Raw genomic sequence first — 57456 nt, forward strand, 5'->3', positions numbered from 1 at the left:
TTTTTCAGACAGAGTCTAGTTCTCAAACCGCTAGGTCGTGCCTAGTCCTAAATCCGCGTTGCTCGTAGGAATCGTCTCGTTAGCTGCTCGAGGCCTCATTTGCCCCTTCTTAGCTGTTAGGTTCTTTCGCTCCTACAGTTCGCAAGGGACTCTGAAATGCGCGTCAGTCTGGATGGGCTTGGCCAAGCAGTAGACGGTGATGTGACCACCATAGGTGCGATTTGCATCGCCACTGGGGAAGGTTACCTCGACGAGGGACGAATGGTCCTGAGGATGGGGGATCCCACCACACCTTGTCCACTTTGCGGGCTGGAAGGAAAGGTCGTCGAAGGGGTGTGGCACTTCATCTCGGATGGCCAGCCAGTCGCGATGGATGGCGCGTTAGTTGATTGCGGTTGCCCAGAGGGTAGCAACCGGGTGGTGGCGCCTTTAGGGGAAATGCCCCCGCCGCGGCTGCCGGTTGCCGTACGCACTAGCCTCAAACCCGCTGGCCCTGGGAGCTCTAGCGCTTTGGCAGGGTCTTCGCACGCCATGGTTGGCGGGTTGCCTGGGCAGATGCAGCCGGGATTCTATGTGGTGCCCCGGAGCATGTCGTTCCCGCAGATTCTGTTGGAGCTGGCTAGCCATGATTCGACCTTGCCCATTTCGTACCTGCAACGCCTGAACCCGACTTTCGAGCAGGGGTTCAAGGCAGGGGAAATCTTCGTCATCGGCGATCCGGATAACGGTTATGCCTGCACCCAGGAGGAGGGCCAACTAATGGCGGCCGCCGAGCGCGCGCGACGTTCCTTGGCTGTACTCGATTTTGCCGAGTCAGATTTCATGATGGAGTATCAGGCTGAAATTGCCGGACTGCTTAGTGACGCCAATCTCTCCATGGGTGTGGGTAAGGACATGATGGACCACGGCCTCCGGCAGCTTCGCAGCACACTTGGCAACATCGAGCGTTTGCATCAGCAAGAATTTCTGCGCCATGGCCATCTGAATAGTCCATCGTTCTTCGCCGAACGACGGCTGTTATTGGAACAGCTAGATGGTCAGCTGAAGGCGACTTTTCTAAATAAACATCTGAATCTAGGGGCCTACGAGCGGCTGAAGAAAAGCTTGAATATCTCGACCAAGAGCCTTGTGCATCATTGGTCAAAAGCCGGTGGGCCAGGGCAGATTCCTGGGTACGCCACATACTTGGACAAAGTGGCGAAGCTTAGTAAGTACCTTCGATATGGTGGGCATGTCGGAATTGGCTTAGGTGGTACATCTTCCTATCTGAAAGTCCAAGAGGCCTGCCGTGCAGGGGAAACCGAAGACTGCAAAAAAATTCGTTTGTCTGAGGCAGGTGCTTTCGCTGGGGGGCTGGCGGGAGGGATCGTGGGTGGCAAGATTGCTGGGATCACTGCGCTCGCTGTATGTGGGGTGTTCTCTGCTGGTACCGCGGGTTTCGGGGCGCCGGTATGTGGCATTGCGCTGGTCGGGGGAGGGGCTTTTGCTGGGAGCATCGCCGGTGCGGAGGGCGGTGAGCAAATGGGCGAGCTGATCTACGAATCACATTATGACTGAGTTCGAGAGTTGGCCCGTGTGGCTGAAGTGGATAATGCTGGCGTGTCCGTTCGTGATCGCGTTGGCCGGTTGTGCGGTCAGTGCATTCATCGCGGGTACAAGAAATTTCACTGTTGCAACCTCGGCTATCCAAAGTCATCCCGGCCTGGAGCAAATGAAACTGTTTTTGGGCACGCGGCGCTTTGGCGCTCGGTGGCTGCTGATAACGTTTCTTTGTGGAATACTCATTTGGCCTGGCGTACATATGCGCCGAGGGCATCTGGACATCGAAGAACTAGAAAACTTCCCTGCAAAACTTAAGTTGGCTCTACAGGTATCCACGTGGCTGACGGCCTTTGGCTTCGCTTGGATGTGGGTGACCTATGGATTCATCAAGGCGTGAACGTTGATGCCACGGCGGTCGTAGCTCTCACTGGATCCTTCGCAAGTCCCGATTCGATTCCACTGAAAGCCATAAATAGCTGATTTTTTGATAGATACCCTATGAGGTACGTCTATAAATCCACCAAATTCCAGCCCCGTGAAAACCGGGCCCTGACGCCCAACAACCGTCCGTCTGTCTCCGCACCAGACATCAAGGCTTGCAGCGATGCAGGCCTTTTTTGTATCTCGAACCGCCACACCCGCCCGATCCAACGTGAAGTGAGCCTCTCAAAGTCAGCCCTCCCTCTGTGGGAGATTGTGTCCTGCGAACACGGGCGCAGCCCGTGCCATCCACACCCACTCCAGCCCCAAGCATCCATCCCCTGCTGCCTTTCTCAACCCCAGAGCTTCGCAGCCTGCGGCACCCCGCCATAACCATAGGCCGTAGCACGCACCTCGATGAGGTGAACATTCGAATGCGGGTGCACATTCCCGATGCGCTGCGAAAGCAAATCATACGACTCACGCTGATAACGCCGTTTCTGCTCCACTGTCGTCGTCTCGTCGGTGATCGTGACCTCCAGGCGAAAGCTATTTCGCCCCAAGCTCTCAAGTGATTCACTGTCGATGAACCACAACCCAGGATCGACGAACCGAACGATCACCATCGTTTGCGATGGCAGCTTGTCCAGAACACGAGCAGTCAGTTCCGTCAGCTCATGACTGAGGCGCGACGCCAGCGCAGCATCTGGCGCGCCGGATAAGGTCAAGGTGATACCAGGCATTTGGGTGATCCTCGTAATTGATTTGCCTGTAACTTAGCCTTTGAACACGATCCCAAAAAGCGGGAATATCATGTCTTATCTTCCTGTTTATCCGGAACTTGCATGTACCACTTCGACCTTGCCCAGCTCCACGTCTACTTGGCGGTCTGCGATGCTGGCAGCATCTCTGCTGCCGCGCCTGGCCTGTTTCGCTCAACCTCCGCTATCAGCGAACAGCTGCGTAAGCTGGAAGACGCCATCGGCGTCGACTTGCTCATCCGAGGCAAGCAAGGCGTTCGCCCAACCCCGGCAGGTGAACGTCTTGTACGCCACGCCAGGCAGCTCCTCACCCTGGGCGAGCGGGCGCTGTCCGATGTCCGAGGCGAACAGTTCGAAGGGGAGATACGCCTGGCGATCACCGATTACTTCCGCCCCGACGACATTGCTGGCCTGCTGAAAAAATTACGTGAATGGCACCCACGGCTTCGACTTCATGTGGTGATGAAAAAGAGCCTGGAAATGGATCAGGCAAGTGACTACCTGGATATCGGCTTGGCCATGTGTTTTAACGAACGCTTACCCACAGCCAACACCTTCGAGGTGAGGCAGGAACCCCTGCAGTGGGTTGCCGCTGCAGGCTGGGTTCCAGAGCCTGGGCAGCCGCTGCCACTGCTCGCGATCAGCGGATGTGGATTGTCGGACTACAGCTGCCAGATATTGGAACGCGCCCATGTCGAATACGAGATCGTTTACTCGACCTCAGGTGTGGCGGGGTTGCAATCAGCATTGAGGGCAGGGCTTGGCATTGCGTGCCTTAATGCGAGTGCCATACCGGACGGCGTGGAGCCCTACAGGACTGGACTGCCGGCGTTGGCGCAGGCCAGGTTCTTGCTGCTTCCACCGCGCAAGGGGGAATCTGAGCTGGTAGAAAATGTGCGGCGATTGTTGCAGGGTTATCTCGCATAGGGTTGGGGACGAGGCGTTCATGGTGTCAGGCTAAAGGACATAGATTTGGGCCTTTGTCCCGTGGGTATCCAGGTTGCCTTCTGCTCGAAGTGCGGCATCGAAGCCCGTGCCATCCACCACCTGACCCAGCGCAAATAAACAGGGTCCTATCACTCATAGGCCGAACCCCAGGCAGTTCCTGCTTCCCAGGTGTAGCAACTACCTCTAGCCCCCTCCCGCGCGCTGTGAATGCATAATCGGTAGTATGGTGCCGGTTTTTCCAGCGATTAAGCTTTTAATCAGCAAAATATTGCCGATTCCTGCCATGCGCACTATGATAATCAGCATTAAAGTACTGATTAATGGTGTCGCGATGCCGCTCAGACTCACGATCCAGGCTTTCTCCGATGGTGCATGGCGCGATGCAGCGACACTCACGGTTGAGAACCCCGAGCGTGTTGCTGATGGAAGGTGCCTTGTCGCCTACGACGGCGACTACATCATCGCGAACGTTGATCGCATGGAAGATCGTTGCGAACTCGCCCTAAGCGTTAACCTTCCGTTGAACTGGGACCACCATGACGTCAAAGGGTATCCAGCATTCCTCTACGACATCATTCCCTCTGGTGCTGCCAAGGACTCTCTTGAATCCCGCTACGGGCGCCTTAAGCCCGAAGGTGTGGAAATGGGGCTGTACCTTCTGGAACGTTTCACGCCGGCGCCTATTGGACATCTGCGCATCAAGGAATCGGTGGAAGGCCTTCAGCCGGATCGGAACGAGGCTTTCGCGCGTGCTGAGGTCGTGGACAGGACGAACGAATTTCTTGAGTACGCCTATGAAACCGGCGCGGCGTTGGGCGGTGCTACCGGTGCCAACGGGCAAGCCCCCAAGCTGGTCATGACCGAAGCCCACAACGGTGCTCTGTACGCTGATGCGATGCTCCCCGATGACCAGGCGTGCCGTCACTGGCTGATCAAGTTCGCGCGTAATCGAGGCGGCGAGCGCGACCAAGACATCCTGCGAACAGAGTTTCATTACTACAAGGCGGTTGCTGCCCTCGGCCTTGATACGGTTCCCACTGATGGTTTGGCGCTTGAAGAGGCAGTGAAGCCAAGCCTCTGGATGCCACGATTTGATCGCCGAGTAGTGGATGGCGTGGTGGAGCGGATACCGCTGGAGTCGGTGTACTCGATCTGCGGTATTACCGGCTACGCGCATCCGATGGCGCATGCCGAAGTGGTTCACCGCCTGGTAGGTCTATGGATCGATAACGGCCAGCAGGATGAGGTGGACGACCTGGTGTTCGAGTACGTGCGGCGCGATCTGCTGAACCGCATTCTAGGGAACACCGATAACCACGGCCGCAACACTTCCATCATGCGTGTGGGTGGGAGGTTTTGTTTGGCGCCAATCTATGACCTCGCGCCAATGATCCTGGATGAAGAGGGCATCACACGGACGACGAAGTGGGCGGCAGAGCGCAAGGGGTCTTCTAATTGGCGCGACAACTGCGCTGAGCTGGTTGGTTACACCGATCCCGATGTCCTGCTGCAACGGTTGATGCATGCGGCTGAGGCATTCCGGGCGTTGCCCGATTTGCTGACCGATGCGCCCGAATCGATGCGCAATGCAGCCTCTCTACCCGTGAATAACCTGGACAAGCGACTCGTGGAGTGGGGGCTGCGATGAAAAAACTACAACCTGAAGAGCGCGCCCAGCTCGTAGAAGATATCGTCAAGCGCAACGCGGCGGGGCTCGATCCAATTGGCACGTCCATCCGCCGTCTGCGGCTCGAAGTCACCGGGCTTGACCAAGAGACCTTCGCGGCCATGTGCAAGATGTCCACGAAAAGCCTGTACGAACTGGAAAGCGGGAAGTCGAATCCGAAGCTCAGCACTTTGGAGGCCGTACTGCGTCTCTTTGGTGTGCGGATGGGGATGGTGATGACTGCCAAAGATAAGCCCACTGCAACGCTCGTCGGCAACACTGTCGGCCAGTTGAAGGCCGGTGGGCCAATCGCTGTGGCCACGCCGCTGGCCAGTTCCTGCGTGGTGGCCGGACCGAAACGAGGGAAAAGCCCTGCGGCAGCCAAAGCGAAGAAGGCAGTGTCGAGGCCGGCATCGCCACGGGCACGGAAAAGCAGTCAGGAACAGTGAGATTGATGTGGGATGCAAATAAAGTCTCATCCCATTTTTCTCTAACTGATAGGTTGCGGCATTAAGTCTGGTTGCTCGCAGTGGTTCCGAACCACGACGGCTTCATGCATTGTAATGCCGTTCGAAGTAACTCGCCTCCCTGGAATGTGCAGTTTCAGGGGCTGCGCTGGCGAACAGGTGCAGATAGGCCTCGGCCGTGCCGGCGAAATCCGCTTGCCCACATCATCGCAGAGCAATGTAACCAACGGGATATGCACTGCACTCCCTGCGAAGAAATCGCCTTCGTCAAGCCTGACCCTCACCTTGGAAGGTATCGGTCATGCTCAATCATTAGAAACGGACTCGGCACTATCCCGCCGTGGTAGCGCTGAGCCTCGTAGATACGCAACTCCTGTGCAAGCAACTGTCCTGTTCAAAGTTGGTCTGTCGTATGCGTGGTGCCGTAGCGGTATCGGTCAACCTGAACGACCTCACGGTCACCCAGGGGGAGGAGGTGCTCACCCTCTATCAGTTCAACACTGCGCTGGAGCAATACAGGGTCAACGTGGCGTGTTATAGAGGGAATGAGCCCGTTCGACTTCTCGGTAGTGCCTGTCAGTGAGGGCCGGAATCACACCAAAGACCGCGTAGATGGCGGCTCAGGCGTTGCCGGATGGCTGCGTCACGCGCGCCATGTTGAGTGACTTCATGGCCTGTGAGCGCCCCTTACTCGACCGCTTCAAGGGCGCGCTCCAAGTCGTTTATGGCCTGCTCCACCTCCTGCACCGCCTGGGCCAGTTGGCCTGAAGACGCTTGTGGGGCAGCACAGGCAATTTCGAATCGCCGGCAAGCTTCGACCAGTTGCTCGCCTTTCACCACGCGCGCGGCACCTTTGATTCTATGAATCAGTTCACTTAACTTATCGGTCTCGCTCTCATCCAGCAGTGTCCTGAGTGACTGGCAATCCCTTCTGTTGTTGCGGATCAATTCGTCGAGGATCTCGCGAAACTTAACTGGGTCACTGTTAAGCAGCAACTCCAGCGGTCCCAGGTCAATCAGCTGCAGCGAGGCCGGTTCTGCGGGCACAACCACCCGCGGGCACTCGCTGTTTGCTTCGTCATTGTGGGCCAATGCCAACAACTTCGCGTCCAGCTCGTCCAGGCTGATTGGCTTGATCAAACAATCGTTCATGCCGGCATTGATGCATTGTTCAACTTCTTCCGGCTGCGCGTCGGCGGTAAGGCCAATCAGCACTGTTGGTTCCAGTGCCTCCTCTCGTTCATGCCGGCGTATGGTACGGGCCAGGTCGACTCCATTCATCACTGGCATGTGGCAATCGGTGATGACGACATCGACGGGCTGTTCGCGCCAACGCTCAAAGGCACGTTGGCCGTCTTCAGCTTCGTAGACGTCATGCCCCAGGAATTTCAGTTGCTGATGCAATACCTGGCGATTGACCTGGTGATCATCCACCACCAGTACCTGTAAACAGTAACGCTGCTTGGACGACGGCAGGATAGGTACTTGAGGGACGTAGACGCGGTCTAGTACTTGAAGGTGCAGCTCGACATCGATCAAGGTTCCACGCCCCACCGCGCTGCTCATGGTCAGCTGGCCACCCATCATTTCGCACAGCGAACGGCAGATCACCAGGCCCAGACCTGTACCTTCGGTTCGCTGCTGGTTGCGCTGCACCTGCGCGAAGGGGCGGAACAAGTGCTGCTGGTCGGCGGGGCTCATACCAACACCGGTGTCTTTCACGCTGAGGTGAACATTGAGCACACTGTTTTCGACCAGATGCCCGGAAATACTCACGGTTATCGAGCCTTCTTCAGTGAACTTGATGGCATTGCTGACCAGGTTGGACAAAATTTGCTTGAAGCGCAGCGCATCAACCAACACATCGCAGTTGATGCTCGAATCTATGTCCAGAATCAGGCTCAGGCGTTTTTGCCTGGCCAACCCCTCGAACACCCTGGCCACCGATTCAACCAGCTCTCGTAGGTTTGCACGTTTGGGCGACAAACTTAAACGCCCGGACTCGATACGTGCGATGTCCAGGATATCGCCAATTAGTTCCAGCAGGCTTCTTGCCGAGTTATGCGCAATCTCGATGCTCGAGCGGTCAATCGGCTGGTTTTGCGCTCGTTTCAGTGCAAGTTCCAAGATGCCGATAACCGCATTCATAGGCGTTCGAATTTCGTGGCTCATGGTGGCCAGGAAGCTGGTTTTGGCACGGCTGGCATCGTCAGCGCGTTTTTTCGCCTCTTGCAGTTGCTCCACCAGCTGGCGGTGGTCGGTGATATCCAGCCAGCCGCAAATGACCCCCTTGGTCTTGCCCGTGGAATCCTGAAAAGGCTGCACCCAGTGGTTGATCCATGCCGCTTGGCCTTGCAGGGTAACGGCGTGGACCGATTCGATGGTCTGGCCGTCGTTAATGGCCTGTAGATAGTTCTGATGAAAGTCCGGCAGGCTCTCGAAGTTTTCTTTGGGTAACTGATGCACGGTTTTGTTCAGCACCTCTTCGGCGCTCAGGCCGACGCTACTCAGGTAGCTGCGGTTGCACGACAGCATGCGGCCTTCAAGATCCCGTACATACAGGGGGGGCGTCATGCTATCAGTCAACGTTTTTACAAACTGCAACTGGTCATTGAGCATGCGCTCGGCTTTAAGCCGGGCCTTGACCTGCCGGCGTAGATAAACCACCCAGGCCAGGACGAACAACACCAGCAGCGAAGCACCCGAAATGATTTGGCTGATCATGCGTTCATAATCGATCCAGGTTTGGCCGCTCATGCCCGGGGGCGAGCGCCAACGGTTGGAGATTTCATTGAGCTCATTCGGTGCAATGTTCTGCAACACCGTGTCGATAATCGACTGCAGCTCGACGTCACTACGGCGCATGGCGAAGTTGAGCGTTGCCGGCCCGACATCCAGCATCTGGTTGATAACCAGCTTTTCGCGAAACAGCCGTTCAATGTAGTAACGCGCGGCAGGCAAAGCCACCATAGCGGCCTCGGCCTTGCCCTGATACACCAGGTTCATTGCATCCAGCGAACTGCCGGCCTCGATCACTCTGGCTTTGAGATACTGCTTGCGCAACTGCTTGATTGCCACGTGGCCAGTAGGCACCGCAATACGCTTGTCGGCCAGATCACCCAGTTGGCCTTGTTGCTCGACGCTACTGAGCAACACGAACGGGTTATTGATCAACGGCCGGGTAAAGCGCAAGTATTCTTCCCGTTCGGGGCTTGCGGTCATCAGTGCCAGGTCCGCCTTGCCCTCTTGTACGGCTTCGATGATCTGTGGGAAGCCGCCGGGGCGTGAAACTACTTCGAAATGTAGGCCGGTACTGAGGGTGATCACTTCGAGGATGTCGGCAATGGCGCCCGTAAATATGCCGCTCGAGTCGAAGTACGCGCCGGGTGCAAGGTCATCATTGATCACCAGCCGTGCCACTGGGTGCCGCTCGATCCAACGTTTTTGCTCAACGCTAAGGCCGATGGGGGCTTCACTGGGGATGAAACTGTTGCCCACCCAGCGTTTGGCCAGATTGCGTAATTGATCTTCGCCAATGGCTTTGATAGCGGCGTTGACGAGCCGCTGCAATCGCGTATCGTCAGCCTGCAGGGCATAGCTGTAGTCCTCCCCCCGCACCTTGGCGAAACGTTCAAAACGCACAAGGCTGTAAAATGAGCGGTTGATCAGGTAATAGGCGCTGTAGAGGTCGTCCAGGTACACATCTGCCTGGCCGAACGCGGCAGCGGCAATCGCCTTGTCTTGGTCGGGGTAAACCTGCAGCATTGCGCGCGGGTAATGTTGTTTGAGTTCGGCGCTGTGCTCCGGAGTGATTGCGACGCGCAGGCCTGCAAGGTCGCTAGGCGAATGCCGGCGTTCAGCACTGCGCTTGAACACCGCTAGCCGGTCCGTGGCGTACGGCATGCTCAGCAGCAGGTCTGGCGGCAATGCGCTGCTGCGGTGTGTGCTGATCATGTCCACGCTACCTGCCTGCAAAGCCTTGAGGGCGTCCTGCTCACTGGCGAAAGTCTCGACCTTTGCTTGCAAGCCCAGCAGCTGAGCAACCGAGGCGGTAACGTCTGCAATGATGCCCTCGTACTGGTAGCCTTCTGGGGTGACAGAGAAGGGCGCTGACTCACCGGCCGATACACCCACCCTGAGTTCGCCTTTATGCCGCAGCCAATGCCAATCCTCGGTAGAAATCGTCGTGTCGTGACGATCGATACGCAATTGGCTGGACAGCACTTCCGGGGGCAGAGGTAACAATGCTGCTCCTATCGGGGTGCAACAGAAAATCAGCCCGACGAACAGGCAGAAAGAACGTAGAAACATGCGAAATGAGAGACCGAGTGTGCTTGCAGTACGGGGCTCCGTTAACTGACGGTTGTTCTTCAAGAGCCAAGGTGCCAGTAAAGCCGTCAGGGCTGGAGTGGTGACAGTATAAAGCCGTGTTTACGGTTCATGCTCACTTGTCCCAACCTTCTAGCGCTGCAAAGAAGTCGATAAAGTGAGCCTCTGGCATGGGGCGGGCAAAAAGAAAACCCTGTGCCAGGGTGGCACCCAACTCGATCAGGCGAGCCTGTTGTTCAGTGGTTTCCACGCCTTCGACCACCAGCGAAACGCTTAGTGCCTGGGCCAGGGCAACCGAACAGCTGATAATCGCCGCGCTTTTGGGCTGGCTTTGCATCTTGCGGACGAACACCCGATCAAGCTTTATCTGGCTGAAAGGCAGTTCACTGAGACGAGCCAGCGACGAATAGCCGGCACCGAAGTCATCCATGGCCAGGCCACACCCCAGCATCCGCAAGCGCACAAGGTTTTCCAGGCTACTGGCTGGGGCACCGATAACCCCGCTTTCGGTGACTTCGAACGTTACGCTGGCCGCGGGTATCTGCGAACGCTTGAGCAGGGTGTTGATTTGCGCCGTCAGTTCGGCGCAGGCCAGTTGAGTGGGGTGCAGATTGAACGCCAGGTTGATGGCCCGGCCTGTTGCGGCCAGCCGTTGTTGCAGGGTCAGGCCTTGGTCGAAAAGCTGCCAGAACATCCTATCGATCAGGTTGTGCGCCTCCATCACTGGCAAAAAATGCGCAGGCGGCAACACCCCTAACTGCGGATGTACCCAGCGCGCCAACACCTCTGCTCCTGCTAGTTGTTGCCCGTCGAGGGTGACCTTGGGTTGGTAGTAAGCTTCGAACTCACCATGGTCCAGGCCGCGCTGCATATCGGTCAGTGTCGGTAACTCTGCCGGCGACAACAGCTTGGGCGTTGCGCTGCGGTGCTCTTGGTAGCGTTTGACCAGTTGGCGAAACCCGTCCAGTTGGAATGGCTTGCCCAGGTCGCCCAGAAACGTCAGGCCCAGGCATTGAATCATCGCCACGGTAGCGTGGCGCAGCAGCGGATCAAGCTCGCTGCACAACACCACGGCACCCACTTTGCCACTGCCGCTGGCATGGCGCAGGAAAGCCAGGCCATCCATGCCGGCCATTTTCAGGTCGCAGAGCACGATGTCCACGGCATCACAGCCGGACAGCACTGCAATGGCTTCTTCTCCGTCAGCCGCTTGCAGAATGGGGCTCGATAGCGCTTTCTCCAACGCGGTCACAGTGACAAGGCGCTGAAAGGGCTCATCCTCCAGAACCAGAACAGTCAAATCTTGCATTGCAGGTATACACGCACGCAGTTAAAGGATGTCCAGTCTGCAAGGGGTAATTCCTGTATCTCCATCGGAGGTTTCTGAGCGTGCCTAGGAAAATTCCCACGGTGGCATTACGCTATGCCTGTCGGAACAGCCAATAGTGCTAACCTGATTGCCGCTGAGGCTATCCTGCCCCGTAATAAACGCTTCTCAAGGTAAAAACCCGTTATGCATAGCGTTCTGATTGTTGACGATCATCCGGTCATTCGACTCGCGGTCAGAGTCCTGCTGGAAAAGCACGGCATGCGCGTGGTGGGGGAAGCAGATAATGGAGTCGACGCTGTTCAGCTCGTACGCGAGCTGATGCCGCAAGTGGTTGTTCTCGATATTGGCATTCCCAAAATGGATGGCTACACCGTTATTTCCAGAATCAAAAGCCTGAAAGTACGCAGTGAGATTCTGATCCTGACGTCGCACCCGGCCGACTCTGTGTGCCGACGCTGCATCCAGCTGGGGGCTCGTGGCTTTGTCAACAAAGAAGAAGACCTGGGCAGCCTGGTTACCGCCATCAAGGCGGTCGATGCCGGTTATACCTTCTTCCCGCGCTTGGCTTTTGATAGTGTCAACTCGGCAGATCAACTGACGGAGCGTGAACAAATTAACTCTCTTACCGATCGTGAGTTGACGGTATTGGGCTATTTAAGCCAAGGTTACTCAAACAAGCAGATTGGTGAAATGCTGTTACTCAGCAACAAGACGGTCAGCACCTACAAGACTCGCCTGCTGCAAAAGCTGGGTGCTGCTTCACTGGTCGATCTGGCGGAAATCGCCAAGCGAAATGCACTTATCTCCTAAGTATTCCAGAAAAGTCCTGTAGGAAATTTCCTAGGCCTGCATCGGCATCGTCCTACTCATTTCTTCGCTATGCATTCCTACACTGGCTCTAGCTGAAGGGTACGTCGATACCCCCCCGGCTAAGACAGTTCAATTGTAATCCTCTTCTGGACTTCAAAATAAACGTAGGAGTGTCAAATGAAATTGAGTACGTTGGCTGGCGCAGTGATGGCCGTTACTTTGGCAGCAACTTCAGCTGCCAGCTTTGCCAAGGACCAAGGGCGCGGTGTGATTACCTTCAAGGGTGCGATCATTGATGCGCCGTGCTCCATTGCTCAAGAATCTCAGTACCAGACTGTCGACATGGACCAAATTTCCAACGTTGCCCTTAAAAATGGCGGCAAGTCCAACCCGACCAAGTTCAAGATCGAACTGCGCGGCTGTGAGCTGGGCGCCCTGAAATCGGCTACTGCTACCTTCACCGGTTCGCCAGCCTCCAACCCAGACCTGCTGGCGCTCAAGGGGACTGCCAAAGGCGCTAGCCTCGCCATTGCAGACCACAAGGGCGATCTGATCAAGCTGGGCACTGCAGCCCCGGCGCAGACCCTGTCCGATGGCGACACCTACCTGCAGTTCAGTGCATACCTGCAAGGTGACACCGCGGCTGGCGGTGGTGGTGGTGGTGCAGCCGCCGCAATCGAGCCGGGTGACTTCGAGACCTTCGCCAACTTCACCCTCGCGTATCAGTAACGTCATTCGTCACTGAGCTTCCCTGCAGCGCATTGGGACTATGTGCTGTAGGGAAACTTGCGGAGGTTTGGATGATTCGCTCAAGCGCATTGCTGTTCCTGGTCCTTGGCCCTTTGGCAGCTCCCTGGTGTGCTGCCGAGGCACTCAAAGGGCGTGTGCAATTGACCGGGAGCATCGTCGATAGTGGCTGTAACATTCGCGTCGGCAATAATAACCAGATAGTTTCCTTCAAGCCTCTGGCATTGGGTGGTTTGTTAAGTGGTGACCCGTCCGCCCAGCAGGCCCTGACTATTTATATAAGCGATTGCATTACGCCGGAAAAAACCAGAGGTGGCCCTCCTGCACAGGGTTTCATATTGACATTTGAAGGTCAGCGACAAGATGAAAACTTCGGTCTTCAGGGTGATGCAAAAGGGATCGCGTTGCAAATCAAGGACAGTCAAGGAAATTTGGTCTCTCCCGGTATGACGCTTGAACATGGGGCACTCTCTACCGAGAGTTTGCTGCTCAACTATTCGCTGGCGTTAGTCGGTAGTGGGCGTGTACTGGAGGCTGGCGATTATCATGCCACGATCAAGCTGAATATTCAGCACTTCTGAACTGCAGACAGTTACTGCAGATTCGTTCAAGGATTTAGTCACGTGGATTATCGTAAAGTACTGGCTACTATGGCGTTGTGTTGTGTCGCGACGTTGGCAAGTGCAGCCGAGGAATTCCAATTCAACACTGACGTACTCGACGTCAAGGATCGCGAGAACCTTGACCTTGGGGTATTTGCGTCAGCGAACTTCATCATGCCCGGCCAATACAGCCTGATGGTGCACGTGAACAATGAGGCGTTGGCGGAATTTGCCGTCGACTATGTTCTGGCCGATGATGATCCGAAAAGCAGCGTTGCCTGCCTTTCGCCGGCCTTGGTCAATCAGTTGGGTTTGAAAGAGCGGGTTGCCAAGGCGTTGGTCTGGTGGCACGACGGCGCCTGCCTGGATTTAAGCAGCGTTTCGGGTATGCAGGCACGGGGCAACCTGGGCAACGCGGCGCTCTACGTGAGTATTCCCCAGGACCAACTGGAATATACCGCCGCGAACTGGGATCCGCCGTCCCGTTGGGATGACGGTATTTCCGGGGTGCTGTTCGATTACAACCTCAACGTTCAAACCACCGAGCGCAAGCGCGGTCGTAATGACCACCTCAGCGGCAACGGTACTACCGGGGTGAACCTGGGGGCCTGGCGCCTACGTGGAGATTGGCAGGCGCAAATGCAACGCGACGCCGGCCAGCCCTCGAACAATCAGTTCGAATGGAGCCGCTTCTATGCGCTGCGGGCTGTACCCTCGCTGCGTTCGAGCCTGATTGTCGGTGAAGACTACCTGGACTCGAACCTGTTTGGCAGTTTCCGCTATACCGGTATCAACCTGAGCAGCAATGACAACATGCTGCCGCCCAACCTCCGAGGCTATGCCCCGGAAGTCACTGGTGTGGCCCGGACCAACGCGCGGGTAATCATTCGCCAGCAAGGCCGGGTGCTTTACGAAACCCAGGTGCCACAAGGGGCGTTCCGCATCCAGGACCTCAACGATGCAGTTTCTGGCCAACTTGATGTGCGCGTCGAGGAACAGGATGGCAGCGTTCAGGAGTTTCAGATGGACACCGCCAGCATCCCTTACCTCACTCGCCCGGGCGCGGTGCGCTACAAGCTGGCAACCGGCAAACCCTCCGATTGGGAGCATAAACTCGATGGCCCGGCGTTCGCTACCGGTGAGTTCTCCTGGGGTGTGAGCAACGGCTGGTCGCTGTATGGCGGCAGCCTGGGTGCTAAGGACTATGGCGCCTTGGCCGTGGGTGTGGGGCGCGATCTGATGGCGTTCGGTGCATTGTCGTTTGACGTCACTCAATCGCGGGCTACCGTGCCGGAGCGCGACACCTTGAGCGGCAAGTCCTATCGTGCCAGCTATTCCAAGCGCTTCGATGAGTACGACAGCCAGGTTACCTTTGCCGGTTACCGATTCTCCGAGAAGAATTACCTGAGCATGAACGAATTCGTCGAAATCCAGCGCGGCGGCCAGCCGCTGAACCAGAGCAAGGAGCTGTATACCGCAACAGTGAGTAAGCAGTTTCGCGATTCTTCGCTCAGCATGTACCTCAACTACAACCACCAGACATACTGGAACAGCCGGTCGAGCGACCGCTACAGCCTGTCGTTGTCGCGCTATTTCGACGTCGGTGGCTTGAGGAACCTCAGCTTGTCGCTGACGGCCTATCAGAACAAGAGTAATGGCACTACCGATGATGGCGCCTATCTGTCGCTCAATATCCCCTGGGATAGCACCGGTTCGTTCAGCTACAGCTCTTCGGTCAACCGTGGCGACACCTCCCACAGCCTGAGCTATTACGACCGTATCGACGAGCGTAGCCACTACATGCTCAGCGCAGGCAAGGCTACAGGCGGGGAAAGCGTCAGCGGCTTCCTGTCCCATGACGGGGACCATGCCCAGGTCGTGGCCACCGCCAGCTACCAGTCGGGTGAGTACACCTCGGCCGGCCTGAACGTGCAGGGCGGAGCCACCCTTACAGGGCAAGGCGCAGCACTGCACCGCAGCGGCGTCATGGGTGGCACACGGCTGCTGCTTGATACACAGGGCGTTGCTGATGTTCCCGTGCGTGGCAACGGTGGGGTAACCCGTACCAACCGCTTCGGCAAGGCTGTGGTGTCTGACGTCAACAGCTATTACCGCAATCAGGCCAGCGTTGTTCTGGACCAGTTGCCCGACGATATCGAAGCCACTCAGTCAGTCACCCAGGCAACCCTCACCGAAGGTGCAATCGGTTACCGCAGTTTCGATGTAATCAGTGGCCACAAAGCCATGGTCGTCATCCGCATGGCCAACCGCAGCGCACCGCCGTTCGGCGCCTCTGCCAAGAATGGCCGTGGTCAGGAAACCGGCATTGTCGGAGAAGAAGGGCTGACTTACCTGAGCGGCATGAAGCCGGGTGAGACCATGGCGCTGCACTGGGATGGCCAGGCACGTTGCCACTTCACCTTACCCGACCAGGTGGTCTCGTCGGAACGACAACTTGAGCTGGTGTGCCAGCCCGACAACGATGCGGGCGACGCCACCGCTTAACCTATCTGCAACAGGTACTTTATGAAAATCAGTTTCAAACGCAGCACGCAGATGCTGCTCACCCTGATCGGCACTTGTGTGGCACAAACCAGCCTGGCCGCGATTTCGCTGGACCGTACCCGGGTGATCTTTGTTGGCAGCGAGAAATCAATCAGTCTCAGTGTCAGCAACCAGAACACCCAGTTGCCTTACCTGGCCCAGGCCTGGATTGAAAATGAACAGTCCGAGAAAATCACCAGCCCTATGGCGGTGGTGCCGCCAATTCAGCGTCTGGAGGCCGGGGCCAACAGCCAGGTGAAGATCCAGGCCCTGCCTGAACTGAGCAAACTGCCTCAGGACCGTGAGTCGCTGTTCTATTTCAACCTGCGCGAAATTCCGCCACGCAGCGATAAAGCCAATACCTTGCAGATTGCCCTGCAAACCCGAGTGAAACTGTTCTACCGCCCTGCATCGATTGCCTCTCGGGCCGGTATCAACACCGCTCCCTGGCAAGAAAAGCTGACTTTGACTCGCCAGGGTGACCGTTATTTGGTGAACAACCCGACCCCTTACTACGTCACGCTGATCGATGCCATGCCCAGCCTCAAGGCTGAGAGTGCAACCGACTTCAAGCCGCTGATGATCGAACCCATGGGCCAACTCGACCTGGGCGTAACCAGCAAAGTGTTGGGCGACAAGCCGGTACTTACTTACGTCAATGACTATGGTGGCCGCCCGCAACTGCAGTTCAGCTGTGCAGCAACCGCCTGTACCGCCAGCCCTGTTGCCAGCCAGCGCTGACCCTGGGCCATGATCCATTCACGTGAGGGCAATTGATGATGCCTGGATTCCGAGTCTGTTTCGCCGCCGTGTTCTGCAGTGCGACTGTTCCTGTGCTGTCCCATGCCGCCGGCAACCCCCAGGTAGCTGAGTTTCAGGTGAGCGGGACCCTGCTTGAAAGCGCCTGCTTCCTGGACCCAAGCTCGGTTTATCAAAGCTTGTCGATGGGCGACCTGAATACCGCTCAACTGGCGCGAATCGGCGATCAGGGCGCCCCTCTGGCACTGCACCTCAAGCTGCAGGGGTGTATACGCACCAGCGGTGGCCGCCAGGATGAGCAGCAAGGCACCTTGTTCTGGAGCGCTATCGAGCCGGTGGCTGCGCTGACCTTTACCGCCCTCGCCGATGCAGATACGCCGGAGTTGATCAAGGTGGTCGGTGCCGAGGGCTTCGGATTGCGCCTGCTGGATCTCCAAGGAAACGACGTACGCTTGGGCCGTGCTGCGCCACCTTGGTTCGTCACGCCCGGTGACAATCAGCTGACCTACTACATCCGCCCTGAGCGCACGGCAGCCCCGCTGCGACCGGGCGCCTTCCGTGCCAGCATCAACGTGAACCTGGCGTATGACTGAGGCACTTGCAATGAACGTCGTACGTCCTGCACTGCTGGCTTTGCTGCTTGTCTACGCATCAATGCCCCATGCTGTCGAGCAGGTAGTAACAATCGAGGGTACCGTCTATGCGGATATTCCATGCGATATCAACCGGAGCAAGCTGATTGAAGGCTCCTTTGGCGATGTCCAGACCGCCCGCATCGATGGCAGCTACAAGACCATCACCTTGGATTACCTGCTGGATTGCCGCCGTTCGGCCACCAACGAATTGCGTATGCAGGTCCACGCCGACCCTGCGTTTGACACAACGCTGCTGAAGGTGCCTGGGCAGGCCAACCTGGGTATTGCCATCAAGAAGGACGGCGCTCGCCTGCCAGTCAATACCTGGGTCGACTTCGATACCCGCAAGAAACCGATGTTGCAAGCGGTGCTGGTCAAGCGAGCGAACGGCGAAATCAAGGCTGGACCATTCAGGGCCGGCGCAACTTTGGTGGTGGATTATAGATGAACAGTCTGCACCGTAGCATGGTCATACTGGCGCTCGCAGCCTTGTCCTTGCCATCCGTTGGCGTGGAAAACATGCTGTTCACTGGCGAGCTGCTGGCGCCGCCCAACTGTACCGTCAGCGACAAGGGGGGCCGTATCGACGTGCGCTTCGAGCGCAACATTGCGGTCAACCGCATCGATGGCGAGCGTTACCGCCAGACGATCCCCTACCAGATCGACTGCCCAGGGGCGAGCGAGAGTGGTTTCACCTGGCACATGCGCCTCACCCTCAAGGGCACCCACGCAGGTTTCGACCCTGCCGCGCTGCATACCTCGGAGAAAAACCTGGGCATCAAGGTACTGCTCGGTGATACCCCGTTGATTCCTAACAAACCTCGCGAGATCAATATCTACGGGTCGGCATTGCCGGTGATGGAAGCCGTGCCGGTAAAGCTGGCCGGCGCGAAATTGCCCAGCACGCAATTCACCGCTTCTGCGCTATTGATGGCTGAAATCTACTAGGAGGATGTATGGGCAAGTGGGCCATGACCTTGAACGCCTGGTTGGCCGCCAGCCTTTGGTTACCGGTAGTACATGCGGCAGAAGACAACCTGTACTTCTCCGGCACCTTGGTAAACGAGCCATGCGTGCTGGCAGAGGAAGACCAGTTGGTCGAACTGGACTTTAAGGCCGTGGTAGACAAAGACCTTTATTTAAACGGTAGAACCGTAGGTCGACCGATCGAACTGCACTTGCAGAATTGCGACTTGGGTACTGGCCAGCGCTCGGTCAGCATCACGTTCAACGGCAACGAAAGTAGTGATCCGGCAGGGCTTTTGCTGGTTCAAAGCGCCACGGTGAAAGGCCTGATGGTCGGGTTGGAGACTCCTGCTGGCAAGGCTTTGCCATTAAACAAGACTCACCGTATGGGCGATCTGAGCAGTGGCAATTACCAGATCAGTTTCAATGCCTACCTGCAAGGAAAAGCCGAGGTGCTAGCCAACCGCACGCTCGGCCAAGGCGACTTTGACGCATCCCTGACGTTTGCCCTCACCTATGAGTAACTTAATTATGCATATGGCGTATGCGGTTTTACAGCGCGGTGTATTGTTATCGACACTTTGGGTCGGCTTTACAGCGCAAGTAGAGGCCATCCCCAAGATAATGAACCCAGCAAGTCTTTATGAACGCTTCGGGATACGTTATTACTTCTTGGTACACAACTGGACGGTCACTGAAAGGGAACGGAATCCTTGCGTATCCACCGATCCGCAAGTCAATACCTGCACTATAATGTTATCGATAAGGGATTCGACGGATGGGTATACGTGGCTATACGATACATGGAAGGTCCCTATTCGTCGTAGCTCATCCGGCTCAGGCGAATTGCTCTCAGACCTTCAAAAGCAGGGGTTCACCATACCCCTGAGTGGATCGATTCTAGTGCCGTCAGATTATCCCCCTAGTACGTTATGCTTAGCTTTATCGTATGCTTACTCCGGCCCCAGCGTTGGGGGAATTTTCGGCAGGTGGGGTGATTGCAACCGTGTCTCTGCACCGCCGCTGCACTGCGACATCACAGGTAACTTCAACATTGACCATAAGAAAGTGTTCGAGACGGAACTCGACGGGGCAACGGCTTCGACCCAGCTCAATGTGATGTGCTCTGGGCCGTCTAGCGTCACGGTTACGGCATCTAGAACAGATCCAAAGGGTGTTCAACTCAGAAGTGATGGCAGCCTGTACTCAAGAATTACAGTCAATGGTAAGGACGCTACCTCAGGTATCAATGTAAGGCTTCCTGACGGCCAAAATGGCACGCTGAATATTCGTTCGAGGCTGAGCAGCGTAGGGACTGTCAATCCGGGACCGTTCTCCGGCTCGACGGTGATTACAGTATCACCCCCTTAACGACACGGGGGCGAAAGGTTACTCACAACGGACCTGAGACGGTGCAAGTTTTCGGATGTTTTTCGCCCCAGCGGACGATACTTCTCCTTACGCAGGCGTGTTCCTGGTGGTGCACGCCGCTAAGAGGTAGCTGATGGACAAACCGACAATCGTGGGCGCCGGCCTGGCTAACGCAAGGTGAGTTGGCCGGACGCTTAGAGCGCAAGTTAAAGCTGGCCGCTTACGAGGCAGGAGCCGTATGCGGTAGTTCCGCACGTACGGATCTGTGCAGAGGGTGGCAGGTAACTGCCATCCCTGCGACCACAAGAGCTTGGTCACATCATGACTAACATCAGTCAGAACCTACGTCATGAACGCATTGGTCAATGCTTTTAGGAACGCACTAGTAAGCTGGCCAGGTCGCGCTGAGTGACGCAACGCGGCCTGGAAGCCTACCTCGTACCTCAGTTGCTTCGGGTTCAGCGCTTTGAGTTGTCCTTGTTCAACGTGTTTCGCAGCGTAGTGCTCTGGAAGAAATCCAAGATGCTGTCCAGACAGGATGAGAAGGGCGGCCCCGTCCATGCTATCGGTCAACGCTGTCAGGCGTTCTAGCGCAGCGGGTGCTGGCATCTCAGGTAACGGATGGCTGGGCCAGACCCATTCATAGGCAGCTAACGCTGCCGTGTTCAGCTCACCAGCTGAGGCGAATAAGGGATGGGTGGAACCGCAGTAGGCGATCTGAGTTTCGCTGAACAATGGTAGGTACTCCAACGAGTCCAGTCGCCGCCAAAAGTAACCAATTGCTAGATCAAGGTGTCCGTTGATTAGCTTCTCTTCAAGGAAGGTTGAAGAAAGCTCGGTGAAATTGAAAAACAGTCCATGGTGTTTGGCACGTATGCCAGCCAACGCCAGGGCTATTCGTTTGTTTGCTTGAGGGTCGATTTGTCCCAGTAAGCCGATGTTCAGGGTTCCGCTGAGGGTACGATTGATCTGCTGTACCTCCAGACGGAAACCTTCTGCTGCGGCGAGAAAGCGCCTAGCTGCATCAAGAAATTGAGTGCCCTTCGCCGTTAACGCAAAGCCACCGCGTCCACGTTCACATAAACGGAAACCTAATCGAGTTTCAAGGGAGGCTAGCTGCGCACTGATGGTCGGCTGCGTCGTATTGAGAGAGCTCTGCGCTGCGGAAATTCCACCAGCCTCGACGACAGCTAGGAACACCCTGATCAGTCGGATATCCATCTCAGAAACGGTGCCGAGCATCATCAACCTCTAAGCGACATTCATAGGTCGCAATCTATGTGAACAGTGCGGGGCCGATATTTTACGCTTGTCGTGGTAAGCCTAAATTCTGGCTTCGGCAGCTGAGTTTTTTCGATTTTAAGGATGGAAGCGCTAGCTGTCACTGCGAGTCACTGGTAATGATCGAGCAGAGGTCAGGTCGTTACCCAGTCACAAGGCATGGTCAGCAGCATAGATGGACTCATGTGTTAGCGGCCGAATAGATACCTCCACAATAACAACATCGCGTTAAGCAGGAGCGTCCCATGCCTGGGTCCAGTCATACCGCCCGCACCGCCGATACGAGTACCGGCTTGGCCATCGAAGGCCATTCGATCGATTACATTCCAGAGACCGAGCGTCATGCCCGGCTGTCCAGCCAAGGCCCGTTTTGGTTCCTCGGTAACTTCCACTTCTTCACAATTTCAATAGGTTTTGTTGGACCGTCCCTTGGGCTCTCTGCTCTTTGGACTACCCTGGCTGGCGCGCTAGGCATTATGTTCGGCACCTTGTTCATGGCATTCCACGGCTCCCAAGGGCCCGAAATGGGATTGCCTCAGATGATTCAATCCCGCGCCCAGTTCGGCTATCGTGGGGTCGTTCTGGCCCTGATGGCCACTTTATTTGTGTTCATCGGTTTCAATGTTGTTAACGTGACGTTGATCATGGACGGGCTACATAATGTCTTTGGGCTTGACCCCATACCTGTAGCTTGCGTTGTGATAGCCGTTGGCGCTTTGCTCTCGATCTACGGCCATGACTTGATGCACAAAGCATTCAAGTGGGCACTCATCCTGACCTTACCACTCTACTCGCTGGTGACAATCGGCCTGATGTTTGGTGCTGGCCAAGCCGATCTGCCAGTCTCGGAGCCGTCGAACCTCGGGTTTACCTGGATCGCTTTCGCAACGCAGTTTGCGATTGCAGCTAGCTACAACATCTCCTACGCCCCTTATGTGTCGGACTATTCACGCTACCTCCCTAAGGACACCAGCCGATCCAAATTGATTGCGGCCATTTTCCTCGGAGCCTCGCTTTCAGGTGTGTGGATGATCGGTCTTGGAGCGTGGCTCGCTCAGTTGCTGCATGCCTCCGATGCTCTGGTGGCACTCGACCAGGTTGGTGCCTCGCTGCTGCCTGGACTTGGGCATGTTTTGGTATTGGTGTCGGTCGCAGGCTTCTTGCCAGTAATCGCTTTGAATACTTACAGCGCCATGCTGACTCTTCTTACGGGTGTCGACTCTGTTCGTCGCATCAACCCAACACCAAGAGCTCGGATTTTCTCGATTGTGGCAATCACGTTGGTGTTATTTTCTTGCGTACTAGCTATCCGAGGTAACGGCATCGCGATTTTGAACACCTTCCTGATGCTGATGCTTTATTTCCTGGTGCCTTGGACAGCTGTGAACCTGGTGGATTACTTCGTGGTGCGTAAAGGTCGCTATGCCATCCCCCATTTCTTCACTCCCAGTGGAATCTATGGTGCATGGCAAGTACGGGGCATTGCATCATATGTGATTGGCTTCCTGTGCATGATTCCGTTTTTCTATATCTATGGTGCTGCTGCGGGCCAAGAGGTTTTCGTCGGTCCATTTGCACGCATGCTTGAAGGTGTTGATATAGCATGGCTTGTAGGGCTGATTGTTTCTGGCTTTACGTATTACCTGCTCAGCCGGCCTTTGGATTTGGAAGCGGAGCGTCTGATCGTGGATGGCATCACTGAGCGTGAAATGCTTGCGTTGACCACCAGAGAAGACATCCATTCTTGAGTTCTTAGCAGGAATTGCGTTTATGAAAGCTGTAAAAACTACAACCGTGGCCTGCTGTCAGTTGGCCCCTAGTGTTGGTGATCTGATCCACAACCGGCGTCTGACTGAGCGCGCAATTCGCACAGCAGCCATACGCGGTGCTCAGGTGATAGTTTTGCCAGAGCTCGTGCAGAGTGGTTATGTCTTCAAGGGCCTCGATGAGGCGCTATCACTGTCTGAATCTCTGGCCGGTGCGACCATGCAGCTTTGGCGAGCTCTCGCGCGTGAGCTGAATGTCGTCATTGTTGGTGGTTTCTGTGAACGGCTTGACGCTGGGGTCGCGAACAGTGCCGCGATTATCGATAGCAGTGGTTTAAGAAGTGTCTACAGAAAGGTACATCTTTGGGACAGTGAGAAAGCGATTTTCACGCCTGGCACCGAGCCACCGGAGGTAGTGGATACGGTATTTGGAAAGCTAGCTGCTTTGATTTGTTATGACTTGGAGTTTCCCGAGTGGGTCCGTTTGCCCGCACTTGGAGGGGCAGAGTTGCTCTGTGCGCCTGTGAATTGGCCTTGGGGGCCACGTCCTGTTCAGGAGCGCCCAGCTGAGGTGGTGAGGGTTCAGGCGAACGCTTCTGTCAATCGTTTGTTTATCGCGGCCTGTGATCGGTATGGCACAGAGCGGGGAGTCGACTGGGTTCAAGGTTCGGTCATAGTTGATCCTGATGGGTATCCGCTAGCTGGTCCCATGGAGGAAGGTCACGAGCAGATCTTGCTGGCTACCTTGAACCTGTCGGAATCACGAAACAAGTTGATCAGCCAGAACAACGATCTTCACGCCGATCGCCGTGCAGATCTGTATGCAGAAAGTAGGCTTCTGATCTGACATTGGCTGATAGCCGTTGCTCCAGGTGGCGGAGGTAACCTGCGTACAGCTGCCACCCTAATCGTATGGCGACGGTCAGCGTGGTGCTTCATGCCTGTCGGGTCTGGGTATTGGGGCTGCTGCGCAGCCCATCGCCGGTACGCCAGCTCCTACAGAGATTAATGATCTCTTTTTCAGTCTTTGATTCTGTGCGGGTGCCAATTTGCGAGGGGTATCCACTTTCGAGGCTTGCAGTTCTTTCTAAACCCCCAGAACCAGTGCCTAACCCTTCATGCAGGGGCTTTTTTGCCTGTAAAGCAGGCTGCGCGGTGGATGGCGCGTGCTTTGCGAGTGTTTGCGCTAGCTTTTGAGTTTTGTGCATGACAGTTGCTCTCGCAAGGCCAATGGCAAGTCCTGGTACTGAGACCATTCCACAAGCCCCGGGCCCCGGAAAAACGCGGGGCTGGAATCGTTCCAAGCCGGCGCTAGCCTCAGAAGCCCCAGCGTCCTCTCAGCTACCAGCCATCAGCCTTCGGGTGGCCTTTTCGCAGTGGCGGTCAATACTTCTCTCTATACGCAGGCGTGTTCCTGGTGGCGCGCGCCGCTGGGAGGTGTCTGGTGAACAAATTAACGATTGTGGGTGCCGGCCTGGTCGGCGAGGCGGCGGCGCAGATCATCGCCCGGGATGAGTTGTGCCGTGAGCTGGTGTTGATGGACGTGCAGGGTGAACTGGCGCAGGGCAAGGCGCTGGACGTTTGGCAGGCGGCTGTGGATTCAGGTTCCGATACCCACGTTCACGGCGGGGCCAAAGCCGAGATGCTGGAGGGTTCCGAGCTGGTGGTGATCACGGCGGGCGTGCCGCGCAAGCCCGGCCAGTCGCGTCAGGACGTATTGAGTATCAACCTGCCAATTCTCGACAGCATCATGGCGAATATCAAGAAACACGCGCCGACAGCGACGGTGCTGGTGGTGTCCAACCCGGTCGATGTGCTGACCTATCGCGCCTGGAGCGTCAGCGGGCAGGGGCGCGACAAGGTGTTCGGGCAGGCGGGGGTGCTGGATACCGCGCGCATGAAGTGCTTCATCGCCGAGCAAACCGGGTTTTCTGCACGGGATATCACGGCGCTGGTGTTGGGCGGGCATGGCGACAGCATGGTGCCGCTGATGCGCTACTGCCAGATTGGCTCGGTGCCGTTGTCGCACTTCTTGTCCGATGAGCAGATCGAGCAGATTGTCGAACGCACACGTAAGGGCGGCGGCGAGATTCTGGGGTTGAAGAAGATGGGGAGCGCCTGCGATGCACCGGGCGTGGCCATTGCGCAGATGGTCGATGCGATCGCCAATGGGCGGAACCGTATTTTGCCGGCGGTGGCGATTCTTGAGGGCGAGTATGGGCGAACGGATATCGCCATGGGTGTGCCCTGCGTACTGGCAGAGAAGGGGCTTGAGCGGATTATCGAGTTGCCGCTGGATGCGCAGGAACAGGCGATGTTCGACCACTCGGCAGACCAGGTGGCGCGGGATATTGCAGAGATGAAGGCGTTGTAGGGCTTGAAGCGTCATGCATCGGGTGTGGCGGCTCGGGCAGTGGGGGAACATTTTGCCTCCGTACCTGTCACACCCGTTCATTGGGATTCAGACCCACCATTACCAAGGATAGGTAGGCATGGCTTTCGACGCTTTTATCCAAATCGACGACATCGCTGGCGAAGCGCTGGATGAGCAGTACACCAACTGGATCGAGATCAACGGCTATAACTTCGGTGTCAATCAAAGCACGTCCGCTACCGCAAGCTCTTCCGGCGGTGCAACGTCGGGGCGTACCACCTTGACCAACTTTACGTTCACCAAGTTTCTCGACAGCGCGAGCTGCAAGCTGCTGGAAGCCAGCTGCTCGGGCCAGCATCTCAAGGAAGTAAAACTTGCGCTTTGCCGGGCAGGCACCGACAAACTCAAATATTACGAGATCGTGCTGGAAGAGGTCATCATCGCCGACTACTCGCAGAATGCAAGCTCGGGCGTTCCCATCGAAATCGTCCAGTTGAACTATGGGCGTATCAAGACCACCTATACCCGCCAGAAACGTTCCGACGGCAGCGGTGGCGGGAATGTCGCCGGCGGTTGGGACCGGATCAACAACAAGAAGTACGCGTGAGGTAGGGCCATGTCCGAAGCACGCAGCTTCATCAACCCCAGAACCCAGTCTTATCAGTCGCTTAAAGCCAGCACACCGTTGTCGGGGTATGCCAAGAGCAAGTTCGATGTGTTGAATGCCCACATTGCCAACAGCGTGGTCATGGTCGGGGAGTTGGTCATCCTGGGTGACGCTGGTACTCCTTCCTGCACCAGCCACGAAGCATTACTGATGGCCAAAGCTGTCGAGGTGCACGCTGGCCTGCTAACTAGCGGCGTAGACGCGGATGATTTTTTTCTCGAGCACTTCGACTTGCTGCAGAGCTTGCTGGCTAACGCCTCGATTGGGGCGGGCGCCGCTAGCGAGGGCTGGAGCAAGCACCTGACCAATATCAAGACCACCCTTGTAGAAATCGAGAAACTGCACCGCGACTACCTCAGTTCTGGCACTCTCGCTGCCCGTGATGCCTTCTACGCCAAGCGCTCTGCACTTTTCATGAAGCTTGAAAAGCAATTGGGCAACGTTGCTGCGTATGGTTCTGGTTTACGCCGTCAGGGCAAGATCAAGCAGGCATTGGGCATCTCGACCCGCAGTTATCTGCATACCGGCGAGATTTCCGGTTATGCCGAAAAGGTATCTGGCGTTGCCAGGGCGTCGAACTTGGTGAAAAGGGGCACTTATATCGGTACTGCGCTGGATGTGGCGTCCACCGGCCTCTCAATTCATAAGGCCTGCACCACGGGCCGGGAGGATCAGTGTCGGCGCGCCAAGTATGTCGAAACCTCGACGTTGATGGGTAGCCTTGCGGGCGGCAGCGCCGGGGGCTATTTGGGGGGTATGGCAGGCACCGGTATTTGTGCCGTCGTTCTGGGGGTCACTACAGGCGGCCCCGGTGCACTTGCTTGTGCTGTCGTCGGAGGAGCAGTGGGCGGTAAAGTCCTCGGAGATGCCGGGGGCAAGGGGGGCGAGATATTTGGTGACTTTTTGTATGGCGAGGTATCGGAGTGAATGAAGTTGAGCCTGGGCTAATTGCGATTCTGATTCTTGCACCCATGATGCTGGCGATGGTCGTACAGTGTTTCATCGCACATAAATACACTGAGTACTACGAGTCGTTGCTAACGCGCTGTAGCTTCGTGACCGGCAATAAAATCACGTTTCAACATGCAGGCCTTCTGGGCAAGGTTATGCGTACGGGTTTGATCTCCATGGTGCTGGCTATACCGAGCCTCTTCGTGCGCAGGGGGTTGATTGACTTCGATGAAGTCAAACGTTTCCCCTCAAGCATGAGACGACTGCTGGTGAGTCTGTTGGTCATTCACATCCTGCTGGCAACCGCGCTGATTATTTTCACTTACGCGTAGCCTGGCCGCTCCTGCATGGGGCGCGGTCAGGCCTGTCGGTTTTGCACGAGCCGTGCAGCCCTCAGCGCTGATAAGCCTTGCCAAAATGCCGTTCCAGCCGCGCCTGCAGCAGTTCCAGCAGTATCGACAGCACCCAGTAGATCACGGCGGCGGTGGTCAGCATTTCCAGGTAGCGATAGCTCGAACGCCCATACGACTGCGCCAGAAACATCACCTCCCAAACCCCCATCACGGAAATCAGCGACGAGTCCTTGAGCATCGAAATGAACTGGTTGGCGGTGGGCGGAATGATCACCCGCATGGCCTGGGGCAGGATGATGTGGCAGAAGATCTGCGGCGTGCGCATGCCCAGCGCCAATGCTGCTTCACGTTGCCCGCGGGCCACGCCGAGGATGCCGGCGCGGAAGATTTCGCTCAGGTAGGCGCCGTAGTTCAGCGACAAGGCAATGATGCCGGCGCTGATGGCGCCGGGTACCAGGCCCACCTGCGGCAGCCCCAGGTAGATCAGCAGAATCTGGATCAGCAGCGGTGTGCCACGGAAGAACGAGGTGTAGAAGCTGGCCACACCCACCAGCACCGCGCTGTTGGATAACCGTGCCAGCGCGGCGGCAAAGCCGAGCAGCACGGATACCACCATCGAGCACAGGCACAGGAACAGGGTCAGTGCGGCGCCTTGCAGAAAACCATTGGGCCCCAGCTTGAAACCGGCCAGGTTGGGAAACTTCTCCAGAATGATGGCGAACTTCAGGTCAAAGCTGAGGAAGAAGGCGACAAACAGCCCGAACAGCGCCAGCCAGGTCAGCAGTAACCGGGTGCGAAAGCCGAACAGGCCGGCGCCCGCAGGCTTTGCCACGGGCTTGGGGGAGGGAGGGAAGGTGCTCATTTGCTGATGTCGGCGCCAATCCATTTCTGCGACAGCTTGGCCAGGGTGCCATCAGCCTTCAGCTCGGCGAACACCTGGCGTACCTTGGCATCCCACTCGGGGTCGCCTTTTTCGATGGCCACTGCGTTGGGCTCTTCATACAGCGGCACGCCGGCCAGCTTGAAGCGCTTGTCCTGCTGCAGGCGCGGCTGCGCGGTCACCAGGTTGGTAATGATGGCGTCCAGGCGCACGCCAGTGCCCAGGCCCAAGTCCTGGAAGGCGACGTTTTCAGTGTCGTAGGGCGCAGCCTGCACGAAGTCGAACGGGTAATCGATCTTCTGGTCTTCCTTGCCTTCAATGACCAGGTTCTTGTTCAGGTAGCTTTCGTAGCTCGATGCACTGATCGAACCCACCTTACGGCCTTCCAGGTCTTTGGCACCATGGATGCGCTCATCCGAGGCATTGACCACGATCACGGCGGGCGATGCGTAATACTCCACGGGGAAGTCGAACACCTCGGCGCGCGCCTTGCTCGGGGTCATCGAGCAAATGCAGATGTCGTAGCGCCCGCTCCAGCGGCCAGCGGCAATCACGTCCCAGGACGGTGTTTCCAGGCGCAGTTTGACGCCGAGCTTGTCGGCCACTGCCTTGGCCACGTCCACGTCGTAACCGTCGAGCTGGTTATGGTCATTGAGGAAGGAAAACGGCGGGTAGCTTTCCATCAGCACATTGACCATTTCCTTGCGCGATTCAACCCGCTCCAATGTGGCGCCAGCAAAGGCTTGGGTGGCAGTTGCGAGCAGTACAAGGCCCGCACCCAGCAGAGAAGAAAATCGCATGTACATACCTGATATGTTGGGCAAATGGGTGATAGGGTATTTAATAGTTATAACCCCAATCCCCATAATGAATTTTATTCATAAGAACCTTCAGAGAAGTTATATGGCAGAGCGAACGATGGTAATTCTGGACGGTGGCATGGGCCGAGAGCTGCAGCGCAGCGGTGCACCGTTTCGCCAGCCCGAGTGGTCGGCGCTGGCGCTGAGCGAGGCGCCGGAGGCGGTCGTGGGCGTGCATGCAGCCTTCATCGATGCGGGTGCGCAGGTCATCACCAGCAACAGCTATGCAGTAGTGCCGTTCCACATCGGTGAAGAACGCTTTGCCGCCGAAGGGCGACAGCTGGCCCATATCGCAGGCCAGCTCGCGCGGCACGCGGCAGATAGCGGCGCGCACCCGGTCAGGGTGGCAGGTTCGCTGCCGCCGCTGTTCGGGTCCTACCGGCCCGACCTGTTCCAGCCCGAGCGTGTGGCAGAGGTGCTGTCCCCGCTGCTTCAGGGCCTGGCCCCGCATGTCGACCTGTGGCTGGCCGAAACCCAGAGTTCCGTGGCCGAAGTGCGGGCCATACATAGCCATTTGCCGGCAGACGGCAGGCCGTTCTGGGTGTCCTTCACCCTGCAGGACGAGGACGTCGACGACGTTCCGCGCCTGCGCTCCGGTGAACCCGTGGCCGAAGCCATCGAGGCCGCAGCCAGCCTGGGGGTGGCTGCGGTGTTGTTCAACTGCAGCCAGCCGGAGGTGATCGGCACCGCCATTGATGTCGCGCGCTCGGTCATCGAGCGACACAACGCCGAGATTGCCATCGGCGCCTATGCCAACGCCTTCCCGCCGCAGCCCAAAGAAGCCACTGCCAACGATGGCCTGGACGAACTGCGCGAAGACCTCGATCCGCCGGGTTACCTGGCATGGGCCAAGGACTGGCGTGCGCGTGGTGCCAGCATGGTCGGCGGTTGCTGTGGCATCGGCCCGGAGCACATCGCCGAGCTGAAGCGCAACCTCGCCTAAGCGCCTACGTGGCCGGGCGGCTTTTTCAGCGCCCGGCCCGCAGCCATTAAAAAAAACGCCACTCAGACCCGGATTCCATCGTTTTTCAGGCCCCCGCCATCTCCCTATAGTCCGCTGAAGGCCGATGCTGCATCGGTGTACACAACTCAGCTGGGCGGGAACCGGATATGAACAACAACGAAAAATTCGAGGGCAATGCTGCGGCCGGTGTGGGGACGCGGGTCGTGTGGAGCGGGGAGCAGGTGCAGCACCCGTACAACGCCACGCAGACCCCGATCGTGGTCAGCGCCGCTTATGGCTACAACGATATCGATGCCTGGTACGACGTGGCGCAGGGCAAGCAGCCTGGCTTCATCTACAGCCGCATGAGCAACCCCACGGTCGCCACGCTGGAAGCAAAACTGGCCGAACTGGAGCAAGCCGAGTCGGCAGTCGCGTTCAGCAGCGGCATGGCGGCCATCAGTGCCGTGCTGCACACCTTCCTGTCCAACGGCAAACGCGTGGTGTCGACCCGCGACAGCTATGGCGGCACCAACAAGATCTTCGAAGAGTTCCTGCCGCGCATGGGCGTGCAAGTGTGCCTGTGCGATACCTTGGACACTGAAGCGCTGGAGCGCGAGATTGCCGCCGGTTGCGACCTGCTGTACTTGGAAACGCCCACCAATCCGACGCTGAAGGTGCTGGACATTCGTCGGCTGAGCGCCGCTGCGCACAAGGTGGGGGCGCTGGTGGTGGCCGACAACACCTTTGCCACGCCACTGAACCAGAACCCGCTGGCGCTGGGCGTGGATGTGGTGGTGCACAGCGCGACCAAGTTTCTGTCCGGGCATGGTGACGTGTTGGGTGGTGTTGTCTGCGGCGCGGAGGCGTTGATGGCCCAAGTGCGTCACTACCGGGAAATCAACGGTGCGGCGCTGGACCCGTTCTCAGCCTACCTGATCATCCGCGGTATCAAGACCCTGGCAGTGCGCCTGCGCCAGCAGCAAGCCAGTGCCATGGCGCTGGCCCTTTACCTGAGCACCGAGCCGCTGGTCGAGGCGGTGAACTACCCAGGTTTGCCGGCGCATGCCGGGCATGCCATTGCCAAGGCGCAAATGCGCGGTTTTGGCGCCATTGTCAGCTTCGTGCTGAAGGGCGGCATGCCAACCGTGGCTCGTTTGCTACCGCAACTGAAGTATGCCCATCGGGCCGGCAATCTCGGCGCGGTAGAAACCATCTATGGCCCGGCGCGCACGACCAGCCATGTCGAGAACACGTTGGAAGAGCGTCTGGCGCTGGGCATTTCCGAAGGGCTGGTGCGCATTTCAGTGGGTATCGAGGAAACCGATGACCTGCTGGCGGACCTGGCACAGGCCTGTGCATCGGTGCGTCAGGAACTGGCCGCAGCAAAGGAATTGCACACTGACGCGTATGCCTGCCAGAGCCAGGTGCAGGCCTGAGGCTGGCGCGTAGCACTCACCCATGCGGTGGGTGCCACTTCATGAAGTCGAACAAAAACAATATGCAAGGCAACTCGATTCGCTCTGCCAAGACGAGGTCGTTGCTACGTCCTTGCCCGCCAACTTTCATGAGTAACCCACAATGTCCGTGCAAACAACCACAACTAGAAATGCCTCGGCGCATACCTTCAAGCAGGATATGCAAACCCGCCACATCGTCATGCTGGCACTGGGCGGTGTGATAGGGACCGGCCTGTTTCTCACCTCGGGCTACACCGTTAACCAGGCCGGCCCATTGGGCGCGGTCATCGCCTACATACTCGGCGCAATCATGGTGTACCTGGTCATGATGTGCCTGGGCGAACTGGCGGTACACATGCCGGAAGTCGGCTCGTTCAGCAGTTATGCCACGCGTTACCTCGGCCCGGGCACCGGTTACATGGTGGCCTGGATGTACTGGCTGACCTGGACGGTGGCCATCGGCTCCGAATTCACCGCCGCGGGCATCCTGATGGTGCGCTGGTTCCCCGACACGCCGGTATGGATGTGGAGTGCGCTGTTCGGTGCCGCGGTGTTCATCAGCAATATCATTTCGGTGCGATCGTTCGCCGAAACCGAATTCTGGTTGTCGCTGGTCAAGGTGTTGGCCGTCATTGCCTTTCTGGTGGTGGGCGGCGGGGCCATTCTGGGTGGCTTCGAGATCCAGCAGGCGCACAGTGCAGGGCTGGGCAATTTCACCCGTGAAGGGTTGTTCCCCACCGGTTTCTGGTCAATTGCCATGACCCTGCTGGCAGTGGCCTTCGCGTTCTCGGGTACCGAGCTGATCGGCATCGCTGCCGGTGAAACCAAAGACCCGGAAAAGAACGTGCCCAAGGCCATTCGCACCACGGTCCTGCGCCTGGCGCTGTTCTTCATCGGCACCATCTTTGTACTGGCCACCTTGCTGCCGCGTGAACAGGCCGGGGTTATTGAAAGCCCGTTCGTGATGGTCTTTGCGATGATTGGTATCCCGTATGCGGCTGATATCATGAACTTCGTCATCATCACCGCGCTGCTGTCTGCCGCCAACTCGGGCCTCTACGCCGCTTCGCGCATGCTCTGGACCCTTAGCGACCAAGGCAACATGCCCCGCCGTTACGCCACGCTGTCGCGCCGCGGCACCCCCTTCAATGCGATCGTGCTGAGCATGGCTGGCGGCATGGCTTCGCTGTTGAGCAGTGTGTTCGCCCCCGACACTATCTACCTGGCGCTGGTGTCGATTTCAGGGTTGGCCGTGGTGGTGGTGTGGATCAGCATCGCGGCCAGCCAGATCGCATTCCGCCGTCATTACATCGCCAGCGGCGGCAAGCTCGAGGACCTCAAGTTCCGGGTGCGTGGCTACCCGTTCGTACCACTGGGGGCCATTTTCTGCTGCGTACTGGCCTGCGTCGGCATTGCCTTCGACCCTGCTCAGCGGGTTGCCTTGTACTTCGGCTTGCCCTTCATTGCCTGGTGCTACCTGGCCTATTGGCTGACGTGCAAGTATCGCAGCCGCCGTACGGGCCCGGTGGAAATTGTCGCCCCAGGTTCCGAGGCCGCCTGAGCAGGTGATACTAGGCCACCGGAACCTAGCCACGAGAAGCCGCCGATGACTCAGAAAACCCTGCCCCCCCTGAACTGGCTGAGAGCCTTCGAAGTGTCGGCGCGTTACTTGAACTTCACCCATGCGGCAGAAGAGCTGCACCTTACCCAAGGGGCCGTGAGCCAGCAGATTCGCCACCTGGAAAGCCAATTGGGTGTGGCGCTGTTCAAGCGCCTGCCGCGCGGGTTGGGGCTGACCGAAGAAGGGCAGTCCTACCTGCCGGTGGTGCAGGACGCCATCAGCCGCCTTGCCGTCGGCACCAATGAAATCTTCGGGCAACGCCAGCGTCGGCCCCTGAAGGTGCGGGGCAGCCTGTCGTTCCTGCACTTCTGGCTGGCCCCGCGGCTGGCCGACTTTCGGCGTTCGCACCCGCAGGTGGACATCCGCTACATCAGCAACCTGTGGGTCAAGGAGCTGGATGCCGAAGATGATCTGGAAATCCGCTGGGGCAGCGGGCAGTGGCCCGGCGTAGAGGCGCAGCGCCTGACCCGCGACGTGCTGGTGCCGGTGTGCGCACCCGCGCTGCTGGCCGGTTGCCCGCTGCGCGACCCGCGCGACCTGGCCCGTGTGCCGTTGCTGCATGTGCTGGGTTACGAGGAGGGGTGGGGCTACTGGCTGGAGCGGGTCGGTGCCGATCAGGTCGATTCTTCCAGCGGCCTGCAATTCGACACGCTGGTGTCGACCCTGCGCATGGCGGAGCTGGGGCTGGGGGTGGCGCTGGCACGCTCGTCGCTGGTAGAGGACCTGCTGCAGGAGGGACGGCTGGTCGCTCCTTTTACCCAGCGTATCGAGGCAAGCGAGTCGTTTTTCCTGGTACGCGGCCTGGGTGAAGCGTTGTCCCCGGATGCCCAGGCGTTCAGCCATTGGCTGGTGGCCATGGCGCATCGTTAACTTATGTAGCTATCTGGAGCACCGATGCAGTACACATCCACGCGCGGCAACGAGACACGGGTCGATTTCCGCACGGCATTGCTTTCTGGCCTGGCCGACGATGGCGGGCTTTATGTGCCCACCTCGGTGCCGGTGTTCAGCCCACAGGAAATTGCCAGCTGGTCGTGGTTGCCCTTCGACGAACTGGCCTGGCGGGTAATGGCACCGTTTGTCGGCGATACCCTCGACGAGCCTACGCTCAGGGCGCTGGTCAGCGACAGCTATCGCGGGTTCCGCCACCGCGGCATTGCGCCGTTGCAGCAGCTTGGCCATAACGAATGGATCCTGCAGCTTTTCCATGGGCCTACCCGGTCCTCCAAGGACTTTGCCGCGCAGTTGCAGGCGCGCTTTATCCGGCACTTTCTGGGGGCGGAGTGCGAGCGGGTCATGCTGGTCGGTGCCAGCAACGGCGATACCGCAGTAGCGGCTATCGAAGCGTTGCGGCATTGCCCAGCAGCAGGCTTGCTGGCGCTATACCCCAGTGCAGGCACGCCCGCAGACCGCGCGGCAGTGATGCGTAGCGCCGCGTCCGACAGCGTGAGCTGCGTGGCCGTGGATGGCAGCTTTGACGATTGCCAGTCGCTGGTGTCGGCGCTGCTGCGTGACTGGCCATGCCCCGGGCTGATTCCGGTCAGCTTCAACTCCACCAACTGGGTCGGCGTGCTGGCGCAGATCGTGTTCTATTTCCACGCGGCGCTGCAGCTCGGTGGCGGGATACGCCCGGTCGGGTTCAGCATCCCCACGGCCAGTTTTGCCGAGATTTACGCGGGGTTCCTTGCCCAGAAAATGGGCTTGCCGATCAACCAGATCATCGTCTCCACCAACCGCAACGATGCCTTGCATCGGTTCATCCACTGCAACCGCTACAGCCGTGGTTCACCCAGCCAGACCTTGTCACCGGTCATGGACTTTTCGCTGTTCTCCAACCTGGAGCGCTTCGTCTGGGAACTGTATGACCGCGATGGTGGGGCGACCCGGGCGCTGATGGAGCACTTCGAGGCGTGTGGCGAGCTGAGCATCGGCAACCGCCAGTGGTTGCATGCGCGCATGCTGTTCGACTCCTATGCCGTGGACGACGTGCTGATTCGCGAAGAAATTGTCACGCTGTTCCACGAAACGGGCAGCGCAGTAGACCCTCATGCCGCGACAGGGGTATTCGCCGGGCGCCTGCACCGGCGCAACATCGGTGCGCCCATCGTCACGCTGGGGCAGTTTGCCCCCGAAAAGTCTGCCGGGCTGCTGGCGGAGCTGGGGGCCTGGCACGGTGAGGTGCCCGCCGGCGCGGTCGGCACAGCGGGCGATGGGCCGCTGTTGGCACCTGACGATCTGGCCGGTGTTCATGCCTTGTTGGCCCGGTTGCAGGCTGGGCGATGAAGCGCATCCTCGACCCCCTGGACGAGCGCATTCTCGCCGAGCTCACCGCCAATGCGCGTATCGCCCACGCCGAGTTGGGGTTAAAGGTGAACCTGTCGCGCAATGCGGTACGCCAGCGCATCGAGCGCCTGGAGCGCGACGGCGCCATTCAGGGTTATACCCTGCGCATCGGTGAGGGCAGGCGGCCGGCGTCGTTGATCAACGCGGTGATCTTCGTCTACCGCTATGACCGCATGCGCGGTGAGGCGGTACTCGATGCGCTGCGCCAGATCCCCGAGGTGATCCAGTGTGAAGTGCTCAGCGGCGAGTTCGACCTGATGTTGCGCGTCGAGGCCTCCAGCCCGGAGCGGGTGCACCATGTGTGGAAGGAAATCGCTGCCATGCCCGGGGTGGAGAACACGGTGACTTCGTTCGTCCTGGCCGCGGTGGTCTGAACCGCGTCTTTGCATTGGCTAGCACAACGCCGCCTGGGTTCGCGCCCAGGTGGCGTTGTGCGTTCTGCCCTGGCGCAAGCGTGCGTTTTGCACTGGCCAGATTGGCCAATAAATACAGCGAATTGCCATATTCAACTGGCAGTGCTCGGCTCTTACGCTTGTCCTCATCGACCCACTGCCTGGACAGGACAGCAAACCATGACCGAATACAAAATTGCACTCGTTGGCTTTGGTGGCGTTAACCGCGCGCTTGCCCAACTGATCGCCGAACGCAATGCGCGCTGGCAGCAAGAGTTGGGCTTTGGCCTGAAAATCGTTGGAGTCACCGATTTATTCCTGGGGTCGGTGATCGACCGCGACGGCCTGGATGCCGCCATGCTGGCCGCACTGCCGGCCCAGAAGGGCGCACTGGCGCAACTCCCTCAAGGTTCGGCCGAGGCGTTCAATGAGGCGGTGATCAAGCAATCAGGCGCCGACATCATCGCCGAGGCCACATTCACCAACCCCAAGGATGGTGAGCCGGCAGCAACCTTCTGCCGCTGGGCGCTGGAGGCGGGCAAGCACGTGGTGACCACCAACAAGGGGCCGATTGCCTTGCATGCCCAGGCGCTCAAGGCTTTGGCCAAGGCCAACGATGTGTCGTTCGAATATGAAGGCGCCGTGATGAGCGGCACGCCGGTACTGCGCATGGCGCGCCAGACCCTGGCGGGCGCCGGCCTGGTGGGTTTCGAGGGCATTCTCAACGGGACTTCGAACTATGTGCTCACGCGCATGGAGGAAGGGCTTGGCTTCAACGAGGCGGTGGCCCAGGCACAAGCGCTTGGCTTCGCCGAGGCTGACCCGACCGCCGATGTGGAAGGCCATGACGTACGCCTGAAGGTGGTGATCCTCGCCAATGAGTTGCTCGGCGCCTGTCTGCAGGTGGGTGATGTGGCCTGCAGCGGTATCAGTGCCATCGACAGCGCTGCTATCGAGCAAGCACGGGCGGCGGGCGAGCGCTGGAAGCTGATCGGCAGTGCCCGCCGTGAAGCCGATGGTTCGGTGCGAGCCAGCGTCGAAGCGATGCTGTTGCCTGGCCATCACCCCCTGGCGGGTATTTCAGGCGCCACCAATGCGCTGGCGTTCGACACCGAGTTGCTGGGGGCTGTAACCGTGTCCGGCCCGGGGGCGGGGCGCATCGAAACGGCTTTTGCCCTGCTGTCGGACATTGTCGCCATTCACGCGGCCGGCCATTCGGCCTGAGGAGCAACGTTCATGAGCCTGACTTCCGTATCGCGGGCGCTTGTTCAGCAACCCGCCTTGATCGATGTGTACAACCCCTTCGATGGCAGCCTGGTTGGCAGCGTCGACAACCTCGGTGCAGAAGCGGTGCCTGCCTTGCTCGCCCGTGCCCGTCAGGGTATGCGTGAAAGTGCGGCGCTGCCCCGGCACCGCCGGGCGCACATTCTGGAACACGCCGCTCAGCTCATTGAACGGAATGCGGCAGACTTTGCCGGCCTGATCGTCGATGAAGCGGGCAAGACCCTGCGCCAGGCCGAGAAAGAGGTCAAACGCTGCATCAACACGCTCAAGCTGTCTGCCGAAGAGGCGCGGCGCAACGCCGGTGAGGTGGTGCCTTTCGATGCCTATGAAGGCTCCGAATCGCGTCAGGGCTGGTTCACCCGCGAGCCGTTGGGGTTGATCCTGGCCATTACCCCGTACAACGACCCGCTTAACCTGGTGGCGCACAAGCTGGGGCCAGCACTTGCAGGGGGCAATGCGGTCATTCTGAAACCCTCGGAACTGGCCCCTCTTTCTGCCCTGAAACTGGTGCAGTACCTGGTTGATGCAGGGCTGCCGGAGGCCGTCGTTACCGTAGCCACGGGGAGCGCCGAACTGGGCAAGGCGCTGGTGGCTGTGCGTGAGGTGCGCATGGTTTCCTTTACGGGCGGTTTCGCGACGGGCGAACAGATTGCGCACGGGGCTGGCTTGAAAAAGCTTGCCATGGACCTTGGCGGCAATGCCCCGGTGCTGGTGCTCAAGGACTGCGACCTTGAGGCCACGGTCGAGTCGTGTGTGTCGGGCGCGTTCTGGGCGGCCGGGCAGAACTGCATCGGCACCCAGCGCATTCTCGTAGATGCCTCGATCTATGAGGCGTTCCGCGAACGCTTCGTGGCATTGACCCAGGCGATGGTCTGGGGCGATCCGGGCCGGCGCGAAACGGATATGGGGCCGATGATCACCGAAGCGGCTGCCCGACAGATCGAAGAACGCGTCAACCAGGCGCTTGAGGGCGGTGCCCGCCTGCTCTGCGGCCACCAGCGACAGGGGGCGGTCTATGCGCCGACAGTGCTCGAAAGCGTTGACCCCGTCAGCCGGCTGTGGCTTGAGGAGGTTTTTGCGCCGGTGGTGATGCTGGCGCCCTTCGAGACTGTCGAGCAGGCGATAGCGCTGGCCAATGCCCCGGAGTACAGCTTGCATGCCGGTGTGTTCACCCGCGACCTGTCGCTGGCGTTGAGCCTGGCCCGGCGTATCGAGGCCGGCGGTGTAATGATCAACGACTCTTCCGACTACCGCTTCGATGCCATGCCATTTGGTGGCGCCAAGTATGGGAGTCTTGGGCGTGAGGGGGTGCGGTTCGCCTACGAGGACATGACCCAACCCAAAGTCGTCTGTTTCAACCAGATGGGTTGAGGGGGAGGGTACCTCGATGATCACTCGCTACGGATCAAGCGCGCGGATGTCACTGGCGGTCAGTTACAGGGGCCTGTTCGAAACGGCAGGCATCGTGGCCGATGACCTGCAACAGGATGTGCAGGGGCAGTTGCGTCAGGCGCTGAGCGTGATCGACGGCCTGATGGTGCAGGCCAACGTCGGCAAGGCGCAGCTGACGCGGGTTCAGATGTGGCTTGCCGACTACCGCCACTTCGACCTGGTCAACGAAGTCTACGACGCCTGGTTGCAAGGCTGTGCAAAACCGGTGCGGGCCTGCGTGGGCGCCGACCTGGGGGATGGCTACCTGGTAGAGGTGCAGGTGTTCGCTGTGTGCCCCGAATAGTCTTTTTCTCTATGACGAGTGCCACGGGTCAGCGCACAAACCGTGGTACCGCCCGTACATAGATCAGTTCACTCACCAGCTCTACCAAGGTTTGTGTGATCACCGCCGCTGCCGCCAACCCGCGCATCTCTTCTGGCAACGCCAGCGCCAGCGGCAGCACCACCAGTGAGTTGCGCGTGGCTGCGCTGAAGGTCACCGAGCGTGCCTCGCTGGCAGGCAGGCGTAGCAGGCGCGCACAGATAAAGCCGAGCACCGGCGCCAGCAGCATGAAGCCGATGTATACCGGAACCACCGGCAGCAGGCGGTCGAAATCACGCAGTACCACGACAATCTGCGAAGCGATCACCACCATCAGCACCAAGGCCATGGCCGGCACCGGCAACCACGCCCAGGCGTCGTTCCAGGTCGCGACGGCGCGCGAGCGCCGGGCACCGGCGCTGGTGAGTACCGCGAGGGCCATCGGCACCACGATCAACAGCACGAAAGCTTCCATGAACGGAGTGATGGAGATTGCCACCTGGCTGCTGCCACCCAGCATCAGGGCCAGGTACACCGGCAGCAGCACCAGTTGCGCCAGCAATAACAGGGGGGTGGCGGCCAGGGTCAGGCGTGAGTCGCCTTTGCCAATGTGGGTGAACACCACCACGTAGTCGATGCAGGGCGTGAGCAGCACCAGCAAGGCCCCGACGAGGATCGCCGGGTGTTCCACCAGCCCGCGGGTAATGGCCCAGACAAGCAGCGGAACGAGAACGAAATTGGCCAGTAGCAGGGCCGTGATGAAGCGGCGGTTACCCAGGCCCTGGCGCAGGTCGAGGAAGGGTATTTGCAGGAACATCGCGTACATCAGCACGGCGATGGCGGGGGTGATCAGGGCTTCAAGCTGGCGCGCAGTGTCGCTGGCCAGCAGGCCGAAAACGATCGCGGCCAGTACGGCGGCGAAGTAGATGGGGATCTGCCGGGTTTCGAGTTGCTCTCTGGTCAAGGTGTGGCCTGTGGTTGGTGGTGTCAAACAGGGTAATACGTGATGGCACGTGGCTGCTCGAAATCATTCCCTGTGGGAGCGGGCGTGCCCGCGAACACCGGCGCAGCCGGTGCCATCCACCGCGTAGCCTTCTTCGCGGGCACGCCCGCTCCCACAGGATGTGTATCAGGCCTGCGAACGTGTTTCATGGTCCGTTCACGAAAAAGCCCGGCACTGGGCCGGGCTCTTTCACTTCAGGCAAGCGCCAATCAGTTGCCGTAAACCGGCAGCTTCTTGCAGATGGCCTTGACCTTCTCACGGACGGCGTCGATCACCGCTTCGTTGTTCAGGTCGGCCAGGATGTCGCAGATCCAGCTTGCCAGTTCCTTGCACTCGGCTTCCTTGAAACCGCGGGTGGTAACGGCTGGGGTGCCGAAACGCAGGCCCGAGGTGACGAATGGCGAACGCGGGTCGTTCGGTACCGAGTTCTTGTTGACGGTGATGAAGGCTTTGCCCAGGGCGGCGTCAGCATCCTTACCGGAGATTTCCTGCTTGATCAGCGACAGCAGGAACAGGTGGTTCTGGGTGCCACCGGAAACCACGTCGAAACCGCGCTCGATGAACACGCTGGCCATGGCCTGGGCGTTCTTCACGACCTGCTGCTGGTAAGCCTTGAACTCTGGCTGCAGGGCTTCCTTGAAGCAGATGGCCTTGGCCGCGATGACGTGCTCCAGCGGGCCGCCCTGTGCGCCCGGGAAGACGGCGGAGTTCAGCTTCTTCTCGATGTCGGCGTTGGCACGGGCCAGGATCAGGCCGCCGCGCGGGCCGCGCAGGGTCTTGTGGGTGGTGGTGGTGACCACGTCGGCGAACGGAACAGGGTTCGGGTACACGCCAGCGGCAACCAGGCCGGCAACGTGGGCCATGTCGACGAACAGGTAGGCACCGACCTTGTCGGCGATGGCGCGGAAGCGGGCGAAGTCCAGAACCTGCGAGTAGGCCGAGAAGCCGGCAACGATCATCTTCGGCTTGTGCTCGACAGCCAGGCGCTCGACTTCGTCGTAGTCGATCAGGCCATTGCCGTCGATGCCGTACTGGATGGCGTTGTACAGCTTGCCCGAGGAGCTTACCGAAGCACCGTGGGTCAGGTGGCCACCGTGTGCCAGGCTCATGCCCAGGATGGTGTCACCGGCCGACAGCAGGGCCAGGTAGACGGCAGCGTTGGCCTGGGAGCCAGCGTGCGGTTGTACGTTGGCGTAGTCGGCGCCGAACAGCTCCTTGGCACGGTCGATGGCCAGTTGCTCGACGACGTCGACGTACTCGCAACCGCCGTAGTAGCGCTTGCCTGGGTAGCCTTCGGCGTACTTGTTGGTCAGGACCGAGCCCTGAGCTTCCATGACTGCCGGGCTGGTGTAGTTTTCCGAAGCGATCAGCTCGATATGCTCTTCCTGGCGCAGAGCTTCTTGCTGCATGGCTTCGAAGAGCTCGGCGTCGTACTTGGCAATGGTCAAATCACGGCTGAACATGGCGGTCCTCAAGGATCGGGGTAATTTGGGTGTGCATTCTAACCGATTGATTCGCGGCTGGCATATGAAGTGGCATCAAGTCGCGGACCAATGGGCTTCATCTTGCATCCCGCGCCGTTTCTGGGCTGGGCGGGGGCGGGAGTTGACTCGCAGGTCCGCTTTTTTATGCAGAATTCAGTCGCGGCACCGTACTTGTAGGAGCGGGTTTACCCGCGAAGAAGCCGGCGCGGTGGATGGCACCGGCTTCGCCGGTGTTCGCGGGTAAACCCGCTCCTACGGGGGGCTTGTGAACAGGCAGCGTGCGGGTCAATGGAACATGAACAAGGTCTCGTTGGAGAATTGCGCCTCGAACTGATGCGCCGGCATCGGCCGCCCGAACAGATAGCCCTGCACCTCGTCGCAACCATGCTCGCGCAGAAACTCCAGCTGTTCGTGGGTTTCCACGCCCTCGGCGATGACTGCCAGGTTGAGGCTGTGGGCCATGGCGATGATCGCCCGGGCAATCTGCGCGTCCTGCTCGCCTTCGGGCAGGCCGTCGACGAAGGTACGGTCGATCTTCAGGACGTCGATGGGGAACTGCTTGAGGTAGTTGAGCGACGAGTAGCCGGTGCCGAAGTCGTCTACCGCAATGCTCAGGCCAAGGTTCTTCAGGCTGGCAAGAATCTGCAGCGCCTCGTTTACCTCGCGCATCAGGATACTTTCGGTCAACTCCAGTTCCAGGCATGCCGGCGGTAGTCCGCTTTCTTCCAGGATGTTGGCAATCCGCGTGCCCAGCTGGCCGTCGGAGAACTGCCGCGCCGAAATATTCACCGACACCTTTGGCACCCGCACCTTGGCCTTGTGCCAGGCCTTGAGCTGGCGGCTGGCCTCGCGCAGCACCCAGTCGCCCACGTCCACCACCAGGCCCAGTTCCTCGATCACCGGGATGAAGTCGCCCGGCGGCACCAGGCCGCGGGTCGGGTGACGCCAGCGCAGCAGCGCTTCGGCGCCGGTCAGGCGCTTGCCGTCGCCGCTGAACTGCGGCTGGTAATAGAGGATGAACTCGTTCTGCTCCATGGCATGGCGCAGGTCGCTTTCCAGCTCCAGGCGCTCCAGGGCGCTGGCGTTCATTTCGGCCTGGTAGAACTGGAAGTTGTTCTTGCCGCGTTCCTTGGCGTGGTACATGGCGGTGTCGGCGTTCTTCATCAGCTGGCTCAGCTCACTGCCATCCTGCGGGCTGAGGGCGATGCCGATGCTGGCGGTGACGAAGAACTCGCGGTTTTCCAGTACGAACGGCCGCACCAGGCTGCCGAGGATGTTTTCGGCCACGTGGATGGCGCGGTTCAGGGCCATTTCACGGGTGGGGCGCGGCTGCAGCAGCAGGGTGAACTCGTCGCCGCCCATGCGTGCCACCGTGTCGTCGTCGTCCACGCAGGCCAGCAGGCGCAGGGCCATGTCCTTGAGCATGCGGTCGCCGGCCGCATGGCCGAGGGAGTCGTTGATCGGTTTGAAGCGGTCGAGGTCGAGGAACATCAGCACCACCCAGGCTTTCTGCCGCTCGGCCTGCTGCAGGGCGTTGTACAAACGGTCCTGGAACAGTGTGCGGTTGGGCAGGTGGGTAAGGGCGTCGTAGTAGGCCAGGCGGTGGATGCGCTGTTCGCTGGCCTTGCGCTCGCTGATGTCGGTGAAGAAGCATACGTAGCTGGCCAGGTCGCCTTCGTCGTCCAGTACCGCGGTGATGCCGACCCAGGCCGGGTAGTGGTCGCCGTCACGGCGCTTGAGCCACACCTCACCTTCCCAGCTGCCGCGCTGATGCAGTTGCTTGACCACATAGCGCAGGTGGCCTTCCTGCTGTTCGTCGACAGTGAGCATGCCCGGCAATTGGTCGAGCACTTCACTGACGGCGTAACCGCTCACGCGGCTGAACGCTTCGTTGGCCTGAACGATATAGCCGGCCGGGTCGGTGATGAGGATCGCCGACGTGGAGTGTTCGAATACGGTCGCGGCCATGCGCAGGTCTTTTTCGGCACGGCGTTGCTGGCTGATATCGCGGCCCACCCCGAGTACGCCTTCGAAGCGCTGGTCATCGTCCCACACCAGCACCAGGCGCAGCTCGATCGGGATCTTGCGGCCATCGGCGCGCAGGCAGTCGAACAGGAACAGTTGGGTGGGTAACTGGCTGCACAGTTGCGCCATCTGCGCCGGATCGACCATGGCCTTGCTGACGCGCTCCATCAGGCTGTAGATGCCGGTGAGCTGGGCCGGGTTGGCGACGATCGACTGCCAGCCGTTGGCGAAGATCCAGTCGGCCTGGTAGCCCAGCACGCTCTGTACCGAGGGGCTGACATAATTGAGCTTGAGCTGGTTGTCGGTGGAAAAGATCACGTCGCTGATGCTTTCGGCGAGCATGCGGTAGCGTTGCTCGCTGTCACGCAGCGACTGGCTGGCCTCGATCTGAACGGTCACATCCTTGCCCACACCGATGATGCGCGTAACCAGGCCTTCGGCGTTGCGGCTCAGCACCTGCTCGCGGATGTCGTAGCAGCGCCAGCTTCCGTCGCGGTGGCGGAAGCGCAGCTGGCAGTGCAGCGGTTGGTCATGACCGCTGTCGCGTTGTTGCCGGCGCAGTGCCTGGTAGTGTTCGGCGTCCTCAGGGTGCAACAGCAGCTCCCAGAAGCGGTCGCCCATCTGGGTCAGCTCGGTGCGGTCGTAGCCCAGAGTCTGGCCGAGGTGGCGGTTGCTGAAGATCATCCGTTGGCTGGGCACATCCTGCACATACAACTGGTCGGGTACGGTGCGTACCACGTCCGACCAGAAGCCTTCGCGTTCCAGTAGTGACAGCTCCACCTGTTTGCGACTGGTGATATCGCTGATGCTGAGGATCACCGCCTGGTAATCACGACGCTGCAGCGGCAGGCGCGCCATCAGCCACAGGTGCAGCTCGGTGCCCTGCGGTGTCGGCAGGCGCACTTCCAGCTCCAGCAACGGGCGTTGTTCGATCAGTGCATCGATCAGTTGCATGCCAACGCTGTCTCGACTGTCGCCAGTGTCATCGATCAGCCGCTGCCAGGCACCTTCGTGGCAGTCGATGTTCAGCAGTTGGCGCGCCACTTGGTTGACCTCGGTGATCTTCAGCTCCAGCAGCAGCGAGCGGCGCAGGTTCGGGTCCAGCGCCAGGCTGTGCTTGAGCGCGGCCCGGTTACGCAGGTGGTAGCGATCGAGCTGGCCGGGCAGGCTGGACAGGTCGAGCACGCACAGGGCAACGCCAGTGCCTTCAAAAATTTCCTGATAACGCCGGCGGTCTTCCTGCAGCGCCCGCTGGCGGCGACGCATGTTGATCAGCGCCAGCACCGGCAGCAGGGCGCAGACCAGCACCAGCAGGCATTTGCCGAGCAGCGCCGGCAATAACGTTTGCCGGGCCAGTTTGGCGTCGAACAGACCGCGCAGCTGCCAGGTGCTGTTTTCGATGAACGCCAGCATCACGCTTTGCAGCGGTTCGTTGCTGGTGTTGGTTGCGGCGTGGCGCAGCAGCACCTCGCTGCTGCGGCTGTTTTCCAGCAGCCACAGTGGGTGGCCACTGCCCTCGAGGTGGAGGGTGAGCTCGCGGTAATAGTCCGTTGACAGGCGCAGTAGCCAGTAGCCGCGACCCTGTGCGGCATCCTGGTGCAGCAACAGGTACAGGATGTGGTTGTCGGCCGAATTGGTGAAGAAGTACGGGCGTCCCTGGCTCAGCGCGAGCAACTCATCAAACAATGTGCGGTCGGGGCTGCCGGCCAGGCTGTCGGCGCGCAGCTGCCCGGTGTTGTCCAGCCAGGCCACGCTCTGCAGGGCGGGGAGGCGCTCGCGCAGGGTGCCGATCAGACTGGGCAGGGCGGCAGGTCTTGGTGCATCAAGGTAGGGTTGTACCACGTTCACGGCCTGCTGCGCCTTGAGCGCCATGTTCAGGCTCAGGTGGTCGGCCAGTTCCGCGGAGGCGTCCAGGCTCTGTTTGCGCAAGTCGGCCTGGGTATGATTGAACTGGGCGAACAGCTGCCACAGCAGCAGGCCCAGCAGGATCAGGGCCAGCAGCGCCAGCGCACCCTTGATCGACCCGCGCAGGAGAGTAGCGGGTGCTTGTGGTGCGGAACGCAATGACGACGGATGAGTAAGGTTGGTCAAGCGTTGATCCTGCGATTGGGCTGGCGATGGCAGGGAAGGATCGTACACGGTGCGTGCCGGCGCCGGGCTTGCGCACCGCGGTGGCGCACTATAAGGCCGGACACCCGAAACCGGCTAGCATGCCTCGGATTATGGCAAAGTGCCAGCCATGCTGACCGATGGTGGCTGCCCGGTGGTTCGGCAAGCCCCTGTAACCTGTGCGAGAATAGCGCCCGCTTCACATGACAACGCATCGGAGATGTTCGGTTTTGGTTACTCACTTTTCCTCCAATGGCCTCGATTCCGCCTGCGGGCGCAGCAGTCAGACCCTTGTCAGCACTGCCGTGACCGAGGACGTATCCTGCAAGTCTTGCCAGCGTTCGCTGGGCAAACCCGAGGCGGCCGCTGCCGCCAAAAGCAAGGCCCCATCGCTGGCTGAACTGCGCAAGACTGCCAAGGTGGCAGTAGAGCCGGCTGTTGCAGTACCGGCGGTCAAGCCGGGAGCCAAGGTGGTCAGCACTGCGCCTGCACCTGGCAAACCGGCCAAGGCGGCCGAGCAGCAACCTGCCCGCAGCGGCGCCTTCAGCGTGAAGTCCGCCTGGGCCGCGCGCCTGGCCGAGCAGGGCGACCGTTGCCGCCTGCCGCGGGGCAAGGCCAAACAGCGTCACGTCTGAGCCTCTTCGGCTGCTGTGCCGGTCCTTTCGCGGCTAAAGCCGCTCCTACAGGTACTGCATTGCCCTTGAAGGCAGTCAGATCCCTGTAGGAGCGGCTTTAGCCGCGAAGAGGCCAGGACAGGCAATAGATTCCCCCCAGGGATCACCCCGATCACACCCCACCATCGGCCCCTCCTATGCAACGCCGCGCGTTGGCGTAGAATGGTCGACTTTGTTCAATGACACCCCGTAAACACATCTCCCTGGCCACCGCGTGCCGGGGCGATCGGCGATGTCTTTACCTATCTGATTAGAGGGCTTGGTTTTGGCTCAATACGTCTACACCATGCATCGGCTGAGCAAGGTCGTGCCGCCGAAGCGGGAAATTCTCAAGAACATTTCCCTGTCGTTCTTCCCAGGCGCCAAAATTGGCGTACTTGGCCTGAACGGCGCCGGTAAATCGACCCTGCTGCGGATCATGGCGGGCGTCGACAAGGAATTCGACGGCGAAGCCCGTCCGATGCCCGACATCAACGTGGGTTACCTGCCACAGGAACCGCAACTGGACCCAACCAAGACCGTGCGCGAAGTGGTCGAGGAAGCGGTCAGCGTCATCAAGGACGCCCAGGCCCGCCTGGACGAGGTCTACGCTGCCTACGCCGAGCCGGATGCTGACTTCGACAAGCTGGCCGCCGAGCAGGCCAAGCTGGAAGCCATCCTGCAGGCCGCTGATGGCCACAACCTGGAGCGCCAGCTGGACGTCGCTGCCGACGCCCTGCGCCTGCCTGCCTGGGATGCGCGCATCGAACACCTGTCCGGTGGTGAAAAGCGCCGTGTGGCCCTGTGCCGCCTGCTGCTGTCGGCCCCCGACATGCTGCTGCTCGACGAACCGACCAACCACCTGGACGCCGACTCGGTGGCCTGGCTGGAGCGCTTCCTGCACGACTTCCCGGGCACCGTGGTAGCCATTACCCACGACCGTTACTTCCTCGACAACGTCGCCGGCTGGATCCTGGAACTGGACCGCGGCGCCGGCATCCCGTACGAAGGCAACTACTCGGGCTGGCTGGAAGCCAAGTCGGAGCGTCTGGCGCAGGAATCCAAGCAGCAGAGCGCCCACGAGAAGGCCATGAAAGAGGAACTGGAGTGGGTGCGCAAAGGCGCCAAAGCCCGCCAGTCCAAGTCCAAGGCCCGTCTGCAGCGCTTTGAAGAAATGCAGTCGCAGGAATTCCAGAAGCGCAGCGAAACCAACGAAATCTACATCCCGGCCGGTCCGCGCCTGGGTGACAAGGTTATCGAGTTCAAGAACGTCACCAAGGGTTATGGCGACCGTGTGCTGATCGACAACCTGTCGTTCGCCATGCCCAAAGGCGCCATCGTTGGCGTGATCGGTGGTAACGGTGCCGGTAAGTCGACCCTGTTCCGCATGTTGATGGGCAAGGAGCAGCCGGACTCGGGCAGCATCGAGATCGGTGAAACCGTGCAGTTGGCCTGTGTGGACCAGAGCCGTGAGGACCTGGACGGCGCCAAGACCGTGTTCCAGCAGATCTCCGACGGTTCCGACCAGATCCGCATCGGCAACTACGAGATCCCTTCGCGTACCTACGTTGGCCGCTTCAACTTCAAAGGTGGCGATCAGCAGAAGTTCGTCAAGGACCTGTCCGGTGGTGAGCGTGGCCGCCTGCACCTGGCCCTGACCCTGAAGGAAGGCGGTAACGTTCTGCTGCTCGACGAACCGTCCAACGACCTCGACGTCGAAACCCTGCGTTCGCTGGAAGAAGCCCTGCTGGACTTCCCGGGCGCCGCGATCGTGATTTCCCACGACCGTTGGTTCCTGGACCGCGTGGCTACCCACATCCTGGCGTACGAAGACGACTCGAACGTGGTCTTCTTCGAGGGTAACTACACCGAGTACGAGGCCGACCGCAAGAAGCGTCTGGGTGATGCTGCTGCCCAGCCGCACCGTGTACGGCACAAGAAACTGGCCCAGTAAGCCGGTTTACTGGCGCACAAATATGGGGCCACAAAGGGCCCCATTTTTGTGCCTGGCGGAAGGCTGGGAGCGGGGTAATTGGGATGGATTTTGTATACACTTACATAAAACGCACCAAATAATTTCATAAAAACGACATCTCGCCCTGTTCCGGTGCGATTGCTTCTTGGTACATTCCTGAAAAAACCAATAAGTCCAATCCTCTTGGTGAGATGTCTACCATGATCGAATCTGTCGACGATTTCCTTGCACGCCTAAAGCAGCGTGACCCTGGTCAACCAGAATTCCACCAGGCCGTAGAAGAGGTGCTTCGCACCCTGTGGCCATTCCTTGAAGCCAACCCCCACTACCTGCAGTCCGGTATCCTGGAGCGCATGGTCGAGCCTGAGCGCGCCTTGCTGTTCCGCGTCTCCTGGGTCGATGATCAGGGCAAGGTGCAGGTCAACCGCGGTTACCGCATTCAGATGAGCAGTGCCATTGGCCCGTACAAGGGTGGCCTGCGCTTCCACCCGTCGGTGAACCTCAGCGTGCTGAAGTTCCTGGCCTTCGAGCAGGTGTTCAAGAACTCGCTGACCTCGCTGCCCATGGGCGGCGGCAAGGGCGGCTCGGACTTTGACCCGAAAGGCAAGAGCGACGCTGAAGTGATGCGCTTCTGCCAGGCGTTCATGAGCGAGCTGTATCGCCACATCGGCGCCGACTGCGACGTACCGGCCGGTGACATCGGCGTGGGTGCCCGCGAAATCGGCTTCATGTTTGGCCAGTACAAGCGCCTGGCCAACCAGTTCACCTCGGTGCTGACCGGCAAGGGCATGACCTATGGCGGCAGCCTGATCCGTCCGGAAGCCACCGGCTATGGCTGCGTTTACTTCGCCGAAGAAATGCTCAAGCGTCAGGACAAGCGTATCGACGGCCGCCGCGTGGCGGTGTCTGGTTCGGGCAACGTCGCCCAGTATGCTGCGCGCAAGGTCATGGACCTGGGCGGCAAGGTGATCTCGCTGTCTGACTCTGAAGGTACCTTGTATGCAGAAGCCGGGCTGACCGACGCCCAGTGGGACGCCTTGATGGAGCTGAAAAACGTCAAGCGTGGCCGTATCAGCGAGCTGGCCGGGCAGTTCGGCCTGGAGTTCCGCAAGGGCCAAACTCCTTGGAGCCTGCCGTGCGACATCGCCTTGCCGTGCGCCACGCAGAACGAGCTGGGCGCCGAAGATGCCCGCACCTTGCTGCGAAACGGCTGCATCTGTGTGGCCGAAGGCGCCAACATGCCGACTACCCTCGAGGCTGTGGATATCTTCCTGGACGCCGGCATTCTGTATGCCCCTGGCAAGGCCTCCAATGCCGGCGGCGTCGCCGTGTCGGGCCTGGAAATGTCGCAGAACGCCATGCGCCTGCTGTGGACTGCCGGTGAAGTGGACAGCAAGCTGCACAGCATCATGCAGTCAATTCACCATGCATGCGTGCACTACGGTGAAGAGGCTGATGGTCGTATCAACTACGTCAAGGGTGCGAACATCGCGGGCTTCGTGAAAGTGGCCGATGCGATGCTGGCTCAGGGCGTGGTCTGATCTGAGACGGTAGGGGGCCGCTTTGCGGCCCATCGCGACGCAAGGCCGCTCCCACAGGCTGGACTGCACCCGAGAAGTTGGACACCCATCCAACCCTTGGGGGCAGTCAAGGGCCTGTGGGAGCGGCCTTGCGTCGCGATGGGCTGCAAAGCAGCCCCAGGCCCTCAACCCTCACCCAGAATCTCAACCACCTCTATCACCTGTTCCCCCACCGGCCGCTGCCAGACCACCTCATCACCCGGCCCAGCCCCGAGCAATGCCCGCCCCAATGGCGAACCCCAGTTGATCAAGCCCCGCCCGGCATCCGCCTCATCCTCGCCCACCAGCTGCACCACCTGCTCCTGGTCCTGCGCATCGACAAACCGCACCCGGCTACCAATCTGTACCTTGCTATGGGAAGTCGCCGCGGGTACCACCTGGGCGCTTTGCACCCGCGCGCTGAAGTAGCGCAGATCCCGCTCGGTATCGGCCAGCCGTTGCTTGTCACCCCGTTCGCCCTGCGCCTGCAGTTCGCTGCGCAAGGCATTCAGCTCGGCCACACGCGTTTGCAGCTGGCGCAGGCCGCTGGCGGTGACGTAGTTGGGTTGTTCGCTGATGCGCCGCTCAACCGGTTGGTCGGCCTGGGCGGCGGCTTGGTCCTCGTTGACGAATGCTCGGCTCATGAAGGGCCTCCTTGTGCGTGAGACCATCATGGCAGGCCGCCGGTTTAAAGGAATGTCCGTTTGCGACTCAGTTGTGGCGATAGGCCTTGGCTGCGCCGCGGTCTTTTTCCTGCTCCCACTCGCGGTCACGCTGGTCCCAGAAACGCTCGTGGTATTGGCGCTGTTCTTCGCTGTTCTGCATGGCATGACACTGGCGGAAGCCATCGTCCCAGCCGGTTTCGTACTGACGCTCGTGCAGGTAGCGCGGTACGTTTTTGCGGAAGTTGCCTACCATCAGCCCGGCCGCCTGGCGGCCACTGCTGCAGCCGTCCTGGAAGCCATCCGCATAGGCGGGAGGGTAACCGTGGTTGACCATCTGCTCGTGGGTGGTTTCGCAACCTGACAGCAACAACGCGACGCACACGCCGAACCAGTACCGCGACATAGCCACAAAACCCTCCAGTTGATGGTGGAAAGTCTAGGTGGCTATTTGTCGGGTAGGTGTCAAAACAGTGTCAAAGAGTTGGTTCGGTCATACTGCTTTGCTAGCCTAACCGGCCAATTCGCGGGCAAGCCCGTTCCCACAGGTACTTGCCAGGCCTCGAATCCAGTGGGGACCCTGTGGGAGCGGGCGTGCCCGCGAAAGGCCGCAAAGCGGCCTCAGTAGTGATACCACTTCAGCTCGAGCATCACCTCGTTCTGTGCCGTGGCCAGGTGGCTGAACTCACGCGAAGCGCTCAACCGAAGCCCAAGGTTCTGGCTGATTTCCCACTGCTGGTTCAGGCTTACACTGCGCCGCACTTCGCCGTTGGTGAAGTAATCGCCCTTGGCCTCCAGCGTCATGTTGCCCAGCGCGTTGCGCCAGAGCAGGCCGCCATTGAAGCCTGCCGCCGGGGCAATGAATTGAGCGAAGTCGTTGTGATGCTCGACCCGCACCGTGCCCAAGGCAAATCCCAGCAAACCGTCGGCCAGCTGCCAGGTGCCGCCAGCGCCGCCATTCACATGGCTCACCAGCACTTCGTCGTCATGCTTGCCCGGTACCCGCTCCAGCCCGCCAGCCACTTGCCATGACCAAGGCTTGAGCAGCTCGTTACGGGGTGTCAGTGAACGGATGGTGGCCAGGTCCAGGCGCTGCACCTGCCAATCATTGCCTTCATACTGGCGCAGCTTCAATTGCAGGATTTCGATCTGTGCGCCAAGCGGGAAGCCATAGGCGTTGTCATTCAGGTCGTGGTAGGCCATGCGCAGGCCATATTCGGCGTAGGCGCGGTCTTCGCGGGTGCCCACGCCCAACTGCCAGGTGCGCGAGTCATGGCCATCCTCGGGCAACCCGGGGCGCTCGATCTGCAGGGGGGGCGGTGGGTTGCTGTTGATCGCCCGTAGCAACTCGAAGCTGCGCTTGGCCTGTCCTGGATCGCGTTCCTGGCCATTGGCCCGATACCGCTCAAGGCGATACGCGGCATCTTGCACCAATGCTTGGCGTTCACGAGGCAGCGCCTGGAATTCAGGGCTTTGCAATTGCGCAGTGTCGGCGCTTACAGCCAGCACCTGGCGCTTTTCGTTGAGCTCGAGTGGCTCGGCCCTGGCCAGCAATTCACGTTCGCGAGAGGGGCGGTAAGTTTCGCTGGCGACCAGGCCAGACTGTTTCACGGCTTTTACCGTGTCGGTGGGAATGGCGGTCAGCGGGAACTGAGACGTCAGGTCCAGGCTCGGCCGGGCCACTTGCAGCAGCTCCAGCAGACGATACGAGCAGTTCTCGTCGAAGAAGAAGTAATCGAACTGGATCTGCTTCAACTCCCATACGTGCTCGACCATGCGTCCGGTTTCTTCGGGGGTCAGGTCCAGCTGGTATTCCCACAGGTCGCGGTTTTCCAGGCTGCGGTATTCGGACAGTTTTTCCTGGTAGGGCATTAGCGCGAACAGCCCTGGGTAGCCACCCATCAGGCCTTTCCAGGCGTACAGGATGCTGTTGTCGCTGCCTTCGATATAGGCACCGAAGTTGATCGCGTAGCTCAGCAGCGTGGTGTCGTCGCTGCGGGTGTTGGACTGGTCGATGCGCAGCAGGGTGTGACCGAACATCGACGACGGGCTGTTCAGGTAGGCTGCCGGGAAGATCAACGCGGCGCTGTGCGGGTCGATCGACTGGTACCAGGTCTTGAATTCCTGGCAATCCGGTTGCGGCAAGTCTTGCAGGTCGAGCTGTTCGCGCAGCCAGCGGGTGCGCGCGGGGAATACGCACTGGGCGTGCTTGTCACCGAGGCTGGCCGGGGCATACAGCGCGTCGACCGTAGCCTTGAGTTCCTGATCCGGATGGTGCGCGCCCTCTGCGGCGAGGAAGAACGCATCATCATCCACATAGCTGCGCCAGCCGCCGAGCTTGGCGGTTTCGTAATGACCAATGGCGAGCCAGTAAGGGGTATTGGCCAATTGCTGGAGACGGCCTGGATCCAGCACAGGGGCGGCATGAACAGGGGCGCAGGCACACAGCGCCAGGCAAGCGAAGCGTTTGAGCATATCGGGCAACTACTTCTTGACGATGCCGAAAAAGGCGAAACCCGCCCCAGGGGTGGGGCGGGAGCAGCTGTGCTTAGGCCTCGGTAGCGTATTTGGCCAGGCGTGGGTCGCTCTTCAGAACGGCCAGGGTGTTGCTGTGGACAGTTTCGGCAGTGACGTCGGCGCTGCTGAAGATCTGGTTGAAGTGCTGGTGGGTGACCGAGTTGAAGTAGCTGCGGTCCTCCGGCGCTACGCCGAGAACGACGGCATAGGTGGTCAGAGCTTCGCCCTGGCCCATGGCCATGTCTTCGGACAGCTCGTTCATCATGCCGTTCATGGCGAACCAGGACTTGCCGCCATAGGTCAGCGAAGCCCTGGTCGAGCAGCCGTTGGTACCGGAGGTCATGCCGAAGGTGGCGTTACCGGAGGTGCCGTTGGTGGTAGAAGCCAGGAAGTGTGCCGGCGTGCCGCGCTGGCCTTCGAACAGCATGTTGCCCCAGCCGCAGTTCGGGCCGCCTGGCGCTTCGGCCATGGCGTTCAGCGAGACCACGGTGAACAGAGTACCCAGAAGAATCCGTTTCATAGCATTTGTTCTCTTTGTCTTAACCAAGGGTCAGGGTTTCTGGCAACTCGGTTGCCAGGTCGGGAAAGCTTTTCACCCACCCGCGCAGCTTGGAGTTTAGGCATGATCTAAAGGTTGCGTTGTTGATTGCGAAAAATTTGCTGTCACATGACTGCACCGGCTGCGACATAAAGTCCCGTGGAGCCTTGCAAGGCGCGCGCGGGCAGCGCCAGAATGCTGCTTATCTGCCCCGCCGAAGTAAGGAAACCCAATGCCCGATCCTGTCGCTGCGCGCCTGCGTCTTGCGCCTGAAGCCCTGACCCGGCGTTTCTCCCCCGAGCAGTTTGCTTTTACCCATACCGACGATCTGGAGCCGTTTCGCGGAGTCCTGGGCCAGGAACGTGCTGTCGAGGCCCTGCAGTTCGGCGTGGCCATGCCGCGCCCCGGTTACAATGTGTACGTGATGGGCGAGCCCGGCACCGGGCGCTTCTCGTTCGTCAAGCGCTACCTCAAGGCCGAGGGCAAGCGCCAGCAGACCCCGGCCGACTGGGTCTACGTCAACCACTTCGACGACACCCGTGAACCACGCGCACTGGAGCTGCCGTCCGGGAGCGCCGCCGAGTTCATCAGCGACATGGGCGGATTGATCGACAACCTGCTGTCGACGTTCCCGGCGGTGTTCGAACACCCGTCCTACCAGCAGAAGAAGGGCGCCATCGACCGCGCTTTCAACCAGCGTTATGACCGCGCGCTGGATGTGATTGAGCGCGCGTCGCTGGAAAAGGACGTGGCCTTGTACCGCGATGCCAGCAACGTCGCCTTCACGCCGATGGCTGATGGCAAGGCGCTGGATGAAGCGGAATTTGCCCAATTGTCGGAAGAGGTGCGCGAGCAGTTCCACGAGGACATTGCCCTGCTTGAGGAGCGCCTTAACGAAGAACTGGCCAGCCTGCCGCAATGGAAGCGCGAATCGAACAACCAGCTGCGCCAGCTCAACGAAGAAACCATCATGTTGGCGCTGCAGCCGTTGCTGGCGCCGCTGTCGGAAAAGTACGCCGAAAACGCGGCGGTTTGCGCCTACCTGCAATCGGTGCAGTTGAACCTGTTGCGTACCGTGGTCGAGCAACTGGTCGATGACAGCAAGTCCGACGCCGTGGCCCGCAAGCTGCTCGAAGAGCAGTACGCGCCCAGCCTGGTGGTGGGCCACCATGCTGACGGTGGGGCGCCGGTGGTGTTCGAGCCGCACCCGACCTACGACAATCTGTTTGGCCGTATTGAATACAGCACCGACCAAGGTGCGCTGTATACCTCCTATCGCCAACTGCGCCCCGGCGCGCTGCACCGTGCCAACGGCGGCTTCCTGATTCTCGAAGCCGAGAAGATGCTGGGCGAGCCGTTCGTATGGGATGCGCTCAAGCGTGCGTTGCAGTCGCGCAAGCTGAAGATGGAGTCGCCAATCGGTGAGCTGGGCCGTGTTGCCTCCGTCAGCCTGCAGCCGCAGGTGATTCCGCTGAACGTCAAGCTGGTGATCATCGGCTCGCGCCAGCTGTACTACGCACTGCAGGACCACGACCCGGACTTCCAGGAGATGTTCCGCGTGCTGGTGGACTTCGATGAAGACATGCCGATGGTCGATGAGAACCTGGAGCAGTTCGCCCAGCTGTTGCGCACCCGCACCAACGAAGAGGGCATGGCGCCGCTGACCAGCGACGCGGTGGCGCGTCTGGCCACCTACAGTGCTCGTCTGGCCGAGAACCAGTCGCGCCTGTCGGCGCGTATCGGCGACCTGTTCCAGCTGGTCAGCGAGGCTGATTTCATTCGCCAGCTGGCCAGTGACGAAATGACCGACGCAGGCCACATCGAGCGGGCGCTCAAGGCCAAGGCCACCCGTACCGGCCGTGTGTCGCAACGGGTGCTGGACGACATGCTCGCCGGCATCATCCTGATCGACACGGAAGGCGCTGCCATTGGCAAGTGCAACGGGCTGACCGTGCTGGAAGTGGGCGACTCGGCGTTCGGCATGCCAGCGCGTATTTCGGCCACCGTGTACCCGGGCGGCAGCGGTATTGTCGATATCGAGCGTGAGGTCAACCTTGGCCAGCCGATCCACTCCAAAGGGGTGATGATCCTCACCGGTTACCTGGGCAGCCGCTATGCCCAGGAATTCCCGTTGGCGATCTCCGCGAGCATCGCCCTGGAGCAATCCTACGGCTACGTGGACGGCGACAGCGCCTCGCTGGGCGAAGCCTGCACGCTGATCTCGGCCTTGTCGCGCACGCCGCTCAAGCAGTGCTTCGCCATCACGGGCTCGATCAACCAGTTTGGTGAAGTGCAGGCGGTGGGTGGGGTCAACGAGAAGATCGAGGGCTTCTTCCGCCTCTGCGAGGCGCGTGGCCTGACCGGCGAGCAGGGGGTGATCATTCCGCGTGCCAACGTCGCCACCCTGATGCTTGACGAGCGCGTGTTGCAGGCGGTGGAGAACGGCATGTTCCACGTCTACGCGGTCAGCCAGGCTGATGAGGCGCTGAGCCTGCTGGTGGGCGAGGAGGCCGGGGTACTCGACGACAAGGGGCTTTTCACCGAGGGCAGCGTCAATGCCCGGGTGGTGGAGCGCCTGCGTGAAATTGCCGAGATGATCAGCGAGGAAGATATCGAGAAGGCAGAAAAGGAACGCCTTGAAGACGTGATTGCCCAAGCCAAACCGGCCTGAGTCAATAAACTGGCGCTAGCGGCGATGTGCTACCGTTCAGCGCCAGTTTTTCATCTTTCTGAACGATTCCTCTATGCTGGAACTTAAGGACAGAATCAGGTTCAGGATGGAAACAGCCTGATACTCAGGCTGAACAAGGCTCTTTGGAGGGGACGCGGCCATGCGCAACCTCAGCCTCACACGCCAGTGCCTGGGCCTGGTGACTCGTATCGAATGCAGCATTCGTCCACTGGCCGGGGATAACGGCATGTGGACCCTGCTGTTCGCCGCCGGCATGGCCGGTGAACAACCCTCCGCGATCAAGGCACAGGGGCCGTTTCACGGGCCGCTGGTGGCCGAATCGGTGCTCAATGCCATTGTCGACAGCCTGACCACGCATGGTTATCAGGTGGCCGAAGACCCGCAGATCTGGTGTCTGCATTTGCAGGCGCAGTTGCGGCGGATCAATGGCGAGCGGTGCCGGAATCTTGGGGATTACCAGTTTCATCCTGAGACCTGAAGAATGTCGGGGCCGCAAAGCGGCCCCCGGGCTTTTGCTGTAACAGGTGGCTGGCTATACTCGCCGTCGCTTTTCTAGTCACCTGATGAGTCCTGAACTTCATGGAACGTATCCTCGAAAACGCGATGTATGCCTCGCGCTGGCTGCTCGCACCGATCTACTTCGGCTTGTCCCTCGGCCTGCTGGCCCTGGCGCTGAAATTTTTCCAGGAAGTGGTCCACGTCCTGCCCAATGTCTTCGCGCTGAGCGAAGCTGACCTGATCCTGGTGATCCTGTCTCTGATCGACATGTCGCTGGTCGGCGGCTTGCTGGTGATGGTGATGATTTCCGGCTATGAGAACTTCGTCTCGCAACTGGACATCGATGAAAGCAAGGAAAAGCTCAACTGGCTGGGCAAGATGGACTCCTCGTCGCTGAAGATGAAGGTTGCCGCGTCGATCGTGGCGATTTCGTCCATTCACCTGCTGCGGGTGTTCATGGATGCGCAAAACATCTCCACCGATTACCTGATGTGGTACGTGATCATCCACATGACCTTCGTGGTCTCGGCGTTTTGCATGGGCTACCTGGACAAGCTGACCAAGCACTGAGTCCCGCCAGGCCTCACTGCAACTCCTGTGGGAGCGGGCATGCCCGCGAACACCGGCAAAGCCGGTGCCAGCCACCGCGTGGCCTGCTTCGCGGGCACGCCCGCTCCCACAGAGATCGAGGCTCAACTGACGAGTGGCGTCAGTCATGCCTTGCGCATTCTCCCTTCCTGTACAAAAAATGAGCTCTCATGCGTGGTTCCCATCGCGAGGTGCTCTCATGAACCTGCATCAGCTCAATACCGAGGCCAGGGCTGGCCATGTCGACGAACTGAACCTGATCGCCATCGAAGGCGGTGACTACCTGCTCGAGGCCCGGGTCAAAGGCCATCCTCACCCCCTGTCCGAT

Annotated in this window: 49 protein-coding genes and 2 pseudogenes (2 of these 51 cut by a window edge); 38 read left to right on the forward strand and 13 right to left on the reverse strand. The window is 59.6% G+C overall.

Annotation, left to right across the window (positions count from 1 at the left end; genetic code table 11):
- The 3 genes and pseudogenes from ACF8GF_RS19285 to ACF8GF_RS19295 form a co-directional block, all read left to right on the forward strand.
- Positions 1-17 (forward strand): annotated as a pseudogene (locus tag ACF8GF_RS19285) (Fic family protein) (its annotated part extends 121 nt beyond the left edge of the window); the annotation flags it as partial.
- A gap of 139 nt (positions 18-156) precedes the next feature.
- Positions 157-1557, forward strand: coding sequence for a PAAR domain-containing protein (locus ACF8GF_RS19290; RefSeq protein WP_176685557.1), 1401 nt, complete (start codon positions 157-159; stop codon positions 1555-1557).
- Complete coding sequence (locus ACF8GF_RS19295) at positions 1550-1939, forward strand: hypothetical protein (protein WP_003247529.1); 390 nt, start codon at positions 1550-1552, stop codon at positions 1937-1939. Before ACF8GF_RS19290 ends, ACF8GF_RS19295 begins: the two co-directional genes overlap by 8 nt.
- Before the next feature lie 376 nt (positions 1940-2315).
- Here ACF8GF_RS19295 and ACF8GF_RS19300 read toward each other — a convergent pair whose 3' ends face one another.
- Complete coding sequence (locus tag ACF8GF_RS19300) at positions 2316-2705, reverse strand: 4-oxalocrotonate tautomerase family protein (protein WP_392488366.1); 390 nt, start codon at positions 2703-2705, stop codon at positions 2316-2318.
- A gap of 102 nt (positions 2706-2807) precedes the next feature.
- Here ACF8GF_RS19300 and ACF8GF_RS19305 point away from each other — a divergent pair, with 102 nt between their 5' ends.
- The 4 genes and pseudogenes from ACF8GF_RS19305 to ACF8GF_RS19320 form a co-directional block, all read left to right on the forward strand.
- Positions 2808-3650, forward strand: a complete 843-nt coding sequence (locus ACF8GF_RS19305; protein ID WP_176685559.1) for a LysR family transcriptional regulator — start codon at positions 2808-2810, stop codon at positions 3648-3650.
- Between the two features lie 313 nt (positions 3651-3963).
- A complete protein-coding gene (locus ACF8GF_RS19310; RefSeq protein WP_392488377.1) occupies positions 3964-5319 on the forward strand; it encodes a type II toxin-antitoxin system HipA family toxin in 1356 nt (451 codons plus the stop codon).
- The gene (locus ACF8GF_RS19315) at positions 5316-5786 is read left to right on the forward strand and encodes a helix-turn-helix domain-containing protein (protein ID WP_176685561.1); all 471 of its coding nucleotides are present in this window, start codon (positions 5316-5318) and stop codon (positions 5784-5786) included. Before ACF8GF_RS19310 ends, ACF8GF_RS19315 begins: the two co-directional genes overlap by 4 nt.
- A 421-nt stretch (positions 5787-6207) precedes the next feature.
- A pseudogene (locus ACF8GF_RS19320) lies at positions 6208-6469 on the forward strand (GFA family protein); the annotation flags it as partial.
- Between the two features lie 22 nt (positions 6470-6491).
- Here the strand turns inward: ACF8GF_RS19320 and ACF8GF_RS19325 are convergent.
- Together ACF8GF_RS19325 and ACF8GF_RS19330 are read right to left on the reverse strand one after the other, a co-directional pair.
- Positions 6492-10115, reverse strand: a complete 3624-nt coding sequence (locus ACF8GF_RS19325; protein WP_392488367.1) for a transporter substrate-binding domain-containing protein — start codon at positions 10113-10115, stop codon at positions 6492-6494.
- Positions 10116-10248: 133 nt separating this feature from the next.
- Positions 10249-11442, reverse strand: coding sequence for an EAL domain-containing protein (locus tag ACF8GF_RS19330; RefSeq protein ID WP_176685563.1), 1194 nt, complete (start codon positions 11440-11442; stop codon positions 10249-10251).
- A 204-nt stretch (positions 11443-11646) separates the two neighbouring features.
- On the opposite strand from ACF8GF_RS19330, the gene ACF8GF_RS19335 reads away from it, so the two are divergent.
- The 9 genes from ACF8GF_RS19335 (at position 11647) to ACF8GF_RS19375 (ending at position 19050) form a co-directional block, all read left to right on the forward strand.
- Complete coding sequence (locus ACF8GF_RS19335) at positions 11647-12273, forward strand: response regulator transcription factor (protein WP_176685564.1); 627 nt, start codon at positions 11647-11649, stop codon at positions 12271-12273.
- Positions 12274-12450: 177 nt separating this feature from the next.
- Complete coding sequence (locus ACF8GF_RS19340; protein WP_176685565.1) at positions 12451-13002, forward strand: fimbrial protein; 552 nt, start codon at positions 12451-12453, stop codon at positions 13000-13002.
- Between the two features lie 71 nt (positions 13003-13073).
- A complete protein-coding gene (locus tag ACF8GF_RS19345) occupies positions 13074-13601 on the forward strand; it encodes a fimbrial protein (protein WP_392488368.1) in 528 nt (175 codons plus the stop codon).
- A 42-nt stretch (positions 13602-13643) separates the two neighbouring features.
- Complete coding sequence (locus ACF8GF_RS19350) at positions 13644-16127, forward strand: outer membrane usher protein (protein WP_218115805.1); 2484 nt, start codon at positions 13644-13646, stop codon at positions 16125-16127.
- 21 nt (positions 16128-16148) lie between these two features.
- Positions 16149-16907 carry a fimbria/pilus periplasmic chaperone gene (locus ACF8GF_RS19355; protein WP_176685567.1) on the forward strand — a complete coding sequence of 253 codons (759 nt, stop codon included), beginning with the start codon at positions 16149-16151 and terminating at the stop codon, positions 16905-16907.
- Between the two features lie 35 nt (positions 16908-16942).
- Complete coding sequence (locus ACF8GF_RS19360) at positions 16943-17518, forward strand: fimbrial protein (protein WP_176685568.1); 576 nt, start codon at positions 16943-16945, stop codon at positions 17516-17518.
- Positions 17511-18008 carry a fimbrial protein gene (locus ACF8GF_RS19365; RefSeq protein WP_176685569.1) on the forward strand — a complete coding sequence of 166 codons (498 nt, stop codon included), beginning with the start codon at positions 17511-17513 and terminating at the stop codon, positions 18006-18008. The genes ACF8GF_RS19360 and ACF8GF_RS19365 overlap by 8 nt, the downstream gene beginning before the upstream one ends.
- Positions 18005-18508: a fimbrial protein gene (locus tag ACF8GF_RS19370; protein ID WP_176685570.1), complete on the forward strand. Its 504-nt coding sequence runs from the start codon at positions 18005-18007 to the stop codon at positions 18506-18508. Before ACF8GF_RS19365 ends, ACF8GF_RS19370 begins: the two co-directional genes overlap by 4 nt.
- Positions 18509-18516: 8 nt before the next feature.
- A complete protein-coding gene (locus tag ACF8GF_RS19375) occupies positions 18517-19050 on the forward strand; it encodes a fimbrial protein (protein WP_176685571.1) in 534 nt (177 codons plus the stop codon).
- A 1189-nt stretch (positions 19051-20239) separates the two neighbouring features.
- Here the strand turns inward: ACF8GF_RS19375 and ACF8GF_RS19380 are convergent.
- The gene (locus ACF8GF_RS19380; protein WP_176685603.1) at positions 20240-21139 is read right to left on the reverse strand and encodes a LysR family transcriptional regulator; all 900 of its coding nucleotides are present in this window, start codon (positions 21137-21139) and stop codon (positions 20240-20242) included.
- A gap of 284 nt (positions 21140-21423) precedes the next feature.
- Here ACF8GF_RS19380 and ACF8GF_RS19385 point away from each other — a divergent pair, with 284 nt between their 5' ends.
- From ACF8GF_RS19385 to ACF8GF_RS19410, 6 genes are all read left to right on the forward strand, one after another.
- Complete coding sequence (locus ACF8GF_RS19385) at positions 21424-22926, forward strand: cytosine permease (RefSeq protein ID WP_176685604.1); 1503 nt, start codon at positions 21424-21426, stop codon at positions 22924-22926.
- A 22-nt stretch (positions 22927-22948) separates the two neighbouring features.
- Entirely contained in the window at positions 22949-23791 is an 843-nt protein-coding gene (locus ACF8GF_RS19390; RefSeq protein WP_176685605.1) for a nitrilase family protein, read from the forward strand.
- A gap of 597 nt (positions 23792-24388) precedes the next feature.
- Positions 24389-25318 (forward strand): malate dehydrogenase, encoded by a 930-nt coding sequence (locus tag ACF8GF_RS19395; protein ID WP_392488369.1) that lies wholly within the window; start codon positions 24389-24391, stop codon positions 25316-25318.
- 118 nt (positions 25319-25436) lie between these two features.
- Positions 25437-25925, forward strand: a complete 489-nt coding sequence (locus ACF8GF_RS19400; protein ID WP_047605116.1) for a type VI secretion system tube protein Hcp — start codon at positions 25437-25439, stop codon at positions 25923-25925.
- 9 nt (positions 25926-25934) lie between these two features.
- The gene (locus tag ACF8GF_RS19405; protein ID WP_392488370.1) at positions 25935-26912 is read left to right on the forward strand and encodes a hypothetical protein; all 978 of its coding nucleotides are present in this window, start codon (positions 25935-25937) and stop codon (positions 26910-26912) included.
- The gene (locus ACF8GF_RS19410; protein WP_020191670.1) at positions 26909-27268 is read left to right on the forward strand and encodes a hypothetical protein; all 360 of its coding nucleotides are present in this window, start codon (positions 26909-26911) and stop codon (positions 27266-27268) included. Before ACF8GF_RS19405 ends, ACF8GF_RS19410 begins: the two co-directional genes overlap by 4 nt.
- Positions 27269-27329: 61 nt before the next feature.
- On the opposite strand, the gene ACF8GF_RS19415 is transcribed toward ACF8GF_RS19410, so the two are convergent.
- Positions 27330-28151 (reverse strand): amino acid ABC transporter permease, encoded by an 822-nt coding sequence (locus ACF8GF_RS19415; protein WP_003247513.1) that lies wholly within the window; start codon positions 28149-28151, stop codon positions 27330-27332.
- Positions 28148-28969 carry an ABC transporter substrate-binding protein gene (locus ACF8GF_RS19420; protein WP_392488371.1) on the reverse strand — a complete coding sequence of 274 codons (822 nt, stop codon included), beginning with the start codon at positions 28967-28969 and terminating at the stop codon, positions 28148-28150. Before ACF8GF_RS19420 ends, ACF8GF_RS19415 begins: the two co-directional genes overlap by 4 nt.
- 118 nt (positions 28970-29087) lie before the next feature.
- Here ACF8GF_RS19420 and ACF8GF_RS19425 point away from each other — a divergent pair, with 118 nt between their 5' ends.
- From ACF8GF_RS19425 to ACF8GF_RS19465, 9 genes are all read left to right on the forward strand, one after another.
- Positions 29088-29972, forward strand: coding sequence for a homocysteine S-methyltransferase family protein (locus ACF8GF_RS19425; protein WP_209968104.1), 885 nt, complete (start codon positions 29088-29090; stop codon positions 29970-29972).
- A gap of 167 nt (positions 29973-30139) precedes the next feature.
- Positions 30140-31411, forward strand: a complete 1272-nt coding sequence (locus ACF8GF_RS19430; RefSeq protein WP_392488372.1) for a cystathionine gamma-synthase family protein — start codon at positions 30140-30142, stop codon at positions 31409-31411.
- Positions 31412-31553: 142 nt separating this feature from the next.
- A complete protein-coding gene (locus ACF8GF_RS19435; protein WP_014589617.1) occupies positions 31554-32993 on the forward strand; it encodes an amino acid permease in 1440 nt (479 codons plus the stop codon).
- Between the two features lie 45 nt (positions 32994-33038).
- Positions 33039-33923 (forward strand): LysR substrate-binding domain-containing protein, encoded by an 885-nt coding sequence (locus ACF8GF_RS19440; RefSeq protein WP_176685610.1) that lies wholly within the window; start codon positions 33039-33041, stop codon positions 33921-33923.
- Positions 33924-33947: 24 nt separating this feature from the next.
- Positions 33948-35336 (forward strand): threonine synthase, encoded by a 1389-nt coding sequence (locus ACF8GF_RS19445; protein WP_176685611.1) that lies wholly within the window; start codon positions 33948-33950, stop codon positions 35334-35336.
- The gene (locus tag ACF8GF_RS19450; protein ID WP_010951921.1) at positions 35333-35770 is read left to right on the forward strand and encodes an Lrp/AsnC family transcriptional regulator; all 438 of its coding nucleotides are present in this window, start codon (positions 35333-35335) and stop codon (positions 35768-35770) included. Before ACF8GF_RS19445 ends, ACF8GF_RS19450 begins: the two co-directional genes overlap by 4 nt.
- A gap of 198 nt (positions 35771-35968) precedes the next feature.
- Entirely contained in the window at positions 35969-37012 is a 1044-nt protein-coding gene (locus tag ACF8GF_RS19455) for a homoserine dehydrogenase (RefSeq protein ID WP_392488373.1), read from the forward strand.
- A 12-nt stretch (positions 37013-37024) separates the two neighbouring features.
- Positions 37025-38443 carry an aldehyde dehydrogenase family protein gene (locus ACF8GF_RS19460; RefSeq protein WP_392488374.1) on the forward strand — a complete coding sequence of 473 codons (1419 nt, stop codon included), beginning with the start codon at positions 37025-37027 and terminating at the stop codon, positions 38441-38443.
- A 16-nt stretch (positions 38444-38459) separates the two neighbouring features.
- Positions 38460-38807, forward strand: a complete 348-nt coding sequence (locus ACF8GF_RS19465; protein WP_256122407.1) for a RidA family protein — start codon at positions 38460-38462, stop codon at positions 38805-38807.
- 28 nt (positions 38808-38835) lie between these two features.
- Here ACF8GF_RS19465 and ACF8GF_RS19470 read toward each other — a convergent pair whose 3' ends face one another.
- The 3 genes from ACF8GF_RS19470 to ACF8GF_RS19480 all read right to left on the reverse strand — a co-directional run bounded on the left by ACF8GF_RS19470 (position 38836) and on the right by ACF8GF_RS19480 (position 45428).
- The gene (locus tag ACF8GF_RS19470; protein WP_176685614.1) at positions 38836-39789 is read right to left on the reverse strand and encodes an arsenic resistance protein; all 954 of its coding nucleotides are present in this window, start codon (positions 39787-39789) and stop codon (positions 38836-38838) included.
- A 248-nt stretch (positions 39790-40037) separates the two neighbouring features.
- The gene (glyA, locus tag ACF8GF_RS19475; protein WP_014589625.1) at positions 40038-41291 is read right to left on the reverse strand and encodes a serine hydroxymethyltransferase; all 1254 of its coding nucleotides are present in this window, start codon (positions 41289-41291) and stop codon (positions 40038-40040) included.
- A gap of 306 nt (positions 41292-41597) precedes the next feature.
- On the reverse strand, positions 41598-45428 hold the full coding sequence (locus ACF8GF_RS19480; protein WP_392488375.1) for an EAL domain-containing protein: 3831 nt from the start codon (positions 45426-45428) through the stop codon (positions 41598-41600).
- A 248-nt stretch (positions 45429-45676) separates the two neighbouring features.
- On the opposite strand from ACF8GF_RS19480, the gene ACF8GF_RS19485 reads away from it, so the two are divergent.
- The 3 genes from ACF8GF_RS19485 (at position 45677) to gdhA (ending at position 49615) form a co-directional block, all read left to right on the forward strand.
- The gene (locus tag ACF8GF_RS19485) at positions 45677-46081 is read left to right on the forward strand and encodes a hypothetical protein (protein WP_176685616.1); all 405 of its coding nucleotides are present in this window, start codon (positions 45677-45679) and stop codon (positions 46079-46081) included.
- 304 nt (positions 46082-46385) lie between these two features.
- Positions 46386-48053 (forward strand): energy-dependent translational throttle protein EttA, encoded by a 1668-nt coding sequence (ettA, locus tag ACF8GF_RS19490; protein WP_003247499.1) that lies wholly within the window; start codon positions 46386-46388, stop codon positions 48051-48053.
- 221 nt (positions 48054-48274) lie between these two features.
- Positions 48275-49615 (forward strand): NADP-specific glutamate dehydrogenase, encoded by a 1341-nt coding sequence (gdhA, locus tag ACF8GF_RS19495; protein ID WP_176685617.1) that lies wholly within the window; start codon positions 48275-48277, stop codon positions 49613-49615.
- Between the two features lie 164 nt (positions 49616-49779).
- Here gdhA and ACF8GF_RS19500 read toward each other — a convergent pair whose 3' ends face one another.
- The 4 genes from ACF8GF_RS19500 to ACF8GF_RS19515 all read right to left on the reverse strand — a co-directional run bounded on the left by ACF8GF_RS19500 (position 49780) and on the right by ACF8GF_RS19515 (position 53332).
- Positions 49780-50277: a GreA/GreB family elongation factor gene (locus tag ACF8GF_RS19500; RefSeq protein WP_176685618.1), complete on the reverse strand. Its 498-nt coding sequence runs from the start codon at positions 50275-50277 to the stop codon at positions 49780-49782.
- Between the two features lie 67 nt (positions 50278-50344).
- Positions 50345-50701, reverse strand: coding sequence for a hypothetical protein (locus ACF8GF_RS19505; protein ID WP_176685629.1), 357 nt, complete (start codon positions 50699-50701; stop codon positions 50345-50347).
- Positions 50702-50916: 215 nt separating this feature from the next.
- Positions 50917-52770: a DUF4105 domain-containing protein gene (locus ACF8GF_RS19510; protein WP_176685619.1), complete on the reverse strand. Its 1854-nt coding sequence runs from the start codon at positions 52768-52770 to the stop codon at positions 50917-50919.
- A 73-nt stretch (positions 52771-52843) separates the two neighbouring features.
- Positions 52844-53332: a DUF3015 domain-containing protein gene (locus ACF8GF_RS19515; RefSeq protein WP_021784170.1), complete on the reverse strand. Its 489-nt coding sequence runs from the start codon at positions 53330-53332 to the stop codon at positions 52844-52846.
- 250 nt (positions 53333-53582) lie between these two features.
- Here ACF8GF_RS19515 and ACF8GF_RS19520 point away from each other — a divergent pair, with 250 nt between their 5' ends.
- From ACF8GF_RS19520 to ACF8GF_RS19535, 4 genes are all read left to right on the forward strand, one after another.
- Positions 53583-56021 (forward strand): Lon protease family protein, encoded by a 2439-nt coding sequence (locus ACF8GF_RS19520; protein ID WP_392488376.1) that lies wholly within the window; start codon positions 53583-53585, stop codon positions 56019-56021.
- A 160-nt stretch (positions 56022-56181) separates the two neighbouring features.
- Positions 56182-56520, forward strand: coding sequence for a hypothetical protein (locus tag ACF8GF_RS19525; protein WP_176685621.1), 339 nt, complete (start codon positions 56182-56184; stop codon positions 56518-56520).
- 101 nt (positions 56521-56621) lie between these two features.
- Entirely contained in the window at positions 56622-57110 is a 489-nt protein-coding gene (locus ACF8GF_RS19530; RefSeq protein ID WP_003247486.1) for a TIGR00645 family protein, read from the forward strand.
- A 217-nt stretch (positions 57111-57327) separates the two neighbouring features.
- Positions 57328-57456, forward strand: the 5' portion of a protein-coding gene (locus tag ACF8GF_RS19535; protein ID WP_014589631.1) for a DUF6482 family protein. 177 nt of this gene lie beyond the right edge of the window; 129 of the gene's 306 nt are visible here — the first part of the coding sequence; it begins with the start codon at positions 57328-57330; the stop codon falls past the right edge of the window.

It is taken from the genome of Pseudomonas sp. yb_5 (genome assembly GCF_043103865.1).
In the GTDB taxonomy this organism is placed as follows: Bacteria; Pseudomonadota; Gammaproteobacteria; order Pseudomonadales; family Pseudomonadaceae; genus Aquipseudomonas; species Aquipseudomonas putida_Y.

What these genes read in the sequence shown, in the direction of transcription:
- ACF8GF_RS19445 (WP_176685611.1), top strand. Translation starts at nt 33,948, where the DNA reads ATGCAGTACACATCCACGCGCGGCAACGAGACACGGGTCGATTTCCGC.
- ACF8GF_RS19520 (WP_392488376.1), top strand. Translation starts at nt 53,583, where the DNA reads ATGCCCGATCCTGTCGCTGCGCGCCTGCGTCTTGCGCCTGAAGCCCTG.
- ACF8GF_RS19345 (WP_392488368.1), top strand. Translation starts at nt 13,074, where the DNA reads ATGATTCGCTCAAGCGCATTGCTGTTCCTGGTCCTTGGCCCTTTGGCA.
- ACF8GF_RS19405 (WP_392488370.1), top strand. Translation starts at nt 25,935, where the DNA reads ATGTCCGAAGCACGCAGCTTCATCAACCCCAGAACCCAGTCTTATCAG.
- ACF8GF_RS19330 (WP_176685563.1), bottom strand. Translation starts at nt 11,442, where the DNA reads ATGCAAGATTTGACTGTTCTGGTTCTGGAGGATGAGCCCTTTCAGCGC.
- ACF8GF_RS19365 (WP_176685569.1), top strand. Translation starts at nt 17,511, where the DNA reads ATGACTGAGGCACTTGCAATGAACGTCGTACGTCCTGCACTGCTGGCT.
- ACF8GF_RS19315 (WP_176685561.1), top strand. Translation starts at nt 5,316, where the DNA reads ATGAAAAAACTACAACCTGAAGAGCGCGCCCAGCTCGTAGAAGATATC.
- ACF8GF_RS19515 (WP_021784170.1), bottom strand. Translation starts at nt 53,332, where the DNA reads ATGAAACGGATTCTTCTGGGTACTCTGTTCACCGTGGTCTCGCTGAAC.
- ACF8GF_RS19500 (WP_176685618.1), bottom strand. Translation starts at nt 50,277, where the DNA reads ATGAGCCGAGCATTCGTCAACGAGGACCAAGCCGCCGCCCAGGCCGAC.
- ACF8GF_RS19300 (WP_392488366.1), bottom strand. Translation starts at nt 2,705, where the DNA reads ATGCCTGGTATCACCTTGACCTTATCCGGCGCGCCAGATGCTGCGCTG.
- ACF8GF_RS19440 (WP_176685610.1), top strand. Translation starts at nt 33,039, where the DNA reads ATGACTCAGAAAACCCTGCCCCCCCTGAACTGGCTGAGAGCCTTCGAA.
- gdhA (WP_176685617.1), top strand. Translation starts at nt 48,275, where the DNA reads ATGATCGAATCTGTCGACGATTTCCTTGCACGCCTAAAGCAGCGTGAC.
- ACF8GF_RS19420 (WP_392488371.1), bottom strand. Translation starts at nt 28,969, where the DNA reads ATGCGATTTTCTTCTCTGCTGGGTGCGGGCCTTGTACTGCTCGCAACT.
- ACF8GF_RS19400 (WP_047605116.1), top strand. Translation starts at nt 25,437, where the DNA reads ATGGCTTTCGACGCTTTTATCCAAATCGACGACATCGCTGGCGAAGCG.
- ACF8GF_RS19380 (WP_176685603.1), bottom strand. Translation starts at nt 21,139, where the DNA reads ATGCTCGGCACCGTTTCTGAGATGGATATCCGACTGATCAGGGTGTTC.
- ACF8GF_RS19305 (WP_176685559.1), top strand. Translation starts at nt 2,808, where the DNA reads ATGTACCACTTCGACCTTGCCCAGCTCCACGTCTACTTGGCGGTCTGC.
- ACF8GF_RS19375 (WP_176685571.1), top strand. Translation starts at nt 18,517, where the DNA reads ATGGGCAAGTGGGCCATGACCTTGAACGCCTGGTTGGCCGCCAGCCTT.
- ACF8GF_RS19390 (WP_176685605.1), top strand. Translation starts at nt 22,949, where the DNA reads ATGAAAGCTGTAAAAACTACAACCGTGGCCTGCTGTCAGTTGGCCCCT.
- ACF8GF_RS19415 (WP_003247513.1), bottom strand. Translation starts at nt 28,151, where the DNA reads ATGAGCACCTTCCCTCCCTCCCCCAAGCCCGTGGCAAAGCCTGCGGGC.
- ACF8GF_RS19510 (WP_176685619.1), bottom strand. Translation starts at nt 52,770, where the DNA reads ATGCTCAAACGCTTCGCTTGCCTGGCGCTGTGTGCCTGCGCCCCTGTT.
- ACF8GF_RS19455 (WP_392488373.1), top strand. Translation starts at nt 35,969, where the DNA reads ATGACCGAATACAAAATTGCACTCGTTGGCTTTGGTGGCGTTAACCGC.
- ACF8GF_RS19465 (WP_256122407.1), top strand. Translation starts at nt 38,460, where the DNA reads ATGATCACTCGCTACGGATCAAGCGCGCGGATGTCACTGGCGGTCAGT.
- ACF8GF_RS19430 (WP_392488372.1), top strand. Translation starts at nt 30,140, where the DNA reads ATGAACAACAACGAAAAATTCGAGGGCAATGCTGCGGCCGGTGTGGGG.
- ACF8GF_RS19340 (WP_176685565.1), top strand. Translation starts at nt 12,451, where the DNA reads ATGAAATTGAGTACGTTGGCTGGCGCAGTGATGGCCGTTACTTTGGCA.
- ACF8GF_RS19335 (WP_176685564.1), top strand. Translation starts at nt 11,647, where the DNA reads ATGCATAGCGTTCTGATTGTTGACGATCATCCGGTCATTCGACTCGCG.
- ACF8GF_RS19505 (WP_176685629.1), bottom strand. Translation starts at nt 50,701, where the DNA reads ATGTCGCGGTACTGGTTCGGCGTGTGCGTCGCGTTGTTGCTGTCAGGT.
- ACF8GF_RS19530 (WP_003247486.1), top strand. Translation starts at nt 56,622, where the DNA reads ATGGAACGTATCCTCGAAAACGCGATGTATGCCTCGCGCTGGCTGCTC.
- glyA (WP_014589625.1), bottom strand. Translation starts at nt 41,291, where the DNA reads ATGTTCAGCCGTGATTTGACCATTGCCAAGTACGACGCCGAGCTCTTC.
- ACF8GF_RS19425 (WP_209968104.1), top strand. Translation starts at nt 29,088, where the DNA reads ATGGTAATTCTGGACGGTGGCATGGGCCGAGAGCTGCAGCGCAGCGGT.
- ACF8GF_RS19310 (WP_392488377.1), top strand. Translation starts at nt 3,964, where the DNA reads ATGATAATCAGCATTAAAGTACTGATTAATGGTGTCGCGATGCCGCTC.
- ACF8GF_RS19385 (WP_176685604.1), top strand. Translation starts at nt 21,424, where the DNA reads ATGCCTGGGTCCAGTCATACCGCCCGCACCGCCGATACGAGTACCGGC.
- ACF8GF_RS19290 (WP_176685557.1), top strand. Translation starts at nt 157, where the DNA reads ATGCGCGTCAGTCTGGATGGGCTTGGCCAAGCAGTAGACGGTGATGTG.
- ACF8GF_RS19460 (WP_392488374.1), top strand. Translation starts at nt 37,025, where the DNA reads ATGAGCCTGACTTCCGTATCGCGGGCGCTTGTTCAGCAACCCGCCTTG.
- ACF8GF_RS19450 (WP_010951921.1), top strand. Translation starts at nt 35,333, where the DNA reads ATGAAGCGCATCCTCGACCCCCTGGACGAGCGCATTCTCGCCGAGCTC.
- ACF8GF_RS19295 (WP_003247529.1), top strand. Translation starts at nt 1,550, where the DNA reads ATGACTGAGTTCGAGAGTTGGCCCGTGTGGCTGAAGTGGATAATGCTG.
- ACF8GF_RS19325 (WP_392488367.1), bottom strand. Translation starts at nt 10,115, where the DNA reads ATGTTTCTACGTTCTTTCTGCCTGTTCGTCGGGCTGATTTTCTGTTGC.
- ACF8GF_RS19355 (WP_176685567.1), top strand. Translation starts at nt 16,149, where the DNA reads ATGAAAATCAGTTTCAAACGCAGCACGCAGATGCTGCTCACCCTGATC.
- ACF8GF_RS19525 (WP_176685621.1), top strand. Translation starts at nt 56,182, where the DNA reads ATGCGCAACCTCAGCCTCACACGCCAGTGCCTGGGCCTGGTGACTCGT.
- ACF8GF_RS19370 (WP_176685570.1), top strand. Translation starts at nt 18,005, where the DNA reads ATGAACAGTCTGCACCGTAGCATGGTCATACTGGCGCTCGCAGCCTTG.
- ACF8GF_RS19435 (WP_014589617.1), top strand. Translation starts at nt 31,554, where the DNA reads ATGTCCGTGCAAACAACCACAACTAGAAATGCCTCGGCGCATACCTTC.
- ACF8GF_RS19360 (WP_176685568.1), top strand. Translation starts at nt 16,943, where the DNA reads ATGATGCCTGGATTCCGAGTCTGTTTCGCCGCCGTGTTCTGCAGTGCG.